45 protein-coding genes and 1 pseudogene (2 of these 46 only partly in view) are annotated in these 57,671 nt (G+C 62.7%); 20 read left to right on the top strand and 26 right to left on the bottom strand.

Features of this window, described 5'->3' with window-relative positions; genetic code table 11:
- Positions 1-285, top strand: the 3' portion of a protein-coding gene (locus tag REH59_RS20205; protein ID WP_003247266.1) for a DUF3144 domain-containing protein. Its footprint begins 12 nt before the window's first position; only the last 285 of its 297 coding nucleotides appear in the window; its start codon lies off the left edge, out of view; the stop codon is at positions 283-285.
- Positions 286-304: 19 nt separating this feature from the next.
- Here REH59_RS20205 and REH59_RS20200 read toward each other — a convergent pair whose 3' ends face one another.
- The gene (locus REH59_RS20200) at positions 305-1,198 is read right to left on the bottom strand and encodes a LysR family transcriptional regulator (RefSeq protein WP_003247268.1); all 894 of its coding nucleotides are present in this window, start codon (positions 1,196-1,198) and stop codon (positions 305-307) included.
- 147 nt (positions 1,199-1,345) lie between these two features.
- Here REH59_RS20200 and REH59_RS20195 point away from each other — a divergent pair, with 147 nt between their 5' ends.
- From REH59_RS20195 to REH59_RS20180, 4 genes are all read left to right on the top strand, one after another.
- Positions 1,346-2,425 carry a 4-oxalomesaconate tautomerase gene (locus REH59_RS20195; RefSeq protein ID WP_003247270.1) on the top strand — a complete coding sequence of 360 codons (1,080 nt, stop codon included), beginning with the start codon at positions 1,346-1,348 and terminating at the stop codon, positions 2,423-2,425.
- A 71-nt stretch (positions 2,426-2,496) separates the two neighbouring features.
- Positions 2,497-3,804, top strand: coding sequence for a dicarboxylate/amino acid:cation symporter (locus REH59_RS20190; RefSeq protein WP_004577439.1), 1,308 nt, complete (start codon positions 2,497-2,499; stop codon positions 3,802-3,804).
- Positions 3,805-3,918: 114 nt separating this feature from the next.
- The gene (locus tag REH59_RS20185; protein ID WP_047604551.1) at positions 3,919-5,223 is read left to right on the top strand and encodes a CitMHS family transporter; all 1,305 of its coding nucleotides are present in this window, start codon (positions 3,919-3,921) and stop codon (positions 5,221-5,223) included.
- 63 nt (positions 5,224-5,286) lie between these two features.
- On the top strand, positions 5,287-6,540 hold the full coding sequence (locus REH59_RS20180; RefSeq protein ID WP_014860973.1) for an OprD family porin: 1,254 nt from the start codon (positions 5,287-5,289) through the stop codon (positions 6,538-6,540).
- Between the two features lie 52 nt (positions 6,541-6,592).
- Here the strand turns inward: REH59_RS20180 and REH59_RS20175 are convergent, their stop codons facing one another.
- Together REH59_RS20175 and soxR are read right to left on the bottom strand one after the other, a co-directional pair.
- Positions 6,593-6,841: a CsbD family protein gene (locus REH59_RS20175; protein WP_014860974.1), complete on the bottom strand. Its 249-nt coding sequence runs from the start codon at positions 6,839-6,841 to the stop codon at positions 6,593-6,595.
- Positions 6,842-6,987: 146 nt separating this feature from the next.
- Positions 6,988-7,443, bottom strand: a complete 456-nt coding sequence (soxR, locus tag REH59_RS20170) for a redox-sensitive transcriptional activator SoxR (protein ID WP_003247276.1) — start codon at positions 7,441-7,443, stop codon at positions 6,988-6,990.
- A gap of 84 nt (positions 7,444-7,527) precedes the next feature.
- Here soxR and REH59_RS20165 point away from each other — a divergent pair, with 84 nt between their 5' ends.
- Positions 7,528-8,625, top strand: coding sequence for an efflux RND transporter periplasmic adaptor subunit (locus tag REH59_RS20165; protein ID WP_014860975.1), 1,098 nt, complete (start codon positions 7,528-7,530; stop codon positions 8,623-8,625).
- On the top strand, positions 8,622-11,705 hold the full coding sequence (locus tag REH59_RS20160; RefSeq protein WP_014860976.1) for a MexW/MexI family multidrug efflux RND transporter permease subunit: 3,084 nt from the start codon (positions 8,622-8,624) through the stop codon (positions 11,703-11,705). Before REH59_RS20165 ends, REH59_RS20160 begins: the two co-directional genes overlap by 4 nt.
- Positions 11,706-11,820: 115 nt before the next feature.
- On the opposite strand, the gene REH59_RS20155 is transcribed toward REH59_RS20160, so the two are convergent.
- On the bottom strand, positions 11,821-12,558 hold the full coding sequence (locus REH59_RS20155; protein WP_014860977.1) for a GntR family transcriptional regulator: 738 nt from the start codon (positions 12,556-12,558) through the stop codon (positions 11,821-11,823).
- Positions 12,559-12,676: 118 nt separating this feature from the next.
- On the opposite strand from REH59_RS20155, the gene REH59_RS20150 reads away from it, so the two are divergent.
- Positions 12,677-14,032 (top strand): class-II fumarase/aspartase family protein, encoded by a 1,356-nt coding sequence (locus REH59_RS20150; RefSeq protein ID WP_014860978.1) that lies wholly within the window; start codon positions 12,677-12,679, stop codon positions 14,030-14,032.
- 69 nt (positions 14,033-14,101) lie between these two features.
- Positions 14,102-15,403: a cation:dicarboxylate symporter family transporter gene (locus REH59_RS20145; RefSeq protein WP_014860979.1), complete on the top strand. Its 1,302-nt coding sequence runs from the start codon at positions 14,102-14,104 to the stop codon at positions 15,401-15,403.
- A gap of 121 nt (positions 15,404-15,524) precedes the next feature.
- On the opposite strand, the gene REH59_RS20140 is transcribed toward REH59_RS20145, so the two are convergent.
- The 7 genes from REH59_RS20140 to REH59_RS20110 form a co-directional block, all read right to left on the bottom strand.
- The gene (locus tag REH59_RS20140; RefSeq protein WP_014860980.1) at positions 15,525-17,039 is read right to left on the bottom strand and encodes a DHA2 family efflux MFS transporter permease subunit; all 1,515 of its coding nucleotides are present in this window, start codon (positions 17,037-17,039) and stop codon (positions 15,525-15,527) included.
- Positions 17,029-18,174 (bottom strand): HlyD family secretion protein, encoded by a 1,146-nt coding sequence (locus REH59_RS20135; RefSeq protein ID WP_014860981.1) that lies wholly within the window; start codon positions 18,172-18,174, stop codon positions 17,029-17,031. Before REH59_RS20135 ends, REH59_RS20140 begins: the two co-directional genes overlap by 11 nt.
- Before the next feature lie 201 nt (positions 18,175-18,375).
- Positions 18,376-19,794, bottom strand: a complete 1,419-nt coding sequence (locus REH59_RS20130; RefSeq protein WP_128573751.1) for an efflux transporter outer membrane subunit — start codon at positions 19,792-19,794, stop codon at positions 18,376-18,378.
- A 103-nt stretch (positions 19,795-19,897) separates the two neighbouring features.
- Entirely contained in the window at positions 19,898-20,608 is a 711-nt protein-coding gene (locus tag REH59_RS20125) for an AraC family transcriptional regulator (RefSeq protein ID WP_014860983.1), read from the bottom strand.
- Positions 20,609-20,777: 169 nt separating this feature from the next.
- Entirely contained in the window at positions 20,778-21,164 is a 387-nt protein-coding gene (locus REH59_RS20120) for a cupin domain-containing protein (protein ID WP_128573752.1), read from the bottom strand.
- Positions 21,165-21,272: 108 nt separating this feature from the next.
- Entirely contained in the window at positions 21,273-22,097 is an 825-nt protein-coding gene (locus REH59_RS20115) for an AraC family transcriptional regulator (RefSeq protein WP_004577449.1), read from the bottom strand.
- A 19-nt stretch (positions 22,098-22,116) separates the two neighbouring features.
- On the bottom strand, positions 22,117-22,560 hold the full coding sequence (locus tag REH59_RS20110; protein WP_003247287.1) for an acetyltransferase: 444 nt from the start codon (positions 22,558-22,560) through the stop codon (positions 22,117-22,119).
- Between the two features lie 268 nt (positions 22,561-22,828).
- On the opposite strand from REH59_RS20110, the gene REH59_RS20105 reads away from it, so the two are divergent.
- The gene (locus REH59_RS20105) at positions 22,829-23,752 is read left to right on the top strand and encodes a LysR family transcriptional regulator (RefSeq protein ID WP_162996142.1); all 924 of its coding nucleotides are present in this window, start codon (positions 22,829-22,831) and stop codon (positions 23,750-23,752) included.
- Between the two features lie 79 nt (positions 23,753-23,831).
- On the opposite strand, the gene REH59_RS20100 is transcribed toward REH59_RS20105, so the two are convergent.
- The 8 genes and pseudogenes from REH59_RS20100 to lysA form a co-directional block, all read right to left on the bottom strand.
- Positions 23,832-24,962, bottom strand: a complete 1,131-nt coding sequence (locus tag REH59_RS20100; RefSeq protein WP_128573753.1) for a DUF6708 domain-containing protein — start codon at positions 24,960-24,962, stop codon at positions 23,832-23,834.
- A pseudogene (locus REH59_RS20095) lies at positions 24,962-26,386 on the bottom strand (T6SS effector BTH_I2691 family protein); the annotation flags it as partial. The gene REH59_RS20100 and the pseudogene REH59_RS20095, both read right to left, overlap by 1 nt.
- Positions 26,387-26,464: 78 nt before the next feature.
- Complete coding sequence (locus REH59_RS20090) at positions 26,465-27,601, bottom strand: DUF6708 domain-containing protein (RefSeq protein WP_121783828.1); 1,137 nt, start codon at positions 27,599-27,601, stop codon at positions 26,465-26,467.
- Positions 27,601-30,273: a T6SS effector BTH_I2691 family protein gene (locus REH59_RS20085; protein WP_121783827.1), complete on the bottom strand. Its 2,673-nt coding sequence runs from the start codon at positions 30,271-30,273 to the stop codon at positions 27,601-27,603. The genes REH59_RS20090 and REH59_RS20085 overlap by 1 nt, the downstream gene beginning before the upstream one ends.
- A gap of 307 nt (positions 30,274-30,580) precedes the next feature.
- Positions 30,581-33,067, bottom strand: a complete 2,487-nt coding sequence (locus REH59_RS20080; protein ID WP_014859057.1) for a TonB-dependent siderophore receptor — start codon at positions 33,065-33,067, stop codon at positions 30,581-30,583.
- Between the two features lie 110 nt (positions 33,068-33,177).
- Positions 33,178-34,113: a FecR domain-containing protein gene (locus tag REH59_RS20075; protein ID WP_014859058.1), complete on the bottom strand. Its 936-nt coding sequence runs from the start codon at positions 34,111-34,113 to the stop codon at positions 33,178-33,180.
- A 5-nt stretch (positions 34,114-34,118) separates the two neighbouring features.
- Positions 34,119-34,619, bottom strand: coding sequence for a sigma-70 family RNA polymerase sigma factor (locus REH59_RS20070; RefSeq protein WP_014859059.1), 501 nt, complete (start codon positions 34,617-34,619; stop codon positions 34,119-34,121).
- 227 nt (positions 34,620-34,846) lie between these two features.
- Positions 34,847-36,079, bottom strand: a complete 1,233-nt coding sequence (gene lysA, locus REH59_RS20065) for a diaminopimelate decarboxylase (RefSeq protein WP_014859060.1) — start codon at positions 36,077-36,079, stop codon at positions 34,847-34,849.
- A gap of 123 nt (positions 36,080-36,202) precedes the next feature.
- Here lysA and REH59_RS20060 point away from each other — a divergent pair, with 123 nt between their 5' ends.
- Complete coding sequence (locus tag REH59_RS20060) at positions 36,203-37,108, top strand: LysR family transcriptional regulator (protein WP_003248628.1); 906 nt, start codon at positions 36,203-36,205, stop codon at positions 37,106-37,108.
- Between the two features lie 198 nt (positions 37,109-37,306).
- Here REH59_RS20060 and REH59_RS20055 read toward each other — a convergent pair whose 3' ends face one another.
- Complete coding sequence (locus tag REH59_RS20055) at positions 37,307-37,660, bottom strand: hypothetical protein (protein WP_003248629.1); 354 nt, start codon at positions 37,658-37,660, stop codon at positions 37,307-37,309.
- 274 nt (positions 37,661-37,934) lie between these two features.
- Here REH59_RS20055 and REH59_RS20050 point away from each other — a divergent pair, with 274 nt between their 5' ends.
- Positions 37,935-42,800: an NAD-glutamate dehydrogenase gene (locus REH59_RS20050; protein WP_014859061.1), complete on the top strand. Its 4,866-nt coding sequence runs from the start codon at positions 37,935-37,937 to the stop codon at positions 42,798-42,800.
- A gap of 272 nt (positions 42,801-43,072) precedes the next feature.
- On the opposite strand, the gene ppsR is transcribed toward REH59_RS20050, so the two are convergent.
- Complete coding sequence (gene ppsR / locus REH59_RS20045) at positions 43,073-43,891, bottom strand: posphoenolpyruvate synthetase regulatory kinase/phosphorylase PpsR (protein WP_003248634.1); 819 nt, start codon at positions 43,889-43,891, stop codon at positions 43,073-43,075.
- A 191-nt stretch (positions 43,892-44,082) separates the two neighbouring features.
- Here ppsR and ppsA point away from each other — a divergent pair, with 191 nt between their 5' ends.
- The 8 genes from ppsA to REH59_RS20005 all read left to right on the top strand — a co-directional run bounded on the left by ppsA (position 44,083) and on the right by REH59_RS20005 (position 52,738).
- Entirely contained in the window at positions 44,083-46,458 is a 2,376-nt protein-coding gene (ppsA, locus tag REH59_RS20040; protein WP_019752139.1) for a phosphoenolpyruvate synthase, read from the top strand.
- Between the two features lie 101 nt (positions 46,459-46,559).
- Positions 46,560-47,552 carry an alpha/beta fold hydrolase gene (locus REH59_RS20035; RefSeq protein ID WP_014859063.1) on the top strand — a complete coding sequence of 331 codons (993 nt, stop codon included), beginning with the start codon at positions 46,560-46,562 and terminating at the stop codon, positions 47,550-47,552.
- 658 nt (positions 47,553-48,210) lie between these two features.
- A complete protein-coding gene (gene rraA / locus REH59_RS20030; RefSeq protein WP_003248652.1) occupies positions 48,211-48,702 on the top strand; it encodes a ribonuclease E activity regulator RraA in 492 nt (163 codons plus the stop codon).
- A 27-nt stretch (positions 48,703-48,729) separates the two neighbouring features.
- Complete coding sequence (locus tag REH59_RS20025) at positions 48,730-49,725, top strand: zinc transporter ZntB (protein WP_003248655.1); 996 nt, start codon at positions 48,730-48,732, stop codon at positions 49,723-49,725.
- 87 nt (positions 49,726-49,812) lie between these two features.
- Positions 49,813-50,085: a hypothetical protein gene (locus tag REH59_RS20020; RefSeq protein WP_003248657.1), complete on the top strand. Its 273-nt coding sequence runs from the start codon at positions 49,813-49,815 to the stop codon at positions 50,083-50,085.
- Between the two features lie 2 nt (positions 50,086-50,087).
- A complete protein-coding gene (locus REH59_RS20015) occupies positions 50,088-50,912 on the top strand; it encodes a mechanosensitive ion channel family protein (protein ID WP_003248659.1) in 825 nt (274 codons plus the stop codon).
- Between the two features lie 113 nt (positions 50,913-51,025).
- Positions 51,026-51,592 (top strand): RNA polymerase sigma factor SigX, encoded by a 567-nt coding sequence (gene sigX, locus REH59_RS20010; RefSeq protein WP_003248665.1) that lies wholly within the window; start codon positions 51,026-51,028, stop codon positions 51,590-51,592.
- Positions 51,593-51,703: 111 nt separating this feature from the next.
- Positions 51,704-52,738 (top strand): OmpA family protein, encoded by a 1,035-nt coding sequence (locus REH59_RS20005; protein ID WP_010953090.1) that lies wholly within the window; start codon positions 51,704-51,706, stop codon positions 52,736-52,738.
- An 86-nt stretch (positions 52,739-52,824) separates the two neighbouring features.
- Here REH59_RS20005 and cobA read toward each other — a convergent pair whose 3' ends face one another.
- From cobA to REH59_RS19980, 5 genes are all read right to left on the bottom strand, one after another.
- Entirely contained in the window at positions 52,825-53,565 is a 741-nt protein-coding gene (gene cobA / locus REH59_RS20000) for a uroporphyrinogen-III C-methyltransferase (protein WP_003248669.1), read from the bottom strand.
- Positions 53,566-53,592: 27 nt separating this feature from the next.
- Positions 53,593-55,263 (bottom strand): bifunctional protein-serine/threonine kinase/phosphatase, encoded by a 1,671-nt coding sequence (locus REH59_RS19995; RefSeq protein WP_014860781.1) that lies wholly within the window; start codon positions 55,261-55,263, stop codon positions 53,593-53,595.
- Between the two features lie 9 nt (positions 55,264-55,272).
- A complete protein-coding gene (locus REH59_RS19990; protein WP_003248674.1) occupies positions 55,273-56,484 on the bottom strand; it encodes a nitrate/nitrite transporter in 1,212 nt (403 codons plus the stop codon).
- Between the two features lie 184 nt (positions 56,485-56,668).
- Entirely contained in the window at positions 56,669-57,244 is a 576-nt protein-coding gene (locus REH59_RS19985) for an ANTAR domain-containing response regulator (RefSeq protein WP_003248677.1), read from the bottom strand.
- Between the two features lie 11 nt (positions 57,245-57,255).
- Positions 57,256-57,671, bottom strand: the end of a protein-coding gene (locus tag REH59_RS19980; protein WP_014860780.1) for a CmpA/NrtA family ABC transporter substrate-binding protein. The gene runs 799 nt beyond the window's last position; the window shows 416 of its 1,215 coding nt (coding positions 800-1,215); its start codon lies off the right edge, out of view; the stop codon is at positions 57,256-57,258.

The raw sequence follows: 57,671 nt of genomic DNA, 5'->3' as shown, positions 1-57,671 counted from the left end.
ACCGACCAGGCCTTTTACGATCGCGCCGATGCGCACATTGAACTGGCGAACCAGCAGATCGAAAAGTTCGAAGACCTGGGCAAGGTCAGCGCCTCGCTCACCTTCGGTGCCGCGCGCTTCAGCGCCTGGATGAGCGCCCGCAGCTTCAAGAGCGGCGCGGAGCTGGGTGCGGCACGGGAAGAGATTCTGAAGTACTTCTGTGATCAGTACCGGATGATGCTCGAGGACAACTTAGACGAGCATATCGAGCATTTTGACCAGTACATGCTGGGCAAGAACGACTAAGCCAGGCGCGCCGCTCCCCTCAGCGATTTGGCCATTTCTGCAGCAGGATCGAAACGAATTTCTCCGCAGCCGGCGACAGCGATGCGCCGCGCCGGTACACCAGCCCTAGCGTGCGGGTGACTTGCGGCTCGATCAACGGCACGCTCACCAGCGTGGGGTGGTCGGCATTGGGCATGGCCAGGCTGGGCATGGCCGACACGCCCAGCCCGGCTTCGACCATGCCCAGTGACGTGGACAGGTGTTGCACTTCGTAGAACCACTTGGGCCGCAGGTTGAGCCCGGACAACGCATGGTCCAGCAGCATGCGGTTGCCACTCAGGCGGCCGACGCCGATCAGGCGGTAATCAGCCAGCTCTGTCCAGGTAACGGAGGCGCGGTTCGCCAGTGGGTGGTCACGCCGGCAGGCCAGTACAAAGTGCTCCTGCACCAGCGAGACAAACTCGATGTCCGGGTGCTGGCCGCTCATCATGTTGATGCCGAAGTCGGCCTCGCCGCGCAGCACGGCTTCGAGCCCGTCGTTGGCGCTAAGGTCCAGCAGGCGAATGCGGATTTTCGGGTATTGCTCGTTGTAATCGCGGATTACCGACGGCAGGAAGTAGAACGCGGCGGTAGGGATGCAGGCGAGGGTAACCTGACCGGTCTGGCGCTCGGCCAGTTCGCGGATGCTGAGGATCGAGTCTTCAAAATCATCCAGCAGGCGCCTGGCCTTGGGCAGGAAGTCGCGGCCCACGCTGGTCAGGCTGACCCGGCGAGTGGTGCGTTCCAGTAGCGAGGTGCCCAGGCCTTCCTCCAGTTTCTTGATCCGCCGGCTCAGGGCCGGCTGGGACAGGTGAAGCGCTTCTGCGGCCTCATGAAAACTGCCAAGTTCGGCGATTTTCACGAAAGATCTGATGTCTTGCAGCTCATATTCCATAAGAAAACCTTCGACTGGCCTGGCGCTTTATTTATGTCTGAATCGCAATAATAGCTACGATATTTGCATTGGATTGATTTATCCATCCCTGTCACTCTTTTGCTCACAGCATCAATGATGTCCATTGATCAACAAGAGTGCGAAATCATGCAACGAATTCCTTGCGTACTCATGCGCGGCGGTACCTCCAAAGGGCCGTTCTTCCACGCCTGGGACCTGCCTGCCAATGTGGTCGAGCGCGACGAATTGCTGATCAACCTGATGGGCTCTGGCCATGAGCTGGAAATCGACGGCATCGGTGGCGGCAGCCCGCAGACCAGCAAGGTGGCGATCATCAGCCCGTCATTGCATGCCGACGCCGATGTCGACTACCTGTTCGTGCAGGTGATGGTCGCACAGCGCCGGGTCGATACGGCCCCCAACTGCGGCAACATGCTGTGTGCGGTTGGGCCGTTCGCCATCGAACAGGGGTTGGTAAAAGGCCAGGAAGGCAAGACCTTGGTGCGCATTCGCAACCTCAACACCGGCACCTTCGTCAATTCGCTGGTCGAAACGCCCGGCGGTATCGTGCGCTACGAAGGCCGCACGGCGATCGATGGGGTACCGGGCACTGCCGCCCCGGTGCACCTGACCTTCCTCGACGCGGTCGGCAGCAAGACCGGCAAGCTGTTCCCCACGGGCAAGGCCCAGGATGTGATTGATGGCGTGCCGGTGACCTGCATCGACATGGCCATGCCGATGATGGTGGTGGAGGCCAGCCAGTTGGGTGTCAGCGGCTCGGAAACCCCGGCTCAGCTGGACGCCAACAGCGCGCTGCTCGAACGCCTGGAAGCGTTGCGGCTGAAGGCCGGAAAGGCCATGGGCCTGGGCGATGTCAGTGGCATGGTCATCCCCAAGCCAGTGCTGGTGTCCAAGCCGCGCTACGACGGCACGCTGCAGGTTCGCTATTTCATGCCGCACAACTGCCATCGTGCCTTGGCGATCACGGGAGCGGTGGGGCTGGCGACTGCCTGCGTCAGCCCTGGCACCGTGATTGCCGACCTGTTGGGCGAAGGCGCGCAGCAACTGGCCGAGGTCCGCCTGGAGCACCCAAGTGGCGGCATCGATGTTGCGCTGACGCGCAGCGGTGCCGAGGGCCAGACGATCCAGGCTTCGGTGGTGCGAACCGCCCGGCGGCTCTTCTCAGGGTTCGTCTACGCCCCTACATTCCGCAGGTTGGCCGGGTAGCTCCAGGCACCGATTCAGACCTGCACATTCGTAACAAGCGCATCCGCACAATTTCAACAATGGGTGATGCCATGAGACTCGCCAAATCGCTGTATTTCCAGATTCTCTGCGCCGTCCTGCTGGGCGTGGTGGTCGGACACTTCTGGGCGCAACAGGCCGTGGCCCTCAAGCCGCTGGGTGATGCGTTCATCAAGCTGATCAAGATGATGATCGCGCCGGTGGTGTTCTGCACCATCGTAACCGGCATCGCCGGCATGACCGACAAGCGTTCCCTGGGGCGCTTGATGAGCAAGACCCTGCTGCTGTTCCTGGGCCTGACGGTGGTCAGCCTGGTGATCGGACTGGCGGCGGTTTACCTGTTCAAGCCAGGTGCCGGCATGAACATCGATCCTGCCACCCTGAGCACAGCGGGCCTGAGCCAGTACACCGCGTCGGCCGCCAAGCTGAGTGTGGTGGACTTTTTCATGCACATCATCCCGGACACCTTCATCGGTGCCTTCAACAAGGGTGAGGTCTTGCCGGTGCTGTTCATCGCCGTACTCAGCGGTTTCGCCCTCTCGTCGATGGGCGAAAAGGGCAAGCCGGTACTGGACGTGCTGGAGTCGGCCTCGACCATGGTGTTCCGCATCTTCGGCTACCTGATGCGCTTTGCCCCGGTCGGCGCTTTCGGCGCACTGGCATTCACCGTGGGCCAGTACGGGATTACGTCCCTTGGTGCGCTGGCCAAGCTGGTGGGGACGTTGTACATCGCCTGCGCCTTCTTCGTGCTGGTGGTGCTCGGTGGCATCTGCCGCGCCCATGGCTTCAGCCTGTGGAAGTTGCTGCGCTATTTCCGCGAAGAGTTCCTGGTGGTGCTGGGTACTTCCTCCACCGAGCCGGTGCTGCCGCGCATGCTCGAGAAACTCGAGAAGCTTGGGTGCAAGAAAGGCGTGGTTGGCCTGGTGCTGCCCACTGGCTACTCGTTCAACCTGGACGGTACTGCGATCTATCTGTCGTTGGCAGCCGTCTTCATCGCACAGGCCTGCAACATCGACCTGAGCCTGGGCCAGGTGGTCACCATGCTGGCGATCATGCTGCTGTCCTCCAAGGGCGCGGCAGGCGTCACCGGCAGCGGTTTCGTGGCCTTGGCCTCGACCCTTACCGTGATCCACGACATACCCCTGGCCGGCCTGGCCCTGTTGATTGGGGTCGACCGCTTCATGTCGGAAGCCCGTGCGCTGACGAGTCTTGCCAGCAACGCAGTGGCGACGGTGGTGGTTTCGTTGTCGGAAAACGCCTGTGACCGCCAGACGCTGCACAGCCGCCTGAACGGCGAGCCGGTGGTCAGCCCCGTTGCTGAAACAGCCGACTGGGTCGCCGAACCACACCGCCGCGGCTGAGCCCCGACACCCTCAGGCTTTTCACAGGCCCCCACCAGGCGTTGCCGGGTGGGGGTCAGGGGGCCGTCTGCGCTGCAGGTGGCCACATAGACAATAAAAACAAGAGAACAAACCATGCTCGCACTTCTGGGCCTGATCATGGTGGTGACCTTCACCTACCTGATCATGAGTAAACGCCTGTCCCCGATCGTCGCACTGACCATCGTGCCGATTGTTTTCGCCCTTATTGGCGGTTTTGCGCCAGACCTGGGCAAGATGATGCTCGATGGGCTGAAAATGGTCGCACCGTCTGCCGCGCTGCTGCTGTTCGCCATCCTGTTCTTCGGCCTGATGATCGACGCCGGCCTGTTCGACCCGCTGATCCGCAAGATTCTCAAGCGGGTGAATGGCGACCCAATCAAGATCGCTATCGGCACCGCTCTGCTGTCGCTGCTGGTGGCGCTGGACGGTGATGGCACCACGACTTACATGATTACCTGCGCTGCCATGCTGCCGCTGTACAAGCGCATCGGCATGAACCCGATGATCCTGGCGACCGTGTCGATGCTGTCATTGAGCATCATGAGCGGCATGAGCCCGTGGGGTGGTCCCGCCACCCGTGCCATTGCCGCGCTCGGTCTGGATGCGACCGAGTACTTCATTCCGATGTTGCCCACCGTCATCGGTGGGGCGGCATGGGTCGTGTTCACCGCCTACCTGCTGGGCCGTGCCGAGCGCCGGCGTATCGGCAATATTGCCCTGGAGTCCGGTGGCGGCAACTGCTACATCAAGGAAATCCTCGGCGACAACCCGCACAAGCGCCCGCGCCTTGCCTATGTGAACCTGGTGCTGGTGATCGCCGTGATGACCGCGCTAGTGCTGGGGCTGATGCACGCGGCCATCCTGTTCATGATCGGTTTCGTCGCCGCACTGATGATCAACTACCCGCAGCTGGACCTGCAGAAAGAGCGCATCCTCGCCCATTCGGGCAACGCCATGACCGTGGTGCTGCTGGTGTTCGCCGCGGGCATCTTTGCCGGTATTTTCTCGGGTACCAAGATGGTCGATGCATTGGCCCAGACGCTGGTGGACTGGATTCCGGAAGCGTGGAGCCACTGGTTCCCGCTGGTGGTGGCGCTGACCAGCATGCCGCTGACCTTCGTGCTGTCCAACGACGCGTACTACTTCGGCGTTGTGCCGATCCTGGCCAATGCCGCGGCCGCGTACGGCATCGACCCTGTAGAGATCGCCCGCGCTTCGGTGCTGGGGCAGCCGGTGCACCTGATGAGCCCATTGGTAGCCTCGACCCTGCTGCTGGTGGGCATGGTCGATCGCGACATCGGCGACTTCCAGAAAGCCACTGTGAAATGGGCGGTGCTCACCTCGCTGGTGATCACGGCGCTGGCACTGCTGACGGGCGCCTTGTCCTTCTTCGTCTGAACGCTTCTGGTGCTGCCAGGCGCAACGCCTGCTCATCCCTAAAACAACAATAGAGTACCGATCATGTCCCGAGCTGTGTTCCGTGGGGCCACCTGTGGCCTGCTGTGCGGCTGGCTGCCTGTTGCCGGCGCTTCCGGTTTTGTCGATGACAGCAAGCTCAAGCTGCAGTTGCGCAACGTGTATTTCAACGAGAATTTCCGTGACGAGCAGGGTATGAGCGCCCGCGCCGCCGCCACAGCCAAAAGCGAACGGGTGGAGTGGGCTCAAGGCTTTCTGCTCGATTACCAGTCCGGCTTCACCCAAGGCACCCTCGGCCTGGGGCTCGACGCCTTGGGCCTGGTCGGCGTCAAGCTCGACTCCGGCCGTGGGCGCAGCGGCACCGGGTTGCTGCCAGTGCATGACGATGGCCGCGCGGCCGACGAATTCGCCAGCGCCGGTATCACGACCAAAGCCCGCCTGGGCAGTACCGTGGTCAAGCATGGCACCTTGCTGCCCAAGACGCCGGTACTGGTGTACAACGATGCACGCCTGCTGCCGCAGACTTACCAGGGAACCCAGCTGACCAGCACCGACATCGACAACCTCACCCTTACCGCCGGCCACCTGGATCGCTTCAAACAGCGCGACTCATCCGATAGCACCGGGTTGTACCTGGACGGGTATGGCGGCCCAGCGTCTGGCGACTTCAGCTTCGCCGGTGCTGACTATGCCGTCAGCAAGCAACTGCGCCTGAGTTATTTCCATGGCGAGCTCGAGCATTTCTACCGGCAGGACTTCGCCGGGCTGGTGCATGACCTGCCGCTGGGCGGCGGCGTGCTGACCACCGACCTGCGTTACTTCAAAAGCCGCGACAGCGGTACGGCGTATGGCGGTGGCATCGACAACGACCTGTTCAGCGGCCAACTGTCGTACGCCCACTCCGGGCATACCGTCGGCGCAGGTTACCAGGTGCTCGATGGTGAAGCGGGGCTGCCGTATATCAGTGGGGCAACGGTCTATTCGTTCAGCAACGTCGGCATCGGCAAGTTCATCGAAGAGGAAGAGAAGACCTGGATGGCCAGCTACGCCTACAACTTCGCTGCCGCCGGGGTACCGGGGCTGACCTTCATGACGCGTTACCTGAGTGGCGACAATGGCCGCTCAGGTGACGAGGGCATCAAAGAATGGGAGCGTGACGCCGAGCTTGCCTACGTGGTGCAGGGCGGGCCGCTGAAAGGGCTGGGCGTAAAGCTGCGAAATTATGTGTATCGATCAGATTTCGCCCGGGGCCGAGACAGCAATCGCCTTTACCTGACCTACGATATCGCCATCTGGTGATGGCGCAGGCCGGACGAGATATCCGGCCCTGAACCGCCTGAGGCGCCGTGGCTCAGCGGCGCAGCAGGCGAGAGACCACCAGTGTGACGGCGGCGGTGATGGCCAGTGCGGCGAAGGGCTTTTCCTTGACGAACGAGGACACCGTGTCCAGGGTGTCGCCGTAGGACTTGGTCACCTGGCCTGCGGCCTGACGCGCATCGCCTTCGGCTTCCAGCGCCGGGTCTTCGACCAGGCGACCTACGGCGCTTTGCGCTTTGCCAGCCAGGTCCTCTGCTACACCTTCGATCTGTTCGCGTTTCATGATGGCTTAGTTCCTTCCTGTGAGCGGCTTTGGGTTAACAGCACAGGGTTAGGGCGGTGAATCGCCGCAATGGTTCAAAGCGACTGCTTGTCACCTGCAGGTGATGCGCGCCGGCAAAGGGTCGCACCTGGCATGAGCGCGCGAGGTTAGCGCGCCTTCTTTTCGAGGATCCGCGCCCCGGTCCCTTCCTTGCCCAGTACATCCTCGGGGTTGCGCAGTGGGCAGTCCTCCAGCGACAGGCAACCGCAGCCAATGCAGTTGTCGAGGCTGTCGCGCAGTGCTTCCAGTGTGCGAATGCGGGCATTCAGGTCCTCGCGCCAGGCGGTGGACATCTCGCTCCATTGTGCTGCCGTGAGCTTGCTGTTGGGGGCATAACGGCTGAAGGCCTGTTTGATTTCCTCAAGCGGAATTCCCGTGCGCTGGGCTACCTTGATGATCGCCAGGGTACGCAGCACCAGCGAGGGATAGCGGCGCTGGTTGCCTGCCGTGCGGACGCTGGCGATCAGCCCCTTGGTTTCGTAGAAGTGCAGCGCAGATACCGCCACGCCGCTGCGCTTGGCCACTTCACCCACTGTGAGCATCCGTGTGTTGTCCGCTGCCATGCCTGTTGACCTCAAGTAAAGTTGAGCTCTTATAGTCCTGCCCGATCTTCCCTGCAACCGCTTTCCCTGTGATCGGAGCTGTGCATGAACAAACGGACGTTACTGGCCTGGGCCGGCGCTGTTGCCGGTGCGCTGGCCGCTGCCTATGCGCTGGTGGGAAGCGGCTCGGCGCCACCCGCTGCGGCGGTGTGGCCGGCGACCAAGGTGGCGCTGGCCACGGCCGAGCAGGTGCAACTGGCGCGGCAGCGCTTTGCTTCGGGGGAGTTGGAGGCGTTCAACCAGGTGCAGGTGGCGGCCGAGATGCCAGGGCGTATTACCCGCATCGCCTTCGAGTCGGGGCAGACAGTCGCGGCCGGGCAGTTGCTGGTGCAGCTCAACGACGCGCCCGAGCAGGCCCTTCGCGTGCAGTTGCAGGCCAGGTTGCGTAACGCTGACGTGGTGCTGCAGCGCAGCCGCAAACTGCGCGCGATGAATGCCGTGTCGCAAGAGCTGCTGGACAACGCCGCCACGGCCGTGGACGTGGCCCGTGGTGAGCTGCAGCATGTCGAGGCGCTGATCGCGCAGAAGGCCATTCGTGCACCGTTTGCCGGCAAGCTCGGCATCCGCCGTGTGCATCAGGGCCAGTACCTGGGCGCTGGCGAGACCATCGTCAGCCTGGCCGACATCAGCCAGTTGCATGTGAACTTCGCCTTGGGCGAGCAGGCCGCCCCCGAAGTGCACGCCGGGCAAGTGCTGGCACTGACGGTGGATGCGGTGCGTGGGCAAGACTTCCAGGCGCGGGTGGTGGCGGTCGACCCGGTGGTCAGCACAGCACGCCTTGTGCAGGTACAGGCGGCCTTGCCGAACCCGCAAGGGCAGTTGCAGCCGGGTATGTACGCCGGCGTGCGGCTGGATGCTGCGCAGCCGTCGACCGTGCTGGCCGTGCCGGAAACCGCGATCACCTACACCGCCTATGGGCAGACGGTGTTTGTCGCGACCCAGGACCCGCAGCATGGCACCCGGGTGAGCCGGGTGCAGGTAACCACCGGTGAGCGCTGGCAGGGGCGGGTGGAAATCACCTCCGGCCTGACGCCCGGTGACCGTGTGGTGGTTTCCGGCCAGCTGAAACTGAGTGATGGCATGCCGGTCGAGCCAGTGGCGCAGGACAGCCTGCAGGCCAGCCAGGGAGGGCGGCAGTCGTGAGGTTTACCGACGTCTTCGTGCGCCGCCCGGTGCTGGCGCTGGTGGTCAGCAGCCTGATCATCCTGATGGGGCTGTTTGCCATGGGCAAGTTGCCGATCCGCCAGTACCCGTTGCTGGAAAGCTCGACCATTACCATCAGCACCGAGTACCCCGGTGCCTCCGCCGAGTTGATGCAGGGTTTCGTGACGCAGCCGATCACCCAGGCAGTGTCGTCGGTCGAAGGCATCGACTACCTGTCCTCGTCGTCGCAGCAGGGGCGCAGCCTGATCACCTTGCGCATGGTGCTCAACCGCGATTCGACCCAGGCGCTGGCCGAAACCATGGCCAAGGTCAACCAGGTGCGCTATCGCCTGCCGGAAAAAGCCTACGACCCAGTGGTGGAACTGTCGGCAGGTGACTCCACTGCCGTGGCCTATGTGGGGTTTGCCAGCGACAGCCTGTCGATACCGGAACTGAGCGATTACCTGTCGCGGGTGGTGGAACCGCAGTTCTCCGGTATCGACGGCGTGGCCAAGGTGCAGTCGTTCGGCGGGCAGCGCCTGGCCATGCGCCTGTGGCTGGACAGTGAGCAGATGGCCGGGCGCGGGGTGACGGCGGCGGACGTGGCGCAGGCGGTACGTGCCAACAACTACCAGGCAACGCCGGGCCAGGTGCGCGGGCAGTACGTGCTGGCCGATATCCAGGTGGACACCGACCTGACCCGGGTCGAAGACTTCCGTGAGCTGATCATCCGCAACGATGGCACCGACCTGGTGCGCCTGCGCGATATCGGCACCGTCGAGCTGAGTGCGGCGGCCACGCAGACCAGTGCCACCATGGACGGCAAACCTGCCGTGCACCTGGGGCTGTTCCCCACGCCCAGCGGCAACCCTCTGGTGATCGTCGAGGGTATTCGCCAACTGCTGCCACAGATCCAGCAGACCTTGCCGCCTGGCGTGAACGTGGCGCTGGCCTATGAAACCGCACGCTTCATCGATGCGTCGATCCATGAAGTGCTGCGCACCTTGGTGGAGGCGATGCTGATCGTGGTGTTGGTGATCTGGCTGTGCCTGGGTTCGCTGCGCAGCGTGCTGATCGCGGTGGTGGCCATTCCGCTGTCGATGCTGGGGGCCGCGGGCCTGATGTTGATGTTCGGTTTCAGCCTCAACCTGCTGACCTTGCTGGCGATGGTGCTGGCCATCGGCCTGGTGGTGGACGATGCCATTGTGGTGGTGGAAAACGTGCACCGGCATATCGAGGAGGGCAAGTCGCCGGTCGCGGCAGCATTGGCCGGGGCGCGGGAAATCGCCGGGCCGGTGATCGCCATGACCCTGACCCTGGCGGCGGTGTATGCGCCCATTGGCTTGATGGGCGGGCTGACCGGCACGCTGTTCCGTGAGTTTGCCTTGACCCTGGCGGGGGCGGTGATCGTGTCCGGCATTGTGGCGCTGACCTTGTCGCCGGTGATGAGCTCGCTGTTGCTGCAGCCCGGTCAGCAGCATGGCGCCATGGCCACTCTCGCCGATCGGTTGTTTGGTACGCTGAGCGGGGCCTATGGACGGGTGCTGGCCTACACTCTGGCACACCGCTGGATCAGTGGCGGCGTGGCGTTGCTGGTGTGCCTGAGCCTGCCCTGGCTGTACCTGCTGCCACAGCGCGAGCTGGCGCCGCCCGAGGACCAGGCGGCGGTGCTGACCGCCATCAAGTCGCCGCAGCATGCCAGCCTCGAATACGCAGAACGCTTTGCGCTGAAGCTCGACCAGGTGATGAAGTCCATTGCCGAAACCACCGACACCTGGATCATCAACGGCACCGACGGCCCGGCCGCCAGTTTCGGTGGCATCAACCTCAGCGCCTGGCAGGCGCGCGAGCGTTCCGCCGCACAGGTGCAGGCGCAGTTGCAGCAGGCCGTTGCGGATATCGAGGGCAGCAGCATCTTCGCCTTCCAGGTCGCGTCGCTGCCGGGCTCCAGCGGTGGCCTGCCGGTGCAGATGGTGCTGCGCAGCGCCCAGGATTACCCCGAGCTGTTCCAGACTATGGAAGTGCTCAAGCAACGCGCCCGCGACAGCGGCCTGTTCGCCGTGGTGGACAGTGACCTCGACTACAACAACCCGGTGGTCAAGGTACGCGTGGACCGGGCCAAGGCGGCGAGCCTGGGCATCAGCATGCAGGCCATTGGTGAGTCGCTGGGCGTACTGGTGGGCGAGCAGTACCTCAACCGCTTCGCCCTGTTCGGGCGTTCTTATGACGTGATCCCACAGAGTATCCAGGACCAACGCCTGACGCCTGCGGCGCTGAGCCGCCAGTATGTGCGCGCCGAAGATGGTAGCCTGGTGCCGCTAGCCACGTTGGTGCGCCTGGATATCGAAGTGGCACCCAACCGCCTGTTGCAGTTCGATCAGCAGAACGCCAGTACCCTGCAGGCGATCCCGGCCCTGGGTGTATCGATGGGCAATGCCGTGGCATTTCTGGAACAGCTCACCGCCGAGCTGCCACCGGGCTTCAGCCACGACTGGCAATCGGAATCGCGCCAGTATGTGCAGGAGGGCTTTGCCTTGATGTGGGCATTTCTCGCGGCCCTGGTGGTGATCTACCTGGTGCTGGCGGCGCAGTACGAAAGCCTGGTCGACCCCCTGATCATTCTGGTGACCGTGCCGCTGTCGATCTGCGGTGCGCTGCTGCCGCTGGCGCTGGGCTGGGCCACGCTGAACATCTACACACAGATTGGCCTGGTGACGCTGATCGGCCTGATCAGCAAGCACGGCATCCTGATGGTGGCGTTCGCCAACGAGATTCAGGTGCGCGACAACCTCGATCGTGCCGCCGCCATTGTTCGTGCGGCGCAAATACGCTTGCGGCCAGTGCTGATGACCACGGCGGCGATGACTTTTGGCGTGCTGCCACTGCTGTTTGCCAGCGGCGCCGGGGCCAACAGCCGCTTCGGGCTGGGGGTGGTGATTGTGTGCGGGATGCTGGTGGGCACCTTGTTTACCTTGTTCGTGCTACCGACCATCTATGCCTGGCTGGCGCGCGACCATCGGGTGACCACGGTGCGGGGGCAGCAGTTGATCGAAGCCGAAAGGCAATTGGGGGCGCTGTAGGAGCAGCCTTGTGCTGCGAAGAGGCCGGCATGGTCAACACATTTCTTTGGCAGTAATGGCCTCTTCGCAGCACAAGGCTGCTCCTACAGGGATTTGCGCGCGCCTTTGGGACGGATCAGGTGGGTGAGCGATCCCGGCGCATCTGGGTCACCAGGGTAAAGCGGTCATCCGGGTGCACGGTTTCGGAAACCGCCATCAGATCACCGTTTTCCTCGCGGTAATGGCGGATGATCTTCAACCCCGGTGAACCCGCTTCGGCCTTCAGCGCCCGGGCCATTTCTGCGGTCAGCAGCACTGCCCGCACCTGCTGGTCGACCACCGCGATCGCCCGGCCATAGTGCTGCTCAATCAACCCCGCAATCAGCTGGTCGGGGTGCTCGCGGGCCCGTTCGATGACCTCGGCATAGTCGCGCTGGGCGTACACATCGGTCCAGCACAGCGGCGAGGCATTGTGCAGGCGGTCGACGCGAATGCTCGACACGCAGAAGTAATGCTCGCCCGGTACCAGCCCCAGCCGCGCCGCTTCGCTCAGGTCGGCGACGAAATGGCGAACGTCCTGGATTTCCCGCTGCTGGGTTTCGGCCAGGTGGGCCAGGTCGGCCACGCTGGCCAGCGACTGCGAGTAGCCGCCGCGCGGGCTGCTGGCTTCTACCCGGGTGCCCACGCGCTTGCGCCGTGACACCAGCCCCTGGTTGAGCAGCTGGTCGATCGCGGCGCGCACCGTGTGCCGGCTCACATTGTAAAGGTCGCACAGCTCGAACTCGGTCGGCAGCAGGCTGCCCACCGGGTAGCGGCCGTTGGCGATGCCTTCCATCAAGTCCTTTGCCACGGTGGTGTAGCGCGTCGGGTTCATACCTTTGGTCTGTCTCGCAAATTTCATCGGTTGACAGTGTAACAGCGGCAGGGCAAGAATTATGTACGGACATAAACAATATGTCCGGTCAAAAAATAACATTTCAGGATCCCTGCCCATGTCCACCACCGTTTTCGATTCCACCCTGTTCCGTGACATGTTCGGCACCGCCGAAATGCGTGCGGTGTTCTCCGACAAATCGCTGATCGAGCGTTACATCGAAGTGGAAGTGGCCTTGGCCAAGGCCGAAGCCCGTTGCGGCGTCATCCCTGCCGAAGCCGCCGTGCAGATTGCCGAGCTGTCGCGCTATGAGGCGTTGGACCTGGCGCTGATGCAGCACGAAACCGAAATCGTCGGTTACCCGATCCTGCCGCTGGTCGAGCAGCTGTCGAAGTTGTGCGGTGAAGCGGGCCGCTACGTGCACTGGGGCGCCACCACCCAAGACATCATGGACACCGCCGTGGTCCTGCAGGTGCGTGCCGCCCTGGCCATCGTCGAGCGCGACATCCACGCCGTGCGCGGCCTGCTGGCCGAGCTGGCGCTGCGCTACCGCGACACGCCGATGGCCGGCCGCACCCACCTGCAGCATGCACTTCCTATCACCTTCGGCTACAAGTGCGCAGTGTGGCTGAGCATGTTCGACCGCCATGCCGAGCGCCTGGTCGAGCTGCGTCCAAGAGTGGAAGTGGGGCAGTTCGCCGGTGCCGCCGGTACCTTGGCCTCGCTGGGTGACAAGGGGCTGGAAGTACAAGCCGCGCTGATGGACGAACTGGGCCTGGGCGTGCCGCAAGCCACCTGGCACGTGGCCCGTGACGGCCTGGCCGAAACCCTGAACTTCCTCGGCCTGGTCACGGCCTCGCTGGGCAAGGTGGCGCTGGACATCATGATGATGATGACCAGCGAGCTGGGCGAAGCCTACGAGCCGTTCGTCAAGGGCCGTGGCGCCAGCAGCACCATGCCGCAGAAGCGCAACCCGATTTCCTGCGAGCTGATGTATGCCGCTGCCAAGGGCGTGCGCCAGCAGGCCGGGCTGATGCTCGACGCCATGATCCAGGACTTCGAGCGCTCCACCGGCCCGTGGCAGGCTGAATGGATCGCCATCCCCGAAGCGTTCGCGCTGACCGGTGCTTCGCTGGGCCAGGCGCGTTTCATGCTGGCCGGCCTGGACGTGCGCACCAAGCGCATGCGCAAGAACCTCGACATGACCCAAGGCCTGATCGTTGCCGAAGCGGTGATGATGGGCCTGGCCCCGGCGCTGGGCCGCCAGGTGGCCCACGACGTGGTCTATGCCGCCTGCCGCATGGCCAACGACCAGGGCATCAGCCTGCTGGAAGCGCTGAAGGCCCAGGGTGAGGCCACCGCGCATGTCGACCTCGCGACCCTTGAGCAACTGTGCGACCCGACCCATTACCTGGGCCTGGCGCCGCAGATGGTCGACCAGGCGCTGGCCCGCCCGGGCGCCGTCGCCCGCTGATCCGCTCGGGGCCCGGCTGCTGCTGGGCCCCGTCATCTGCTTTTCGACAAGAACAACGAGAATACAACCATGTCTTCCACTTCGAAAAAGCCGCTATACAAAGACCTGACGTTTCAGGTCATCGCTGCGATGCTGCTGGGCATCGCCTTCGGTTTCCTCGCCCCCGAACTCGCTGCCAAGTTCAAGATCCTCGGGGACATCTTTCTCAAACTGATCAAGACTGCCGTTGCGCCACTGGTGTTCTTCACCGTGGTACACGGCATTGCTTCGGCCGGTGACATCAAGCGTGTCGGCAAAGTGGGCTGGCGCGCACTGGTGTACTTCGAGCTGCTGTCCACCTTCGCGTTGGCCCTGGGCCTGCTGTGGGGCAACCTGATCAGTATCGGCTCTGGCATGCACGGCGCGCACGCCAGCAGTGCCGCCTCGGCTGCCGCCAGCGCCGCTGTCGCCAAAGGCCACGCGCCGGCGTCGACCATGGACTTCATCTACAACATCTTCCCCGACAACTTCGTCGGTGCCTTTGCCGGTGGCCAGTTGTTGCAGGTGCTGGTGATCGCCGTTTTGTTCGGCTTTGCCTTGCTGGCCTTGAAGCATGAACGCCGCGCGGTGATCGAGGATGGCCTGAACCGGGTGTCGGAGTGCTTCTTCGAGTTCATCAACCTGATCATGAAGTTCGCCCCGCTGGGTGCGTTCGGCTCGGTGGCTTACGCGGTGGGCAGCAACGGCTCGGCCGTGCTCATGTCGCTGGCTAATCTGGTGCTGATGTTCTACGTGGCGATCGCCTTCTTCCTGTTCGTGGTACTGGGCGCCGTGTGCCGGTTGTCCGGATTCAGCCTGTGGCGCTTTTTGAAGTACATCAAGGACGAGATCTTCATCGTGCTTGGCACTGCTTCGTCGGAGAGTGCACTGCCACGCTTGCTGCAAAAACTCGAACGCTTCGGCTGCTCGAAGCAGAGCGTGGGCCTGGTGCTGCCGACGGGGTATGCCTTCAACCTGGATGGCACCTCGATCTACATGTCGATGTGCGTGCTGTTCATTGCCAACGCCTACGGCGTGCCGCTGGGCTGGGAGCAGCAGCTGGGCATTCTGGCGATCATGCTGGTGACCTCCAAAGGCGCGGCGGCGGTGTCGGGGGGCAGCTTCGTGGTGTTTGCTGCGACGGTGACAGCTATCGGCGTGCTGCCGGTTGAAGGCCTGGCGCTGTTGTTTGGCGTGTACCGCTTCATGTCCATGGCCATGGCGACCTGCAACACCATTGGCAACAGCGTGGCGACGGTGGTGGTGGCGAAGTGGGCCGGGGAGTTTACCGAGCAGAACGCGCGTGAAGAATATTCGCGGGTGTTGGGCCGCGCGCCTGGTGCGGCACTTTAAGCGCATGCCCCTTGTAGGAGCAGCCTTGTGCTGCGAAGAGGCCATTACTGCCAAAGAAATGTGTTGGCCATGCCGGCCTCTTCGCAGCACAAGGCTGGTCCTACAGGGAGATGTGTCGGCATCACAATTGGTGTTTTGACCGTAACAGCAATGCCGCTACTGCACACCCGACCAACGCCAGGCACGCCAGGTAGAACGCATCACTGTAAGCCATCAGGTAAGCCTCCCGCCGAATGGTCGCCGCCAACCCCTCCAGCAGCTGCTGCTGGTGCGGCAACCAGCTCTGCACTGTCTGGTTGATGCGCTCTTGCATGCCAGGCTCGAACACTGTCACCTGCTCGTGAATACGCTCACTGTGAAAGCGCTCACGGGTGGCCACCAGTTGCGTCAACCCGGCCGTGCCGATGGCACCCCCCAGGTTGCGCAGCATTGAGAACACCGCCGAGGCTGAGCCGGCTTCACGCTTGTCCAGCCCGGCCACCGCCAGCACCGATAACGCAACCATGATGAAAGGCTGGCCAATACCGCGCACCACCGTGGACGGGATGATCACGTTATCGGCACTGTCGGCGCTCAGGCTAGCCCCCAGCCAGCAGCCCAGCGCCATGATCAAAAAGCCGCTGGCGACCATGAACTTGGCACTGGTCCAGCCCATCAGCCGGGGCATCAACGGCGCCAGCAGTAACTGCACCACGCCATAGGCGATCAGCGCCACGCCCACGTCGTGCGCGCTGAACCCCTGCAACTGCGACAGGTAGTTGGGTACCAGGAACACCAGGCCGAACGTGGCAGCGCCAAAGATGAACATCGCCACGCTGGCAACGCCGAAGTTGTAGTGCCCCAGCAAGCGCAGGTTGATGAACGCGCGCTGGCCGAACAGCTGGGTCACCACGAACACCACCAACGCAATGGCGGCGACCACGCTCATGCCGACAATGAGCGGCGAGCCGAACCAGTCCAGCCGGCCGCCTTCTTCCAGCACGATCTGCAAGCCGCCCAGGCCGATCACCATGGCCGCGATACCCAGCCAATCACCTTTGCGTAACAGTTCGAGCTTCATCGGCTTGGCTTCGATCGACCAGGCGATGGCCAGCAGCAGCGCAATGCCGGGGAAAAGTTGCAGATAGAAGATCCAGCGCCACGAATAGGCATCGGTCAGCCAGCCGCCAATCGACGGCCCGGCGGCCTGCGCCACGCTGTTGGCCAGGCTGAACAGTGCCATGCCCATGGCCATCTTGCTGGCCGGCAGTTCGGTGATGATCAGCTGGAACGACAGGGGAATCAGCACCGCGCCCGCAGCCCCCTGGATCACCCGGATTACAATCATCGCCTCCAGGTTGGGCGCCCATGAGCAGGCCACCGAGGCGATCAGAAAGATGAGCGAGCCGGTCCACATGACCCGGCGCAGCGAGAACACGTCCACCAACCAGGCCGTCAGCGGAATCATCACGATTTCCGCCACCAGGTAGGCGGTGGAGATCCATGAGCCTTCCTCGAAGCTGGCACCCAGCGAGCCGCGGATTTCCGGCAGTGCGGCGCTGGTGACATGCACGTTCATGCCCGCCATGAAGCAGCCGAACAGGCCGCCAAGCACCGCTACCCAGGCGCGCAGCGTGACCGTTTGCTCAGTGCGCATCGGCAACCTCTGCGGGGCGTGTGTCGACTGTACTGACCACTGACATGCCGGGCAGTACCTGCGGGCCGTCCAGCGGTTTGTCGAGCAAAATGCGCACCGGGAAACGCTGGACGATCTTGGTGAAGTTGCCGGTGGCGTTGTCCGACGGCAGCAAGGCGAAGACATTGCCCGAGGCTGGCGAAAAACTGGCCACATGGCCATGCAGTGGCTGGCTGGCAAAGCTGTCGACCCGTATTTCTACCGGTTGCCCGGGGCGCATGCGGGCCAGTTGGGTTTCCTTGTAGTTGGCCACCACATAGGCTTGCTGCAGGGGCACCACAGCCAGCAGCGGCTGGCCCGGCACCACGTACTGGCCGATGCGCACGCGGCGCTGGCCGACCACGCCAGTGATCGGCGCGTGGATCACGGTGTCCTGTTCGTCCTGCTCGGCGAGCTGCTGGTGGGCCTGGGCGCGTGCCAGGGCCGCTGCCCGTTGTTGCAGTTCGGCTTCGGCCTGGGCTGACCGGGCCTTGGCCATGGCCAGTTGTGAGCGTTGCTGGCGCAGCGCGGCCTGGGCACCTTGCAGCGCGGCTTGTGCCTGGCTGGCATGGGCACTGGCGGTTTCCAGGCGCTGCATGGTCGCTGCGTCGTCACGCACCAGGCCACGGTAGCGTTGGACATCCAGTTCACTGCGACGCTGTTCGGCGTTGGCGCTGCGCACGACGGCCTCGGCCTGCAGGATGGCTTGCTGTTGCTGGTCGATGCGCTCGGTCGCTACCTGTTGGCTGGCCTGGGCGGCGGCCAGTGCCGCCTGTGCCTCGGTCACACCAGCCCGGGCCTGGTCGAGGCGGGCGCGGTAGTCGCGGTTTTGCAGGCGCACCAGCACATCGCCGGCTTTCACCGGCTGGTCGTCAGCCACCTCGACCTCGGCTACGTAACCCGCCACGCGTGGGCTCAGCGCCACCCAGTCGGCGCGGACGTAGGCATCGTCGGTGGTTTCCAGATAGCGGCCGGTGCTGAACCAGTAGCTGGTGAAGGCCAGCAGGGTGATTGCGGCCAGGCTGCCGCTGGCGATGACTGCCAGGCGGCGACGGGTTTTAGCGCTCGGCCGCTGTTCAGTTTCGGCGGGTGAGGGTTTGTCTACGGCAACATTCATGGTTGGTTTCCAATCTCGAATTGGGCCTGCTGGCTGTCGGTTGTGGGAGCCACTGTCTTGCTCAATTTCTAAAAGCTGGCGCGTGTGGGAGCGGGCTTGCCCGCGAACACGGGCGAAGCCCGTGCCATCCACCGCGGTGTATTCTTCGCGGGTAAACCCGCTCCTACAGTGGGCGGTGCTCGCTGCTGGTCTTGCTTCTCGCTACCACCGCCCGCCCAGCGCGCGGAACAGGTTTACCTGCGCTTGCGCCAGGCGCCCTCGGGCTTCTGTGTGGCTGGCCCGCAGGCTGATCATTTCGCGCTCGCTGTCGAGCAGGGCCAGCCCGTCCACGGTGCCGGCACGGTAGTTACCCTGGGCCAGGGCAAAGCTATGCTGGCTGTGCGCCAGGGCTGCCTCCAGCGCCTGCAACCGTTGTCGCTCGCCGTCGTAGCGGGCCAGTGCCTGGCGCACGTCTTTCAGCGCGCTCAGCGCCACGCCGTGGTAGCGGGCGACTTGCGCCCGCTGCAATGCCTCGGCCTTGCTCACCCGTGCGCGGTTGGCCTGCAGGTTGGGAAATTCCCAGCGGATCAGCGGGCCAATGCCGAACATCACCGCGCGGCTGTCGCCGAGGTTGGCAAGGTGATGGTCCGAAGACGTCAACGAAGCGCCGAAGCTGACCTTTGGGTAAAGGTCAGCCCGCACGATGTCGGTCTCCAGGGTGGCCGCTTGCAGTTCCCGTTCGGCCTGGCGCACATCTGGCCGGCGTTCGAGCAAATGCCAGCCATCGCCAGCCGGCAGCGGCGCCGACAGCGTGGGGATGGCTACGCAGGTCGTGGCTTCGGCCACCGAGGCCTGGCCACTGAGCATGCTCAGTTCGTAAAGCGCCATCTGCCGCCGGGCTGAGAGCATCGGCAGTTGCGCACGCACCTGCTCCCGCAAGCCCAACAGGCGCTCGCTGTCGAGGGCAGTGGCCACTCCGGCCTGGCGCTGACGCTGGCTGAGTTGCACGCTGTGGTCGAGGGTTTGCAAGGCCTGCTTCGCTGCCTCCAGGCGAGCCGCGTAGGTGCACTGGTCGATGTAGGCGCGGGTGGTCTGGGCGACTACCTGCAGGCGTACCAGGTCTAGTGCCGCAGCGCTGGCTTCGGCTTGCACCCGGGCACGTTGGATGGCAGCGCGTACCTGGCCCCAGATATCCACCTGATAGGCCAGCTCGATGCCCGGGTTGAATTGCCATTGTGACGGCGCGTTGCTGTCGGTCGCCTCGGCCAGCGTCTGGTCATCGGCGCTTCTGCCATAGGTAGCGGCAACGCCCATCGCGGTAGACGGCCAGCGCCTGGCGTCGAACTCGCCGATGCCGGCCAGCATGGCCTGCACGTTGGCCTCGGCCTGTGCCAGGCCTTGGTTGTGCGCCAGGGCTTGCTGTACCCAGCGGTTGAGTTGGGGGTCTTGATACAGTGCCCACCAGCGTTCGGGCAGGGGCTGTTTGCTGACGCTGGCCGGCATGTTTGCCAGCGGGTCTGCCTGCAGCGCTGGAGGTGGTTCGGCAGGCGTGGGTTGGTGGCCGCACGCCGCGAGTGCAGCGAGCATGCCGAGGGCTGTGGCAAGCCGGGCAGGGCCGGGAAATGAGTGCAGTAAGGGCATCACGATTGTCGCTCAAGGGTCGTGATACGAGGTTAACGAGGGTTGCATGGGCGTCGCTGTCGCAAGCGGGACAACCCTGCGCGCAAGCGGGACAACCTGAGGCTCAGTGCTCGCGCGCGGTACCGTTTTGCCAATCACTCGGTGCATGGCCGAGGATGCGCTTGAACATGGCAGTAAAGGCGCTGGCGCTCTGGTAGCCGTGCTCCAGCGCAACGTTCAGGATCGGCTTGCCATCGGCCAGGCACTGCTGGCTGAGCATCACCCGGGCACGGGCGCGCCATTGGCCATACGACATGCCCACCTCGCGCTGGAACAGCCTGGCCACACTGCGGGCACTCATGTTCAGTTGTGCGCCGCATTGTTCCAGGGTCAGGTCCTGGGCCGGGTCCTGCAGGAAGCGCTCGCACCAGGCACGCAGGCGTGCGTGCTGCGGCGTCGGGACAAAGGCATCGATGCGCCGGGCGGCGGCGAGTTCGTACAGGATCAGCGCACGAGCATGCGCGCCGTCGCGCAGGTTCAGCACCCGTGACGCCGCCAGGATCAGTTCGCGCAGCAGGCCGGACACGACGATGACCTGGCAGCGTTCGATGTGGGCATCGAGCAGCAAGGTGCGCAGGTAGACCACGCCCTCCATGCGGATGGCATGGCTGACCCCCGCAGGCATCCACAAGGCATGCCCGCCGGGGATCACCCAGCTGCCGCCCTCGCTGCTGACCCGCATCACGCCGCTGGCGGCGTAAATCAGCTGGTCTTCGGCGTGGCAGTGGCTGGCCACTTCATCGCCGTGTCCGTAGTCCCTTTCCAGTGCTTGCATGCAGGTTACCCTCGTTATTGGATCCAATTATATCGAGGCGAACCTGTGCCGGGTTGCGAAGTGTGGGCGGCGAGCGAATTGCCATGGTTACAAATCGCAATAAGGCGATTGTTTATGGTTAATTATTGCTGTGAAGTTAGAGACCTCAGCTTGAAAGTGGTGAATGTTGTTAAATCCAGACATCGCTCTCTGCTGTGCGATCCCCCCCTTCATGACCGGTATTCAGAATGCCCCGCGGTTCGATCATCATCAGTTTCGCTTCGCCTTGCGCAGCGGTCCGGTGCTCGACGCCGCGTGGCACCACATAGAGTTCCCCAGCGTTCACATGCACGCAGCCATCCGGCAGGTCGATACGCAGGGTGCCTTCCAGCACCAGGAATGCTTCGTCGGTCTCCGGGTGCGCGTGCCAGATGAATTCGCCTTCGATGCGCACGACCTTGAACTGGTAATCGTTCATCTCGGCAACGACCCTGGGGCTCCATTGCCGTTCGATAAGCGCTGCCTTGTGGACCAGGTTCACTGGCAGGGAGGGATGTGGATGACGGGATTCAGGCATGACAGTTCCTCGGAAAGTGGAGTGGTCAGCCTATCGCTCCGGGCGAGTCCGGTTCTTGTACGATCCTGCACGCCTGCTCCCACGGGATACGCGGGCGACTGCGGTTTCTCAGCGTGACGCTCGCAAACGCTCCAGCCAGCGTAAGGGCGGTACGCCATAGCAGCGGGTGAAGTGCCGGGTCATGTGGCTCTGGTCATGAAAGCCTGCGGCAAGGGCTGCCTCGACCAAGGTGAAGCCGTCCAGGATCATTCGGCGAAAGCTGTCGAGGCGGCGCAGGGTGACAAAGCGATAGGGGCTGGTGCCGTACAGCGTGCGAAAGTCCCGCGACAGGCTCCAGCGTTCGCGGCCGCTGGCCTGTTCCAGCATGTCCAGTGTTATGCCCACATGCAGGTGCTCCATGATGAAGGCCCGGGCGCGTTCGGCTGCCTGGTAATCCAGGCGCTTGCGCCCACGCGGCTTGCCGCCGACGGCCCGCAAGGCGATCGCCAGGTCATACAGTGCGTCCTGTTCTTCCAATGGCTCCAGCGCGTGGTCCACTGCCTGCACGAACGCTTCGCTGGCGTGGTACAGGCGAGGGTCGCTGGACAGCCCGCCAGCGATGAAGGGCAAAGGCTGACCACCCAGCACGTTCTGGATCAGTGCCGGGTCGACGTAGGCCATGCGGTAGCGAAAGCCTGCGTCGGTGCCGGCCATGCCGTCATGCAGTTCGTCCGGGTGCAACACCAGCGTGTTGCCCGGTATGCCGTGGCGCAGCGAACCCTTGTAGTGGAAGCTTTGCACGCCGGCCAGCGTGCGGCCGATCGAATAGGTATCGTGGCGATGCGGGTCGTAGCCGTGGCTACCGAACCAGGCTTCGATACGCTCGATACCGCCCGGTTGGGCACTACGGATGACCCAGTCGGACGGCGGTAGGGGCTTCGCTTTACGGGCCATCGCGGTGAGTGCCTCCTGCTCACGCCCGGGTGGGCAAGCTCATGTGCAGCAAAGGGAACGGGCGACCTTCGCCATCCAGCGGTGAACGGCCGGTCTGGACGAAGCCATAGCGCTGGTAGAACGCTGTTGCCTGTGGGTTCTGCTCGTTGACATCGACACTCATCGCACTGCGTGACTGGCGGCCGAAATCCAGCAGTGCACGGCCAATGCCCTGGCGGTGGTGCGCTGGGTCGACGAAGAGCATTTCCACATGGTTTTCATTGAAGCCGATAAAGCCCAGTGGCTGGTCATCGGTGTCTACCGCAACCCACAGCTCGACGGCCGGGAAGTACACGTCGCGCAGCTGTGGCAACAGTGCGTCGATGTCGGAGGGTTGCAGGAAGTGGTGCGTCGCGCGAACAGCGCGCAGCCAGATGTCGAGCAGCTGCGGGTAGTCTGCAGCGATGCCTTGGCGAATGATCATGGTGTCATCCTGAGTGTATTGATGGCGGATGGGCGCGCCAGTGAGCGGCGGCCATGCAAGTGTCGGCATCATGAATGACCGCTTCGCGAGTCAACGCCTGGGCGGTGCACGGCAGGGGAGGCCGGAAGGGAAGAGCGCGGAAGATTACCCCGGTCGCGCAGTAGGGGGCAATGGCGATCGCATAGGTGCAGTGCAGGTTTCGACTCGGCTAGGATGCATGTCGATGCCGGAATTGAACCCGAACAACAAGCACGGCCCGGGAGCACCCATGAACCGCAACGAACTGCGCAAAGCCGATATCAACCTGATGGTGGTGTTCGAAGCGCTGATGCAGGAACGCAACCTCACCCGTGCCGCGGAGAAGCTGTTCGTCGCCCAGCCCACGGTCAGCGCCGCGCTGGCCAGGTTGCGTGCGATGTTCAACGACCCGTTGCTGGTTCGAGTGGGCAACCGCATGGAGCCCTCGGCCAGGGCCGAAGAGGTGATCAAGTACCTCACGCCAGCCTTGGATGCGATGTCTGTCGCCCTCAGCATGACCCATGATTTCGACCCGCTGACCAGCAAGATGACCTTCCGCATCGGCTTGTCCGATGATGTCGAGTCGGGCCTGCTGCCGCCGCTGTTGCGGGCGCTGCGGGTGGAGGCGCCGAACGTGGTGGTGGTCGTGCAGCATGTGGACTATTGGCGCATTCCGGACCTGCTGGCGGCGGGCGATGTGACGGTGGGTATCAGCCAGACCAAGGGCCTGCCCGCCAATGCCAAACGCAAGGTGCTACGCACCCTGCAAGCCAGGGTAGTGCGGGCCGACAAGTCCAGCACGCCGCTTTCACTGGATGAGTTTTGCCAACGTCCGCATGTCCAGGTTTCGCCAACCGCCAACACCCAGGGTGTGGTCGATGACTGGTTGAAAGACATCGGCCGTGAACGCAAGGTGGTGTTGTCGGTGCCGCAGTTCAGTTCGCTGCCGGCGATTCTGGCCGGTACCGACCTGCTGGCCTGTTGCCCGGACTATGCCGCACAGGGTATGGAACGCTGGGGCAACCTGCAGGCCGAGACGCTGCCGTTCGAGACTGCTGCACTGGAGCTGGCCATGGTCTGGTTGAGCACCACCGACAGCGACCCGGCCGAGCGTTGGCTGCGTAGTCGCCTGGAGCACTGCATGGGCGGACTACGGGAAGCGGTCATGGGATGATGGCTTTGCATCGTGCTGCAACTGGCTGCCGATGAAGTGAAGGTGTCGCAAATGTACCCGCGCGCTGGGTGCAGTTTGATCAGTCACTTTCGTTGGCCTGTTGAGGTGCAGAGCGCTTGCGTGGTTTTTTCGCCGGCCGCTTGCCGGGCTTGAGCTGCCAGCGGTCGGCGTTGGCGAGCAGGCGTGCCTGGATTGCGGGTGGGTAGTCGCTCAGGGTTGTCACGGGTGGGACTGGCTTGCCGGGCAGGCCGGCCTCGCGGATGACCTTCGGCCAGCGCGGTCGCCAGCACAGCAGCAGGCTGAGCCAGTGGCCGGTGCCGATGATGACGAAAGCGGGCCAGACAAACAGCAGCGCAACTTTGAACAGCCAGCTGCTTTTGCGGAAGAAACGCCCAAGGCCTTCGAACTGGGCGCTGAATGCCTGGATGGGTGAGGGTAGCTGGGTGCTCAGGCGGGGGCGAGGGACGGCGTGTGGGCCTTCTTCCATGTAACGACGGATGAATTCCCACTCATCACGCAGTTCGCTGCCGCCTTGGCCTTGTTTGCCCAGCAGGGCCATTTCCATGTGGGGCAGGCCGGTGCGGCTGGGGTGCCAGACCAGGCCTAGTCGCATGCCCATGCTGAGTGAGTCATCTTCTGGATATAGGCCAGTGCTTCCGGTTGCATTCCATGGAAAAGTTACGATTCCACCGCAGTATTTCGGTCGATGTAGGTGAACTTGTTGGGTTGCTCGATTGAAGCGAATAAGCAAGTGACGGCTAGTCAGCATTTCTAGTCGGGTTAAGTGGATTCCATACTTTGAATAAAGATACACTAAGGTGGAGCTGACTGAGAGCATTATAAGTGTTGAAAGAATAGTGATTACGGAACGCCCATCCGGATCGGTGATGTCCATCCATAAAAATCCAGTGGTGATCATTAGTCCCACAGCAATGGCCGGGGCGACAGCGCCGAGCGTTGCGAGCGTAATAAGTCCACGCTTTTCTTCTGAGCCTCCGCAGCGCATTTCTAAAATAGTGTCGCTGAACGCGAAAACAGGTCCTCTTGCATAGGGTTGTTTACTAACGGATTGGAAGTGCATTTCTTCAGTCAGGTCACCCTCATATAAATCTTGACGCTTTTCGTTCGGTGTCAGTTCTGCTTCATATGCTTTTCGCGCGGCTTCGGATTCAGTAGCCATTTGCCAAAAACCCCATTCGATCAGATACATCACAATACCTCGCTGAATGCGGAGTGCAGGGCCTTCAGCTCTTCTTGTTCTTCAAACGGTTTTGAGTTTTTTGCAAGGCGGAAGCTGCTGCGTTTGCACCACTTTTCCAAAGCATCGTCTTCAAGTATGTAAATAATCAATGTGAAGACCAGGCCAATCCAGAACGCCCCAAGAACGAGGCGCGCAAGTAATAACCGAGCAGCCTGCGTGCCGAGCTTCTTTGCAAGTGCTCCCAAGGAGGTGGATAGCATCCTGACGAGCTTGGTCTTGGCATTTTGAGAAAGGTAGTCGAAAAAAGGTTTTGCAGTCGCAACGGCCGTTCCTAACTCAGCAAGTGAGAGAGTCACTGTAGCGACCCCTCTTACAAAATAAGTAGCCGCCAAGAGTCTGGAGTTTTTTTGAACCTGCTTGATAGCGCCACTCTGGCTGCTTTTGAAATGCTCAACCGAATCAGTGAAATCCCACCACGCCAGCAGTGAACCCCCGGTGCCAGCTAAACTGGCGCCCCATAGTTTCAAACGCCCTAAAGCGGCCGCTGCTCCTCGTCCGGTCACACTGTTCGCGCCGTACCGCGCGACCACCTGATCCACATAACTGGCTCCAACTTCAAAGCCCGCCGCAGCCGTAGTCATCGCGGCCGCCAGGAGTTCGGTCTTCACCCGCGCATCACTGTCAGGCAGTTCGCGCGCTTTGAAGGCCATCAGCATCCCCTCCAGCAGGCACACCAGCCCGGAGACACGCACTTTGTAGAAGTCACTGTTACGGGCCTGCATCAACCCTTCAGCCCAGGCCTGGTCGAGGTACCTTGATACCTGGCCTGCGCTGCGTTGTGGGTTGATGGGCTGCCCGCTACGTGCAGCTTCACTCAGGCGAATACCGACAGCCGTTTCATGCACCGAAGCGAACAAGGTCAGCCGCAAACCCTGGTGCAGTGCGCGGTCCATGCTGTTGGGGGTCGCGGTGCGCAGCACTTGCCGCCCCAGCGCGACGTACCAGGCATACAGGCCGATGCTGGCCGTGCTGCTCTGTGCCTGCATCTGTTCGTACAGGGTGTTGATGCGCCCAAAGGCATTGGCAGCGGCATGGGCTTGCCTGGCAAGTGCTTCCGGCAGGGCGAAGGATGACGCTGACGACGGTTCGGCCTTGGCGGCTTCCAGCAGCGCCGCCAGTGCTTCCCGCAGGTCCTCCTGGTTGTAGGTGATGCCGCGTATTGCCAGGTTGCCCCGGTCTGCCACGTCGCTGCGCCACCAGTGGTCCAGCACCTTTGTACCCCCTTCACTCAACTCCATGCCGATCACGCACTGGCCGGTCTGTTCGGCAAAGGCCAGGCCGTTGATGAGGTCGGCGTTGTCGTAGCGGTCCAGTGCCTGCAACAAGCGTTCGCTGACCACCCAGCGGGTATGGTCCTTGGCATGGTCCATGGCGCGGTCTTCGGCGGTAGCCGGAAGTGATGGTTCAAAGAGTCCATGGGTACACTCCATCTGCAAGGATGATGTATGGCATCAATTGATCTCCTTGGGCCTTCTGGGCGTGCGCGGTTTGCGTGGCTTTTTCTCCGGCCGCTTGCCGGGCTTGAGCTGCCAGCGGTCGGCGTTGGCGAGCAGGCGTGCCTGGATTGCGGGTGGGTAGTCGCTCAGGGTTGTCACGGGTGGGACTGGCTTGCCGGGCAGGCCGGCCTCGCAGATGACCTTCGGCCAGCGCGGTCGCCAGCACAGCAGCAGGCTGAGCCAGTGGCCGGTGCCGATGATGACGAAAGCGGGCCAGACAAACAGCAGCGCAACTTTGAACAGCCAGCTGCTTTTGCGGAAGAAACGCCCAAGGCCTTCGAACTGGGCGCTGAATGCCTGGATGGGTGAGGGTAGCTGGGTGCTCAGGCGGGGGCGGGGGACGGCGTGTGGGCCTTCTTCCATGTAACGGCGGATGAATTCCCACTCATCACGCAGTTCGCTGCCGCCTTGGCCTTGTTTGCCCAGCAGGGCCATCTCCATGTGGGGCAGGCCGGTGCGGCTGGGGTGCCAGATTAGACCGAGTCGTACTCCAACGCTTAGCGAATCATCTTCTGGGCGAATGCCCGTGCTTCCGGTTGTTTTCCAGGGGAAGGTGACGATGCCTCCACAGTAGCTGGGTCGATGGAGGTGGACCTGTTGAGTTTTTCGATTGAATCGAATAAGTAGATGCCGACTGGTCAGCATTTCCAGTCGCGAGATTTTTACGCCGTACTTCAGGTAAAAATACAATGCTGCTCCTGAAGCTGAAGCCAAGAGAGCTGTAAGTAAGACTGCTATAAAGGAGATTGAATAAGGTTGGGTGATATCAAGCCAGATGGAGCCGACAGCTATGCCGATTCCGAAAATTATCCCAGGCAGTACTCCGCCGATCGTGACTAGCGTAATGAGGCCGCGCTTCTCTTCTGAGCCGCCACAGCGCATTTCCATGTAGGTTTCATTGAATGCATAAACAGGGCCGCGTAGGAGGGGTGTTTCACTTACCTGGCAAAAGTGAATTTCTTCATTCAGGTCGCCTTCATAAAAATCTCTATTTGCGCGCTTCTCTGCTGGTGTCATCCCTGCTTCGTACGTTCTACGTGCAGCTTCTGGCTGAGTTGCCATCTGCCAGAATCCCCATTCGATAAGATACATTATAAAACCTCGCTGATAGCAGAATGTAGGGCGCTCAGTTCTTCCTGCTCTTCATAGGGCTTGATATTTTTATGAGTTCGGAAGCAGCTGCGTTTGCACCACTTCTCTAACGCGTCATCTTCCAAAATATAGATTATGAGTGTCAGGATGAGTCCGATCCAAAATGCACCTAAGACTAAACGTGCAAGCAGTAGGCGAGCAGCTTGTGTTCCCAGTTTATTGGCGAGCGCGCCCATGGATGTTGTCATCATTCTCACAAGTTTTGTTTTGGCATTCTGAGATAGGTGGTCAAAAAGAGGTTTTGCGATTGCAATGGCTGTTCCTGCTTCCGCCAGCGAAATTGTAATAGTTGCCAGTGCCCGCGATGCGTATGCGAGTGCCAGTGTTCTAGGTTTTTTTGTACTTTGTTCGGTAAGGTTTTGCTGGCGGTATACTAAGTGCTGAGCCGCATCGGCGAAGTCCCACCAGGCGAGTACGAAACCACCTGTCACAGCTAAACTAGCGCCCCATAGTTTCAAACGCCCTAAAGCGGCCGCTGCTCCTCGTCCGGTCACACTGTTCGCGCCGTACCGCGCGACCACCTGATCCACATAACTGGCTCCAACTTCAAAGCCCGCCGCAGCCGTAGTCATCGCGGCCGCCAGGAGTTCGGTCTTCACCCGCGCATCACTGTCAGGCAGTTCGCGCGCTTTGAAGGCCATCAGCATCCCCTCCAGCAGGCACACCAGCCCGGAGACACGCACTTTGTAGAAGTCACTGTTCCGGGCCTGCATCAACCCTTCAGCCCAGGCCTGGTCGAGGTACCTTGATACCTGGCCTGCGCTGCGTTGTGGGTTGATGGGCTGCCCGCTACGTGCAGCTTCACTCAGGCGAATATCGACAGCCGTTTCATGCACCGAAGCGAACAAGGTCAGCCGCAAACCCTGGTGCAGTGCGCGGTCCATGCTGTTGGGGGTCGCGGTGCGCAGCACTTGCCGCCCCAGGGCGACGTACCAGGCATACAGGCCGATGCTGGCCGTGCTGCTCTGTGCCTGCATCTGTTCGTACAGGGTGTTGATGCGCCCAAAGGCATTGGCAGCGGCATGGGCTTGCCTGGCAAGCGCTTCCGGCAGGGCGAAGGATGACGCTGACGGCGGTTCGCTTTTGGCCGCTTCCAGCAGCGCCGCCAGTGCTTCCCGCAGGTCCTCCTGGTTGTAGGTGATGCCGCGTATTGCCAGGTTGCCCCGGTCTGCCACGTCGCTGCGCCACCAGTGGTCCAGCACCTTTGTACCCCCTTCACTCAACTCCATGCCGATCACGCACTGGCCCGTCTGCTCGGCAAAGGCCAGGCCGTTGATGAGGTCGGCGTTGTCGTAGCGGTCCAGCGCCTGCAACAAGCGTTCGCTGACCACCCAGCGGGTATGGTCCTTGGCGCGGTCTTCGGCGGCTTGCTGGGCGTGTTGCATGGCCTGCTCGAAACCGTCGAGCTGATCGTGCATGGCCTGGCGGTCGACCAGGTGGCCGTATTTCTGGTCGAACCGCTTGCGGAACTCGCCGGCATCCTGGCGGGCCTGGACTTTGCTGCGGACCTCGCGCTCGAACTGCGCCAGGTGGGGCTTCATGCGTTCATCATGGGCATCGGCCTGTTGATTGGCCCGTTCGGAGAACAAGTAGATCTCGGGATGCAGGTGGGGCTGGTTGCGGACTTTTTCGGCCATGACTTCGCGCTTGACGATCTGCTCGGCCACCATCTGCGGGTAGAGTTTTTCGATTTCCAGGAACGACTGCGCGACCAGCAGCTTGCGTTCGTTGTCCACCCCGGGTTCCACGGTGCGCGCCAGCCACTGGGTCTTCACATCCTCGACAGCGGCGTTGCGCCAGGCGTTGAGCTCCTGGGTGATCCCGATGGCGTCTTCGATGACGATGGCGGCGCCACGGGGTTTGCTGTGGTTCACCAGCGGTGCCAGCGCTTGGCGTGATGCGTGCGGCGAGACGATCTGGTCGTTGTTGAACGGCTGCAGGTCCAGCAGTGCCTGCAGGTCTGCATCGTTTTGGGCCTTGAAGTCGGCCACCCAGTTCAGTTGGTCATGCTTGAGGACGTGGGGCTGTGGCGGGGCGTCGGAAGGCTGGATGAAGCGGGCGATATCGATCGTGGGCAGGCTGCTGCGGTATTCGTCGTCGAGCAGGCGGTAGTTGTCGAGCATGCGCGGGGTCAGCGGGGAAGGGCTGAACAATGGGCGCAGCTCCTGGATGTCATCCAGGTCGTAGAGGGTGATGGTCCAGCCGAAACCGCGAAGGATCTCATCCAGATTGCCGGCGCTGGGGGCAGGCGCCCAGGGGGCGTCGCTGCTGATGTACAGCAGCGAGCCATTGGGCGCCACGCGGTACTGGCTGTGCCATTCGTAGGCCGGCGCGCTATGGCGCTTGATCAGCAGGTAGAGAAAGCCCTCGCGCAAAGGGCGGATGGCGTAGCTGGAATGGGTCAGCTCGCCGACCTCCTGGAACGGGCTGAGATAGCCTGGCAATTTGGGCAGGCGAGCACGTTGTGCCGGGTTGCCGCCGACGGCGGCGTAGCGCAGGGGCAGCAGTTCGAAGCGGCGGGTGCAGTCGGCGACGGGGCTGTTGCGCAGGGCCGGGCGGTAGCCGGAGGTGATGCGCCTGCACAGTTCGAGGGTTTCTTTCAACGAATCCATGTATAGCTCCAGCGAGCAGGGATGATCATCAAATGCATGCAAGCGTTGCATTCGACCCGAGGCTGGACACTAGCGAGGAATCACTTCTCAAAGGAGCGTTGCGCTTCCGATAGGTGCGTAGGAAATTTCTGATTAAGCGGTATCGTTGACGTTACCAGGGTTTTCATCGCCTTTCACGTCAACCCGTCCGCTGTCACGGGGCAGGCCCATCGTTACTGGGTGGAGGCGCCACCCTGGTCGCTATTTTAAATACGGTCCGCATCCAGACAGGGCCGCAAAGCGGCCCGATCGTTCCCCGGAAAGTGCTTCAGAACGCCCCTTGCAATGTCACCATGAAATTGCGCGGTTCACCATAGAAGTTGCCCCACGCCGGTGCGCCGATGGTGGCGTAGTACTTCTTGTCGAACAGGTTGTTGCCGTTGAGCGCGACAGTCCAGTTCGGGTCGAGGCGGTACTGCACACGGCCGTTCCACACGGTGTAGCCCGCCTGCTCGACACGGGTAGTGCCGGTGGTACGGAAGTTCTCGCTCTGGCTGTTCAGGCCTGCGCCGAGGGTCCAGCGCTCCAGAGCACCGCCCAGCTGGTAGTCACCCCATACCTTGAGCATGTGCCGTGGGATGAAGCTGGAGGTGAAGGTCAGTTCGGTCGGGTCAGTGTCTTCGATGGTACTCAGGTACTTCGTCTGGGTGTAGGTGTAGCCCGCCAACAGCTGCAACCGCTCGATCGGCGAGCCGCTGATCTCGGCTTCGAACCCCTGTGCGCGTACCTTGCCGCTGTCGTTGTAGCAATACCCGTCGCCTGAGGGGCAGGTATCGACGTAGTCCGTTTCTGCGCGGTGATTCTCGACAGTGCGGAACAGGTTGAAGGAGGTGTTCAACGCGCCGTCGAGCAGCTCGCCCTTGATGCCGACTTCATAGTTGGCGCCGGTCTTTGGCTGTAACGCCTGCCGCTCGGCATTCACCTTGTCGCTTTGTGGCTGGAAGATGTCGGCGTAGCTGGCATAGGCGGTCCACTGCTCGTTCAGGTCGTACAGCACGGCGGCAAACGGCGTGACCTGACCGTTTTCCTGGCTGCGATTATGCACCCAGTAATCGTAGAACTGGGTATAGGAGTCGCTCTTGTTACGGTACCAGCTGACCCGCGCGCCCAGCACCAAGGTCAGTGGCTCTGCCAGTTTCAGGCGCAGGTTGGCGTAAGTGCCGTACTGGGTGGTAGTGGTATCGGTTGGCACACTGCCACCGCGGCTCGGGTTGACCAGGTAATCGGCCTTGGACGGGTGTGTGAAGTTCGCGGATGGGTTGAACGGGTCCTGCTTGCCGTCCAGCAGCATCAGCGCGAAGTAATCATGGGTTTTCTGTCGGCTGGCGTTGACACCCATGATCAGCTCATGCTGCAGGCCGAACGCCTCGAACTTGCCATCGACATAGCTATCGAAGCCGTAGTCGTCCTGGTCGTAGTCGAAACGGCCGGCCCGGACGTTCATGCTGGCGGTGCTGGCGCCGACGGGTACCGTGCCTTCGGAATAAGCGTATTCGATGTCCTGGGTGTTGTGGGTGTAGATCGAGGCGAAGTTCAGGGTCCAGTCATCGTTGAAGCGGTGCTTGAGGTCGGCAAAGCCGGTAATACGCTGGCTTTGCATGTCGTTCCAGCTGGCCCCCAGGCAGGTGGAGCGCGACAGCTTCAGGTCACTGCCATCGGCGTAGCGTGGCAGGCCGGCGTAGCAAGGGGTGGCATCGACATCCTCGTAAGCCAGGCCAGCGCCCACGGTGGTGTCGGCCGTGACGTCCCAGTCGATGGCGCCGTACAGTATCTGGTCCTGGCGCTTGGCCGTGTCATAGAAGTACTGGCGGTCCTGCAGCGTCGCCACGGCGCGCCCCCGCACGGTGCCCGACGCGTTCAGCGGGCCGCCCACGTCCACTTGCCCGCGGTAGTTGTCCCAGCTGCCGGCTGACAGGGTGACGGTGGTGGCGGCTTTTTCCTGCCCCCGTTTGCGCACGAAGTTGACGCCCCCGGCGGAGGAGCCAGAGCCTTTCATCATGCCGGCCGCACCTTTAAGCACCTCGACGCGGTCATAGAACGCCATGTCGCTGGAAAAGCTGTTGGCCTGCACGTAGTTGCCGCCCACGTCCAAGGGCACGCCGTCGTACTGGTACTGGCCATCCAGGTTGAAACCACGGGAATAGAAATACTTGCCGCCCATGGGCGAGTCATACACGGTGATGCCCGGGGTCTTGTCCAGTACCTGCTCCAGTGTGTTGAGGTTCTGGTCGTCGAGCATCTTGCGGGTCATCACGGTGACCGACTGCGGGGTTTCTTTCAGCGTGTGTACGCCCTTGCCGATGGTGATGGCACGGGCGGCGTAGGACTGGGTGCCTTCGCTGGTCGCATCCAGGCGGTTGGCGTCGATGTTCATCGGCGCCAGTTCCATGGCCGAGCCGTTTTGCGCAGCGACCAGCACATAGCCACCATTACCCTGACGCTGCGCCTGCAGGCCACTGTTGCCCAGCAGCCGCGCCAGACCTTCCTCGACACTGAAGCTGCCTTCCAGGCCCGCGCTGTCGAGGTTGCGCGTCTGTGCGGTGTCGAACGAAATGGTCACACCCGCCTGTACGCCAAACTGGGTGATGGCGTTGCCCAGTGAGCCAGCGGGGACATGGTAGGTGGCCTGGCTTTGGGCCATTGCCTGGGCAGGCATCAGCAACAGGCCGGGCGCGCTGGCCAGGGACATGCCGAACAGCACCAGGCGGACGGCCTGGCTGAGCTTGGTTGCTGGGGTAGGGTGCAGGTGTGGCATTTCGTGGTCCTTCCGAGTCATGGCAGAAAGTCGCTGTCGTCGCGGCTTGTGTCAGGGACGGACGAGAATAGAAATCAGCAAGATTGCGGCGAAAGTTTTTCCGCAGTTGCTCAGGCGGGCTCCACACTCACCCAGTAGCGGCTTAAGTAGCGCACTTTCACGGGCAAGGTTTTCGGCAGGTTGGCCAGGGCGATATCGGTGTCGTCAATGCGGAACGCACCGGAAATGCTCATGGCCTGGATCGACGAGGCACAGCGCAGCACACCTGGACGATAGCGCCCCAGTTCTTCGAGGAAATCGCCAAGGCGCCAGTCGTTCACGCTGAGCATGCCTTGCAACCAGGCCGTGGAATCGGCGGGGAGGGCATGGGCGTCGAGGACGACATCCTGATCAAAACTCACTTGCTGGCCAGCGTGCAGTTGCAGCACTCGATCAGGGTGGCGCAGGGGGCGAACTTCGACGCTGGCCTCAAGCACACCCACGCGGGTCTGCTGCGCCAGTTTGCGGACGCTGAACGCGGTACTGCGGGCCAGTACGCTGCCGTCATCGGTGTGCACGATAAACGGGCGCTGCTGACGATCGCTGACCGGACGCACCAGAATTTCCCCCTGATACAGCTGAATCGCCCTCACCTTTGTGGCGTAGCGCACATCCAGCGCGGTATTCACGTTCAGTTCCAGCTGTGAACCATCCTCCAGGTGCAGGGCGCGGCGCTCGCTGCTGCGGGTACTGTGCTGGGCCAGCAAGGCACGATAGGGCACCTGCTCGGCCGCCAGCCAGCTGCCGCCCCCCATGGCCATCAGCAGGCCCAGCACTTTCAGCACGTCACGCCGCTGCGCCTGGGCCGCGCCAAGGCCGGACAGCGCCGCCTGCGGCGGCACCATGGCCCATTGCTGCTGCAGCTTTTCTACCCGCGCCCAGGCGGCTGCGTGCAGGGGGCTGGCCTGCAGCCACTGTCGCCAGGCCTGGGTGCGGGCCTCGCTATTGGCGCCGTCGTTGAGCTGAACATACCAGGTGGCAGCGGCTTCGAGTGTCTTGAGATCCATGGGCGTCAGCCTTCGACTGCCAGCAGGCAGCGAGTCATGGCCTTGATCAGGTGATTCTTCACGGTGGTGATCGACACGCCGAAGCGCTCGGCCGCAGCGCCGTAGGTCAGGCCTTCGAGTTGAACGGCAAGGAAGATGGCGCGGGTCTTGGCGCCGAGTTCGTCGAGCAGGCTGTCCACGGCCACCAGCATCTCTATGATGGACAAGCGCACCTCCGGCGACACCTCTACCGGTTCCGGACGCAGGGCCAGCGCCTGCAGGTAAGCTTTTTCGATGATGCGACGGCGAGCTTTGTCTATCAGAAGGGCGCGGGCGATAGCGCTGAGGTAGCTGCGCGGCTCACGGATCGGCAACGGGTTACGCGCGGTCATTACCCGCAAGAACGTGTCGTGCGCCAGGTCGGAAGCGTCGGCGGCGTTGCCCAGGCGGGCGCGCAGCCAGCCCTTCAGCCAGCTGTTGTTTTCGCTGTACAGCTCGTGCAGGGCCTGGGGATCGAGCGTTGCCATGGCGTCAAGACCGCAATATTAATGGGAATTGATCGCATTGTCGCGAGAGGCGGGGCTTATTGCAAGGACCGCGAGCACACACCCTGTGGGAGCGGCCTTGCGTCGCGATTGGGCCGCAAAGCGGCCCGGGTTTCGGCATCACGGCTACATTTGTGGGGCTGCTGTGCAGCCCTATCGCGACGCAAGGCCGCTCCCACAAAGAGTCGTGCAGGCTTGCAGGGCAGTGGTTAGAACCCGGCCTCCAGGCTCAGCAGGTCCTGCACCGTTTGCCGCCGGCGGATCATCCGCAGGGCACCGTTCTCGATCAGGAACTCCGGCAGCAGCGGCCGGCTGTTGTAGTTCGACGACATCGACGCGCCATAGGCCCCGGCATCGTGGATCACCAGCAGGTCGCCCACCTGTGCCTGAGGCAGGTCCTGCGGGGTCAGCGCCTGGTCATCCTGAGTGAACACGTCACCCGATTCACACAACGGCCCGGCCACCACGGTCGGCTGGCGCGGGCGATCTACTGCCTGGCCATCGGCATCGAGCAGGGTCATGCCGTGGTAGGCGCCGTACATCGCCGGGCGCATCAGGTCGTTGAAGCCAGCGTCGATCATGACGAAGGTATTGCGCCCCACCTGTTTCACGGCACGGACTTCGGCCACCAGGTAGCCCGACTCCGCCACCAGGAAGCGCCCGGGTTCGATCTCCATGCGCACCGGGTGGCCGAGCATCGCTTCGATCTCCTTGCGCGCCACCGCCCAGGTCTGCGCATAACGCTGCAGGTCGACCGGTTTGTCGGTGCTGCGGTAAGGCGTGGAAAGCCCGCCGCCGATGGAGAACGCCTCGATGTCCACGCCCAGGCGGCCGATCAGCTCGATCATCGAGCGGGCCACCTGTTCCAGGTGCTGGTAGTCCACCCCGGAACCAATGTGCATGTGCACGCCCACCAGGTGCAGGCCATGGGCCTTGATGCACGCCAGCGCCTCGTCCAGCTCTTCGTGCCAGATGCCATGCTTGCTGTTTTCGCCGCCGGTATTGGTCTTGCGGCTGTGACCATGGCCGAAGCCCGGGTTGATGCGGATCCACACGCGGTGGCCGGGCGAGCGTTCACCCAGTTGGCGCAGCATGTCAATGGAGCCGGCATTGACTTCGATCTTTGACGCCACCACGCGCTCCAGGGTGGGGCGGTCCAGCGCGTCGCAGGTCAGCACCACGCCGGCAGGGTCACCGTCAACGCTCGCGCCGGCGGAGAAGGCCCGTTCCATCTCACCCAGCGACACGGCGTCAAGCACCAGGCCATGGGCGCGCATCAGGCGCAACACATGCAGGTTGGGGTTGGCTTTCTGGGCGAAGCGCACGGTGTCGAATACGTTCAACTGCTCGACACGCTCGGCGATGGTGCTGGCGTCGTACGCCCAAAGCGGCGAGCCGTGCTGGCGAACCGCCTCGGCCAGAAGGGTGAAGGGTGCGGTCATGGTGGCGCTACTCGGATAAGGAAGGCCACGAGGATGAATCAAAGCGGGGATTCAGAAAAATAGCTATTTTTCTGCCAGTCATTCATATCTGATATACCCCTTGTCGACTCACTGGGTGCTGCCGTGAAACTGTCCGTCCGCCACATCGAAGTGTTCCGCGCCATCATGGCCGCTGGTAGTGTCACCGGTGCGGCGCGCCTGCTGTTCACCTCGCAGCCGACCGTCAGCCGCGAACTGGCGCGGCTGGAGCAGGTGACTGGCCTGAACCTGTTCGAGCGCGAGGGCGGGCGCCTGGTGGCGACGGCCCAGGCGCTGCTGTTGATCGAAGAGGTCGAGCGCGCCTACGTCGGGCTGGAGCGGATCGATCGCTTTGCCCAGGCCATCCGCAACTTCGAGCAGGGCCGGCTGGCCATCACCTGCCTGCCGCTGTTCTCGCAAACCTTGTTGCCCAAGGCCTGCCAGCGCTTTCACCAGCAGCACAGCGGCGTGAGTGTGAGCATTCTGGCGCAGGAGTCGCCTTTGCTGGAGGAGTCACTGGTTGCCCAGCAGCATGACCTTGGCCTGACTGAAGTCGAACAGATACCGCGCGGCGCGTATGGTGAATTGCTGTTCAGTGCCAACATGGTGTGCGTGTTGCCCGAGCATCACCCGCTGCAGGTGAAGGCTGAACTGGAGCTGAGTGATTTCCATGAGGTCGATTTCATCAACCTGGCCAGCCTGGATACCTACCGCCAGCGTCTGGATCAGCACTTTCGTGCGGCCGGGGTTAACCGCCGCACGGTCATCGAGACCACCAGTGCCGCTTCGGTGTGCGCCATGGTCAGGCAAGGCCTGGGGGTGGCGATCATCAACCCACTGAGCGGGCTGGAGGCGGCGCAAGGCGGGTTGCCGATCCGCAGGTTACGGGTATCGGTGCCCTATCAGGTGATGCTCATACGCCCGGACCATCGGCCGGCATCGGCAGCGGTGGAGCCGTTTTGCGAGGCGTTGCGGGTGCAGGCCGAAGAGATGCAGCAGGCGCTGGCCTGATCATTGTGGGGCGGCCTTGTGTCGCGATAGGGCCGCAAAGCGGCCCCAGCAATCTATGCATGATGTCGAGATCCTGGGGCCGCTGCGCGGCCCTATCGCGACGCAAGGCCGCTCCCACAGGGATCGCGCCAGCTTTTAGAAATTGAGCAAGACAGTTGCTCCCACAGGGACCGCGCTCCCACTAGGCAGGGGCAGGGTTCAAAGCTCGCAGACCAAGGTTCCAGTACCGGCCAGGATGTTCTCCAGGGTTTCCTTCACTTCATCCATGTCACTCAGCTCGCTGGTCAGGTTGATTTCCAGTGCTTCATCCCCCTTCAGCGCGTCCCGGTCGCCGGCCGCCACTTCGATCAGCAGGCGCTTGGCGCTCAGGGTCACTTTAAGGCCATCCAGCGTCGACGGCTCGTCATCCAGCGTCAGGTCGACGGTGTCCTCGTCCGGGTAACGGGTAAGCAGGAACATCTGACCCTTGTCGCTGTGGCAGCACAGGGTCGCCATGTTGTCTTCCTCGTCATCGCAAGGGGTGGCGAACAGCAGGGCGGTGTTGATTTGCATGAGCAGGCTCGGGTCAAAGGAAACGGAAGGGAATTCTGACAGTCTTGCGTACAGGCATAAACGTAAAGTTACCGCCCCTTGACCGAAATTGTCGCAGCGCTGCAAGCGTAGATGACCGATCAGTCGTTAAGCTTCGGCGAGCCCTGGGCGTGCCTGCGCACGTTCAACGTCTGGTTTTTACCGTCCGTCATGCCACGGGTTGGCTATCGTTGATCCGTACACGGCGCACGCAGCGACGCTTCAATTATTACAAAGCCCAAGCGGAGTACCACAGATGGCGTTCTTCACCGCAGCCAGCAAAGCCGACTTCCAGCATCAACTGCAAGCGGCCCTGGCGCAGCACATCAGCGAGCAGTCCCTGCCACAAGTGGCGCTGTTCGCCGAGCAGTTCTTCGGCATCATCTCTCTGGACGAACTCACCCAGCGCAGGCTTTCCGACCTGGCCGGCTGCACCCTGTCAGCCTGGCGCATCATCGAGCGTTTCGACCCCGAATACCCGCAAGTGCGGGTGTACAACCCTGATTACGAACGCAATGGCTGGCAGTCGACCCATACCGTGGTCGAAGTGTTGCACCATGACTTGCCGTTCCTGGTCGACTCGGTGCGTACCGAGCTCAACCGCCGTGGCTACAGCATCCACACCCTGCAAACCACCGTGCTCAGCGTGCGCCGTGGCGCCAAGGGCGAGCTGTTGGAACTGCTGCCCAAGGGCACCCAGGGCGAGGGCGTGCGCTACGAGTCACTGATGTACCTGGAGATCGACCGCTGCGCCAATGCCGCCGAGCTGACAGTGCTGACCCGCGAGATCGAGCAGGTGCTGGCCGAGGTACGGGTGGTGGTGGCCGACTTCGAGCCGATGAAGGCCAAGCTGCGTGAAGTGGTGGCGCAGGTGGAACAGACCGGCTTTGGTCCTGCCCAAAACGAGAAGGGCGAAGTCAAGGCCTTCCTCGAGTGGCTGCTGGATAACCACTTCACCTTCCTGGGCTATGAAGAATTCACCGTCAAGGGCGACGCCGATGGCGGCCAGATGGTCTACGACGAGCAGTCGTTCCTCGGCTTGCCGCGCCGTCTGCGCGTGGGCCTGACCGCAGAAGAGCTGCGCATCGAAGACTACGCTGTGGCCTACCTCAACGAGCCGCTGCTGCTGTCGTTCGCCAAGGCTGCGCTGCCCAGCCGCGTGCATCGCCCGGCCTACCCGGACTATGTGTCGATCCGCCAGCTGGACGCCGACGGCAAGGTCATCAAGGAGCACCGCTTCATGGGTCTGTACACCTCGTCGGTGTATGGCGAAAGCGTGCATGCCATTCCGTACATCCGCGTGAAGGTGGCCGAAGTCGAGCGCCGTTCGGGCTTCGATCCCAAGGCCCACCTGGGCAAGGAACTGGCCCAGGTGCTGGAAGTGCTGCCGCGCGACGACCTGTTCCAGACGCCGATCGACGAGCTGTTCAGCACGGTCATGGCAATCGTGCAGATCCAGGAGCGCAACAAGATCCGCGTGTTCCTGCGCAAAGACCCGTATGGCCGCTTCTGCTACTGCCTGGCCTACGTCCCGCGGGAAATCTACTCCACCGAAGTGCGGCAGAAGATCCAGCAGGTGCTGATGGAGCGCCTTAAGGCCAGCGACTGCGAGTTCTGGACCTTCTTCTCCGAATCGGTACTGGCCCGTGTGCAACTGATCCTGCGGGTCGACCCCAAGAACCGTATCGACATCGACCCGCAGCAGCTGGAACGCGAAGTCATCCAGGCCTGCCGCTCGTGGCATGACGACTACTCGGCACTGGTGGTGGAGAACTTCGGCGAAGCCCAGGGCACCAACATCCTCGCCGATTTCCCCAAAGGCTTCCCGGCCGGTTACCGCGAGCGCTTCGCCGCGCACTCGGCGGTGGTCGATCTGCAGCATGTGCTGAACCTGTCGGAAAGCAAGCCGCTGGCAATGAGCTTCTACCAGCCGTTGACCCAGGTGGGCGAGCGCATCCTGCACTGCAAGCTGTACCACGCCGACACCCCGCTGGCGCTGTCCGACGTGCTGCCGATTCTGGAAAACCTCGGCCTGCGCGTGCTCGGCGAGTTCCCGTACCGCCTGCGCCATGCCAATGGCCGCGAATACTGGATCCACGACTTTGCCTTCACCTACAGCGAAGGCCTGAGCCTGGACATCCAGCAGCTCAACGACACCCTGCAGGACGCCTTCATCCACATCGTCCGTGGTGATGCCGAGAACGACGCTTTCAACCGCCTGGTGCTCACCGCCGGCTTGCCGTGGCGCGACGTGGCCTTGCTGCGTGCCTACGCCCGTTACCTGAAACAGATCCGTCTGGGCTTCGATCTGGGCTATATCGCCAGCACCCTGAACAACCACACCGACATCGCCCGTGAGCTGACCCGGTTGTTCAAGACCCGCTTCTACCTGGCGCGCAAGCTTACCCAGGACGACCTTGACGACAAGCAGCAGCGCCTGGAACAGGCCATCCTGAGCGCCCTGGATGACGTGCAGGTGCTCAACGAAGACCGCATCCTGCGGCGCTACCTGGACTTGATCAAGGCCACCCTGCGTACCAACTTCTACCAGCCCGACGCAAACGGCCAGAACAAGTCGTACTTCAGCTTCAAGTTCAACCCCAAGCTGATCCCCGAACTGCCCAAACCGGTGCCAAAGTTCGAGATATTCGTCTATTCGCCACGGGTCGAGGGCGTGCACCTGCGCTTTGGCAACGTTGCCCGTGGTGGCCTGCGCTGGTCCGACCGCGAAGAGGACTTCCGTACCGAAGTGCTGGGGCTGGTGAAAGCCCAGCAGGTGAAGAACTCGGTCATCGTGCCGGTCGGCGCCAAGGGTGGTTTCCTGCCGCGTCGCCTGCCGCTGGGCGGCAGCCGTGACGAGATTGCCGCCGAAGGCGTGGCGTGCTACCGCATCTTCATTTCCGGCCTGCTCGACATCACCGACAACCTCAAGGACGGTGGCGTGGTGCCGCCGGCCAACGTGGTGCGCCATGACGATGACGACCCGTACCTGGTGGTAGCGGCCGACAAAGGCACCGCGACCTTCTCCGACATCGCCAACGGCATTGCCATCGACTACGGCTTCTGGCTGGGCGATGCTTTTGCTTCCGGCGGCTCGGCCGGTTACGACCACAAGAAGATGGGCATTACCGCACGCGGTGCCTGGGTGGGCGTGCAGCGCCACTTCCGCGAGCGCGGCATCAACGTGCAGGAAGACCCGATCACCGTCATTGGTGTGGGCGATATGGCCGGCGACGTGTTCGGCAATGGCCTGCTGATGTCCGACAAGCTGCAACTGGTGGCCGCGTTCAACCACCTGCATATCTTCATCGACCCCAACCCCGACCCTGCCACCAGCTTTGCCGAGCGCAAGCGCCTGTTCGACCTGCCGCGTTCGGCCTGGAGCGACTACGACACCAGCATCATGTCTGAAGGCGGCGGGATCTTCCCGCGCAGTGCCAAGAGCATCGCCATCAGCCCGCAGATGAAAGAGCGCTTCGCCATCGAAGCCGACCGCCTGACCCCGACCGAGCTGCTTAACGCGCTGCTCAAGGCCCCGGTGGACTTGCTGTGGAACGGCGGTATCGGTACCTACGTGAAGGCCAGCACTGAAAGCCACGCCGATGTCGGCGACAAGGCCAACGATGCGCTGCGGGTCAACGGTAACGAACTGCGCTGCAAGGTAGTGGGCGAGGGCGGCAACCTGGGCATGACCCAGCTCGGCCGCGTCGAGTTCGGCCTGAACGGCGGCGCCACCAACACCGACTTCATCGACAACGCCGGCGGCGTGGACTGCTCCGACCACGAGGTCAACATCAAGATCCTGCTCAACGAAGTGGTGCAGGGTGGCGACATGACCGAGAAGCAGCGCAACCAGCTGCTGGGCAGCATGACCGACGAAGTCGCCGGGCTGGTACTGGGCAACAACTACAAGCAAACCCAGGCATTGTCGCTGGCTGCCCGCCGCGCCCGCGAGCGGATTGCCGAGTACAAGCGCCTGATGGCCGACCTCGAGGCGCGGGGCAAGCTGGACCGTGCCATCGAATTCCTGCCGTCCGAAGAGCAGTTGGCCGAACGCCTGGCTGCCGGCCACGGCCTGACCCGCGCCGAGCTGTCGGTGCTGATCTCGTACAGCAAGATCGACCTCAAGGAGCAACTGCTCAAGTCGCTGGTGCCGGACGACGACTACCTGACCCGTGACATGGAAACCGCTTTCCCGCCGTCCCTGGTCAGCAAGTTCGCCGAGGCCATGCGCCGCCACCGCCTGAAGCGCGAAATTGTCAGCACCCAGATCGCCAACGACCTGGTCAACAACATGGGTATCACCTTCGTCCAGCGCCTGAAGGAGTCGACCGGCATGAGCCCGGCCAACGTGGCCGGTGCTTACGTGATCGTGCGCGACATCTTCCACCTGCCGCACTGGTTCCGCCAGATCGAGGCGCTGGACTATCAGGTGCCGGCGGAAATCCAGCTTACCCTGATGGACGAGCTGATGCGCCTGGGTCGTCGTGCCACCCGCTGGTTCCTGCGAAGCCGCCGTAACGAACAGGACGCCGGGCGCGATACCGCGCACTTCGGGCCGAAGATTGCGCAGTTGGGTCTGAAGCTGGATGAGCTGCTCGAAGGCCCCACCCGCGAACGCTGGATGGTGCGCTACCAAGGCTTTGTCGACGCCGGTGTGCCGGAGTTGCTGGCGCGTATGGTGGCGGGTACCAGCCACCTGTACACCCTGCTGCCGATCATTGAAGCGGCCGACGTTACCGGCCATGAGCCTGCGCAGGTGGCCAAGGCATTCTTCGCCGTGGGCAGCGCGCTGGACCTGACCTGGTACCTGCAGGAAATCAGCAACCTGCCGGTGGAAAACAACTGGCAGGCGCTGGCGCGCGAGGCATTCCGCGACGATATCGACTTGCAGCAGCGGGCGATCACCATTTCGGTCCTGCAGATGGCCGATGCACCGCAAGACATGGATGCCCGCGTGGCGCTGTGGTCAGAGCAGCATCGGGGAATGGTGGAGCGTTGGCGCGCCATGCTCGACGACCTGCGCAATGCCACGGGCACTGACTATGCGATGTACGCGGTGGCCAACCGCGAGCTGGTCGACCTGGCCATGAGCGGGCAGGCAGCGGTGGTGCCGTCCTGAGCCTTCTGGTGAGGTAAAACAAAGCCCCGGCAGTGATGCCGGGGCTTTTTTTGTATGCCTGGGCTGGCCCTTTCGCGGGTGAACCCGCTCCTACAGCGACCTGTGCCAAACCACCGAGCTGGGTCCAACCCCTGATGCGTTTTCTCCTCCGTGTAGGAGCGGGTTTACCCGCGAATACGGTGGCGGCGGCAACGGTGAACGGCCGCTGGAGATTGGCCAGCAGGGCCGGCCCTTTCGCGGGTAAACCCGCTCCTACAGGGGGGGCGGGGCTGTTACTTGAACCGTCTCTCCACGCCTTTTTCGACCAGGATCTTGGCGGAAATCTCTTCCACCGAAAAATGCGTGGAATTGATATTGGGAATGTTCTCCCTGCGGAACAGGCTTTCCACTTCACGCACTTCGAATTCGCACTGGGCAAAGCTGGAATAACGGCTGTTGGGCTTGCGTTCGTGGCGGATGGCGGTGAGGCGGTCGGGGTCGATGGTCAGGCCGAACAGCTTGCTGTGGTGCTTTTTCAGCACCGCCGGCAGCTGCAGGCGCTCCATGTCGTCCTCGGTCAGCGGGTAATTGGCGGCACGGATGCCGAACTGCATGGCCATGTACAGGCAGGTTGGGGTTTTGCCGCAACGCGACACGCCAACCAGAATCAGGTCGGCTTTGTCGTAGTAGTGGGTGCGTGCACCATCGTCGTTATCCAGGGCGAAATTCACCGCCTCGATGCGTTCCATGTAGTTTGAATTGCCGCCGATCGAGTGGGATTTGCCCACGGAATACGACGAATGGGCGATCAATTCCTGCTCAAGTGGGGATAAAAACGAAGAAAAGATGTCGATCATGAAGCCATTCGACGTCGCCAGGATCTCGCGGATGTCCTGGTTGACAATGGTGTCGAAGATGATCGGGCGGACCCCATCCCGCTCGGCCGCAGCGTTGATTTGCTGGACCATGGCCCGCGCTTTGTCCGGCGAATCGATGTAAGGACGGGTGAATTTGTTGAAGGGAATGCTCTCAAATTGCGCGAGCAAACTCTGGCCCAGGGTTTCGGCAGTGATACCGGTGCCGTCGGAGATGAAGAACGCGGTTCGTTTCATTTGCGATCTGGGCCTTAAGCTGATGACGATTCTTGGATATGATAAGTTCGGTTTGCCGAATGCGGCTGTCGACATTCTGCCACATTTGCAGCGCCTATTTTCCAGGTACAGGCCACAAACGCCCGGCCAAGTCATAGAAGACAGGCGGGCGCCTTTTGAGCTTTTCCAACACAGTTAGTGGAGAGATCACCTTGGTAGAGTACGTAGTTTCCCTCGATAAGCTCGGCGTCCATGATGTGGAGCATGTGGGGGGCAAGAACGCATCCCTGGGCGAGATGATCAGTAACCTCGCCGGTGCCGGCGTGTCGGTGCCGGGCGGCTTTGCCACTACGGCTCAGGCGTACCGTGACTTTCTCGAGCAGAGTGGGCTGAACGACCGCATTCACGCCGCGCTCGACGCGCTGGACGTTGACGACATCAATGCCCTGACCAAGACCGGCGCGCAGATTCGCCAGTGGGTCATGGAAGCCGAATTCCCGCCACGCCTGGATTCGGAAATCCGTACGGCCTTCGCCGAAATGGCCGCCGGCAACGACAACATGGCCGTTGCCGTGCGTTCCTCGGCTACCGCTGAAGACCTGCCGGACGCCTCGTTCGCCGGCCAGCAGGAAACCTTCCTCAACATCCGCGGCGTCGATAACGTGATCCGCGCGGCCAAGGAAGTGTTCGCTTCGCTGTTCAACGACCGCGCCATCGCCTACCGCGTGCACCAGGGCTTCGACCACAAGCTGGTGGCCCTGTCTGCCGGCGTGCAGCGCATGGTCCGCTCGGAAACCGGCACTGCCGGGGTGATGTTCACCCTCGACACCGAGTCGGGCTTCCGCGACGTGGTGTTCATCACTGGCGCCTACGGCCTGGGCGAAACCGTGGTGCAGGGTGCGGTCAACCCTGACGAATTCTACGTGCACAAGAACACCCTGCAGGCCGGCCGCCCGGCCATCCTGCGCCGTAACCTGGGCAGCAAGGCGATCAAGATGGTCTACGGCGACGAGGCCAAGGCCGGTCGTTCGGTCAAGACCGTCGAAGTCGACCGCGCCGAGCGCGCACGCTTCTGCCTGACCGATGCCGAGGTCAGCGAGCTGGCCAAGCAGGCCATGATCATCGAGCAGCACTACCAGCGCCCGATGGACATCGAGTGGGCCAAGGACGGTGACGACGGCAAGCTGTACATCGTCCAGGCCCGCCCTGAAACGGTGAAGAGCCGTTCCAGCGCCAACGTCATGGAACGCTACCTGCTCAAAGAGAAAGGCACCGTGCTGGTCGAAGGCCGTGCCATTGGCCAGCGTATCGGCGCCGGCAAGGTTCGCGTCATCAACGACGTATCGGAAATGGACAAGGTCCAGCCGGGCGACGTACTGGTCTCCGACATGACCGACCCTGACTGGGAACCGGTGATGAAGCGCGCCAGTGCCATCGTCACCAACCGCGGTGGCCGTACCTGCCACGCGGCGATCATCGCCCGTGAGCTGGGTATTCCGGCGGTAGTCGGTTGCGGCAACGCTACCCAGGTACTGAAAGACGGCCAGGGCGTGACCGTTTCCTGTGCCGAAGGCGACACCGGCTTCATCTTCGAAGGTGAGCTGGGCTTCGACATCAAGCAGAACTCGGTCGATGCCATGCCGGAACTGCCGTTCAAGATCATGATGAACGTCGGCAACCCGGACCGCGCCTTCGACTTCGCCCAGCTGCCCAACGCCGGTGTCGGTCTGGCACGCCTGGAGTTCATCATCAACCGCATGATCGGCGTGCACCCCAAGGCACTGCTGAACTACGCGGGCCTGCCTGCCGACCTGAAAGACAGCGTCGACAAGCGCATTGCCGGCTACAACGACCCGGTCGGCTTCTATGTCGAGAAGCTGGTCGAGGGTATCAGCACCCTGGCGGCGGCCTTCTACCCGAAAAAGGTCATCGTGCGCCTGTCGGACTTCAAGTCCAACGAGTACGCCAACCTGATCGGCGGCAAGCTGTACGAGCCGGAAGAAGAAAACCCGATGCTGGGCTTCCGCGGTGCGTCGCGCTACATCAGCGAATCGTTCCGTGACTGCTTCGAGCTGGAATGCCGTGCGCTGAAGCGCGTGCGCAACGAGATGGGCCTGACCAACGTCGAGATCATGGTGCCGTTCGTGCGCACCTTGGGCGAAGCCAGCCAGGTCGTCGACCTGCTCGCCGAAAACGGCCTGGCCCGCGGCGACAACGGCCTGCGCGTGATCATGATGTGCGAACTGCCGTCCAACGCCATCCTCGCCGAAGAGTTCCTGGAATACTTCGACGGCTTCTCGATCGGCTCCAACGACCTGACCCAGCTGACCCTGGGCCTGGACCGTGACTCGGGCATCATCGCCCACCTGTTCGACGAGCGTAACCCTGCGGTGAAGAAGCTGCTGGCCAACGCCATTGCCGCCTGCAACAAGGCTGGCAAGTACATCGGCATCTGCGGCCAAGGCCCATCGGACCACCCGGACCTGGCCAAGTGGCTGATGGAGCAGGGCATCGAAAGCGTGTCGCTGAACCCGGACTCGGTACTCGAAACCTGGTTCTTCCTGGCCGAAGGCCAAGGCGCGGCCTGATGCAGTAAACGCGGGGGGGCGTCTGGCGCCCTCCTGCCTGGTTTTTTCCAGGGCGAGCTCCAGCAATGGACCCCGCCCTTTTTTGTGCACCAAGCAACCTTATGCAAAGCAGCAGCACTTTATTTCCCGTGGCCCTGCTCAGTGCCGAGCGCCGCGGCGATCTCAGCGAAGACGTGTATCGGATCAAGGCCGGTAATGGCCCGGACCCCAGCGTCGAGCTCGCCATCACCCGTCTGGGACTGGCCGACCAAGGGCAGGCCCAAGGCGTGCCGGTCATTCTCCTGCACGGCAGTTTTTCCAATCGGCGCTTCTGGTATTCGCCCAAAGGGGTTGGCCTGGGCGCCTACCTTGCGCGCGCCGGTTTCGATGTCTGGATCCCGGAAATGCGAGGCCATGGCTTGTCGCCGCGCAACCTTGCCTGGAAGCACAACAGTGTTGCTGCCTACGCCCGTGATGACCTGCCGCTGATCAACGCCTTCGTGCGCGAGCAATCGGGCCAGGCGCCGCACTGGGTGGGCCATTCGCTGGGGGGGACGACATTGGCGGCAGCACTGGGTGGCGGCTTCCTGGAGCCTGGGCAAGTCGCCAGTGTGGCGTTGTTCGGTACCCAGATCAGCCGTGTCTATTGGCCATTGAAAGTGCCGCCGCTGGCTTGGGGCGCGAAGCTGGTGCTCAAGCGTTGGGGACAGATATCCGGGCCACGTTTCAAGCGTGGGCCTGAAGACGAGCCGATAGGCCTCGCCCTGGAGAGCATGCGCTGGCACGGCCTGTTCGGGCGCTTTGGCGACAAGCAGAACGATTGGTGGGCAGGGCTGGCTGAAGTGGATGTACCGCTGCTGGCAGTGGCCGGTGCAGGGGACTTCCAGGACCCGGTGTGGGCCTGTCGCAAGCTGTTCGAGCAGTTGGGCGGCGAGCGCAAGCAGTTCCTGCGGCTGGGTCGTGAAGAAGGTTTCGAGGCCTTTGGGCATGTCGACATGCTGGTGAGCAAGGCCGCGCAGGTGCAGGTGTGGCCGCTGGTGGAGCGCTGGCTGCGCAACCCGCTGCTGCCGGTGCATGCGTCCACTGTCGTTGCGGAACCTGTGCCTGCCAGCTGAGTTTGCTGTACCTGTCATGGCCTCTTCGCGGGTGAACCCGCTCCTACACAGATTGGTGGTGGACGCACATCGGTGGTAGAACACAGGCCGCGTGTAGGAGCGGGTTCACCCGCGAAAGGGCCGGGCCTGCTGGCCAATCTCCACCGGCCGTTCACCGTTGCCGCCGCCACCGTATTCGCGGGTAAACCCGCTCCTACACCGGATTGGTGGTGGACGCACATCGGGGGTTGGACACAGGCCGTCGTAGGGGCGGGTTTACCCGCGAAAGGGCCGGGCCTGCTGGCCAATTTCCACCGGCCGTTCACCGTTGCCGCCACCACCGTATTCGCGGGTAAACCCGCTCCTACACCGGATTGGTGGTGGACACACATCGGGGGTTGGACACAGACCGTCGTGTAGGAGCGGGTTTACCCGCGAAGAGGCCGGCCCTGCTGGCCAATTTCCACCCGCCGTTCACTGTCGCTGCCGCTACCGTATTCGCGGGTAAACCCGCTCCTACACCTGGATAACGGCGCGTTCCTGTGCAGGAACGGGTCACGCGTGGAAGGCCCGGTGCAGGATGAATACAAATGACTGCCCGGTCCCGGATGACTGCGACAGCCTCCAAGGTGTAGCCTTGGCCGATACCCGCTTTCGTTGTGACTGACAGGAGCTTCCCATGCAGCATTACGTAACGCCCGACCTGTGTGACGCCTACCCGGACCTGGTACAAGTGCTGGAACCGATGTTCAGCAATTTCGGTGGCCGCGATTCGTTCGGTGGCCAGATCGTTACCATCAAGTGTTTCGAGGACAATTCGCTGGTCAAGGAGCAGGTCGAACTCGACGGCAAGGGCAAAGTGCTGGTGGTCGATGGCGGGGGGTCGCTGCGCCGTGCGCTGCTCGGCGACATGCTCGCCGAAAAAGCCGCAAAAAACGGTTGGGAAGGCTTGGTGATCTACGGCTGCGTGCGTGATGTCGACGTGCTGATCCAGACCGACGTTGGCGTGCAGGCGCTGGCCAGCCACCCAATGAAGACTGACAAGCGGGGTATTGGCGATCTCAACGTGGTGGTGACCTTCGCCGGGGTAACCTTCCGCCCGGGTGAGTATGTGTATGCCGACAACAATGGCGTGCTGGTCTCGCCGAGCCCGCTGAAAATGCCGGAGTAATGCGCCGCACGCGCTGATGGAGCTTTGATGTTCGAGGAAGACAACGCGCAGTGGGGGCTGGTGCATGCCCTGGTGCTCGATGGCAAAGGCGGCGCGCGCTCGATTGCCCGTACCGAACTGGACGACCTGCAGTTGCAACCGGAGCAGAGCCTGTGGCTGCACTGGGATCGCAGCCATCCGCAAACCCGCTCCTGGCTGCTGCACGACAGCGGCCTGAGCGAGTTCGCCTGCGAGCTGCTGCTGGAAGAAAACACCCGGCCGCGCCTGCTGCCCATGGCGGACGAACAGCTGTTGCTGTTCCTGCGGGGGGTCAACCTCAACCCGGGTGCCGAGCCCGAAGACATGGTTTCGGTGCGCATCTTCGCCGAGGCGCAGCGGGTTATCTCGCTGCGCCTGCGGCCGTTGCGCGCCAGCGATGAAATTCTCCAGTTGCTGGAACAGGGCAGGGGACCGAAATCGGCCTCGGAACTGTTGCTGTTGATGGGCGAGTTGCTGACCGAAAAGGTCCAGGGCCTGGTCAGCGACCTGGCCGAGCTCGTCGACCTGGAGGAAGAAAAGGTCGAATCCGACGAGCGGTATGCCCCGGAGCAGGGCAGCCTGCAGCAGATCCGCCGCCGTGCCGCTGGCCTGCGCCGCTTTCTCGCCCCGCAACGGGAAATCTACGCGCAGTTGTCGCGCAGCAAATGGAGCTGGTTCGCCAATGCCGACGCCGATTACTGGAATGAACTCAACAACAGCCTGATCCGCTACCTCGAAGAGCTGGAACTGGCCCGCGAACGCGCTGCGCTGGTGCTGGAAAGCGAGGACCGGCGGCGCAGCGAGCGGATGAACCGCACCATGTACCGCTTTGGCATCATCACCTGCATCTTCCTGCCCATGAGCTTTGTCACCGGGCTGCTGGGCATCAATGTCGGCGGCATCCCCGGGGCGGAAAACCCTTTGGGCTTCCTGTTCGCCTGCATCGTCGTGCTGGGGTTGGCCGTGGGGCAGTGGTGGCTGTTCCGGCGGTTGCGATGGGTATAGCGGTGCAATTTGAAACCTTCGTGCCAACAGGATGTGTGACCCGTCGCCCGGCCGTCTCGTCTCTTGCTGACACTGCGCGAGGTGCCCATGCACGATCCGTTTGAAGAATCCCTGCGCGACCTGCTCAAGGCGTCACCCTCCGGCAATGACCGGGACGACCGGGACGACGCCGCTTGCCTGGGTCGCGTGCTGAAAACCGCCAACCGCCAGGTTGGCGCGGGTGATCTGTTCAGCCTGCTTGGCCGTTGGAGCCAGGCGCTGCTGATTGCTGTGAACAATGGCTCGGCGCATGTTGCGCCGGTGCGTCGACACTCTTCCCGCAACGCTGCCCCCGGCAGCAAAGCAGATAAGGCCGATTGAATATGGAACTCGATCTCTGGACCCAGAGCCTGGTCACCGCGATGACTGCCCTTTGGACCAAGGTAGCGAACTTCATCCCCAACCTGTTCGGCGCGCTGGTCGTGGTGCTGCTCGGTTTCGTGGTGGCCAAGCTGCTCGACACGCTGCTGTCCAAACTGTTGGCCAAATTTGGCCTGGACCGCCTGATGGCCGGTACGGGCCTCACCAAAATGCTCGGTCGGGGCGGCATCCAGGTGCCAATCTCGACCCTGATCGGCAAGATCGTCTACTGGTTCGTGCTGCTCATCTTCCTGGTCTCGGCCGCCGAATCGCTTGGCCTTGAGCGGGTTTCGGCAACCCTTGACATGCTCGCCCTGTACTTGCCCAAGGTGTTCGGCGCGGCGCTGGTGCTGCTGGCCGGCGTGCTGCTGGCGCAGGTGGCCAACGGCCTGGTGCGTGGCGCTGCCGAAGGTATCGGCCTGGAATACTCGGCAGGCCTGGGGCGTATCACCCAAGGCCTTGTGATCATCATCAGCATCTCGGTGGCCATCAGCCAGCTGGAAGTGAAAACCGACCTGCTGAACCACGTCATCGTTATCGGGCTGATTACCGTTGGTCTGGCCGTTGCCTTGGCCATGGGCCTTGGCAGTCGCGAAATTGCCGGGCAGATCCTGGCCGGCATCTACGTGCGCGAGCTGTACCAAGTGGGCCAGCAGGTGCGGATTGGAGAGGTCGAAGGGCATATCGAGGAGATCGGTACGGTGAAGACGACGCTGCTGACCGATGATGGCGAACTGGTGTCGCTGTCTAACCGCGAGCTGCTTGAACAGCGCGTCAATAGCCGCTAACCGCACAAAAGCTGTTAATGTATGCCGCCGCGAAATTCGACCCACGGGGTCGCGCGGCGACATTGACCTGACTGTCGGCCAGATCCGTTTTGAATAAAGTTCATTCGCCGCCCATGCGCTATGACCCCCGCGAGCTCACAGACGAAGAGTTGGTGGCGCGTTCGCATGAGGAGCTGTACCACGTTACTCGCGCCTATGAAGAGCTCATGCGGCGCTACCAACGGACCCTGTTCAACGTCTGTGCGCGTTATCTGGGGAACGACCGTGACGCGGACGATGTCTGTCAGGAAGTGATGCTGAAAGTGCTGTACGGGCTGAAAAACTTCGAGGGTAAGTCGAAGTTCAAGACCTGGCTCTACAGCATCACCTACAACGAGTGCATTACCCAGTACCGCAAGGAGCGTCGCAAACGTCGGTTGATGGATGCCTTGAGTCTGGACCCTGTTGAAGAGGCGTCCGAAGACAAGGCTCCAAAGCCGGAAGAAAAAGGCGGGCTGGACAAGTGGCTGGTGCATGTGAACCCGATTGACCGGGAAATTCTGGTGCTGCGTTTTGTCGCAGAGCTGGAGTTTCAGGAAATTGCCGACATCATGCACATGGGCCTGAGCGCGACGAAAATGCGTTACAAGCGCGCGCTAGACAAGCTTCGGGAGAAATTTGCCGGCCTTGATGAAACTTAGTGGCGTGCAAATATCTCTAACGAACCGGCGAGTTCTGCTAGACTCGCCGTCGAGTTGTCCCTCTTGTTTGTGGTGGGACTGCTTAACTATCACCAGATGGGGATTTAACGGATGAAATTGAAAAACACCTTGGGCTTGGCCATTGGTTCGCTTGTAGCCGCCACTTCGATTGGCGCTATGGCACAAGGTCAAGGCGCCGTCGAGACTGAAATCTTCTACAAGAAAGAATTCTTCGACAGCCAGCGCGACTTCAAGAACGACGGCAACCTGTTCGGCGGCTCGATCGGTTACTTCCTGACCGACGACGTTGAGCTGCGTCTGGGCTACGACGAAGTGCACAACGCTCGTGGCGAAGACGGCAAGAACATCAAGGGCTCGAACACCGCCCTGGACGCCGTTTACCACTTCAACAACCCGTACGACGCCATCCGTCCGTACGTTTCCGCTGGTTTCTCGCACCAGTCGCTGGGCCAGACCGGCCGTGGCGGTCGTGACCACTCCACCTTCGCCAACGTTGGCGCTGGCGCCAAGTGGTACATCACCGACATGTTCTATGCCCGTGCCGGCGTAGAAGCTCAGTACAACATCGACCAGGGCGACACCGAGTGGGCCCCGAGCGTTGGTGTTGGCCTGAACTTCGGCGGTAGCCCGAAGCAAGCTGAAGCTGCTCCTGCTCCAGTTGCTGAAGTCTGCTCCGACTCCGACAACGACGGCGTGTGCGACAACGTCGACAAGTGCCCAGACACCCCGGCCAACGTTACCGTTGACGCCGACGGCTGCCCGGCTGTTGCCGAAGTCGTTCGCGTTGAGCTGGACGTCAAGTTCGACTTCGACAAGTCGGTCGTCAAGCCTAACAGCTACGGCGACATCAAAAACCTGGCTGACTTCATGAAGCAGTACCCACAAACCACCACCGTGGTTGAAGGTCACACTGACTCCGTGGGTCCAGACGCTTACAACCAGAAGCTGTCCGAGCGTCGTGCCAACGCTGTCAAGCAAGTGCTGACCCAGCAGTACGGCGTAGAATCCAGCCGTGTTGACTCGGTTGGCTACGGCGAAACCCGTCCGGTTGCTGACAACGCCACCGAAGAAGGCCGTGCTGTCAACCGTCGCGTTGAAGCTCAGGTAGAAGCCCAGGCCAAGTAATTGGTTTGAAGCTTCATGAAAAACCCGGCCTCGGCCGGGTTTTTCTTTGCCTGGGGTTTAACCGGCCTCGAAGGCTGTTCCTGCTGTTAGCCTGCGATTGCGATCCGCCCCACAGCCTGTTGCTCTCCCACCACCTCTCCAATCACCAGGATTGCCGGGCTACGCAAGCCAAACGCCCGCGCAGCTTCCACCATTCCCTGCACATCGCTTCTGCACTCCCGCTGCTGCGGCAGCGAGGCGTTTTCGATCATCGCCACCGGCATTCCCGGCGCCATGCCCCCTGCCAGCAATCCTTGGCGCACCTGTTCCAGCCGCGCCACCCCCATGTACACCACCAGCGTTGTCCCGCCCTGAGCCAAGGCCGCCCAGTTCAGCTCGCTATCGTCCTGGGTGTGCGCCGTCACCAGCGTCACCCCTCGGCTCACGCCCCGTGAAGTCAGGGGGATCCCGCACTGCGTGGCTCCGGCAAGGCCGGCGGTGATGCCATTGATCACCTCCACCTCGATGCCATGGCCCTGCAGCCACAGTGCCTCCTCACCGCCACGGCCGAAGATGCAAGGGTCGCCGCCCTTGAGCCGCACCACGCAACGGCCCTGTCGCGCGTGGCGCAGCATCAGGCGCTGAATGAACGCTTGCGGTGTAGAGCGGCAGCCGCCGCGCTTGCCCACGGTCATTACCCGGGCCTGCGGGCAATGCTCGAGCACTGCCGGGTTGACGAGGTCGTCGACCATGACCACGGCGGCTTGCTGCAACGCACGCACGGCCTTGAGGGTGAGCAGTTCAGGGTCACCAGGGCCGGCACCGACCAGCCATACTTTTGCATTCATCAGGGTTTCCTCATCGGCAAGGCGCGTTCAGCCCTTGAGCAGGGTGAACAGCAGTATCAGATTGATCAGCAACGACAACAGGGCCAGGGTGCGCCACACCTTCAGCGGCTCGCGCTCCAGCAGCGGCCGGGGTCGGCTGGGCAGTTCCTGGCGGTCGCCGCGCTCGAGCAGCAGCAACCAGTGTTCGGCGGTTTCGAAGCGCTGCGCCGGGTCGCTCGCCACAGCCTGCAGCAGGTTGTGCTGCAGCCATTCCGGCAGGTCGGGTCGGTAGCGCGCGGCGTTGACCGGCTGGCCGAAGCGCGGGCGCTGGAAGGCCTCTACCTCGCCGTACGGGTAGTGTCCGGTCAGCAGGTGGTACAGGGTCACGCCCACTGCATACAAGTCCTGACGCGGGCTGGGTGGGTGGCCGTCGAATGCTTCCGGGGCGATGTACGAGGGCGTGCCGGGCAGCTCGTGCAGCGGGTCTTCGGACAGGCCCGGGCAATAAGCCAGGCCGAAGTCCAGCAGGCGCAGCTGGCCATCACGGCCCAGGTGCAGGTTGTCTGGCTTGATATCGCGGTGCAGCAAGTTGCGCCGATGCAGCACACCGACTGCCTGCAGCAGTTGCCGGGCGACTTCCAGCCATTGCGGCAAGGGTAGCGGGCCTTGTTCGGCCAGCAACGCCGCCAGGTTCTGGCCGGGATATTCGCGCATCACGTAGTACAGGTGCAGGCGCTGACTGGCGGTGTGTAGCTCGGGGAAGTGCCGGCCGGCGATGCGGCGCAGAAACCACTCTTCCAGCAACAGCCCTTGTGCCGCCCCCGGTTCCTGTTCGCGTGCCGGGGGCAGGGTCTTGAGCAGCCAAGGCTGGTTCTGGCTATCGCGCACTTTGTACAGCAAGGACTGGCGGCTGTGCGCATGCAGTGTTTCGACCTGCCAGCCGTCGATCACCTGGCCTTCGCGCAGCGGGCCGGGCACTGGCCATTGTTGCAGTTGCGCCAGGGTATCGCCCAGGTTGGCCGTGCCCAGTTGTTCGACTTGCACCAGCAAGGCGCTGGCGTTGTCCTTGCTGCCGTTGAGGTGCGCACTGGCCACCAGGGTGTCGGCGGCCAGTTGCAGGTCAGTTTGCTCGCGCAGCACGGCCTGGATGTGCTGTTCGCCCAGGCTGGCCCAGACCCCGTCGCTGAGCAGCAGAAAACATTCGCCCGGTTGCAGCTCGCCTTCCAGGTAATCCACCAGCAGGTGCTGGTCCAGGCCCAGTGCCCGTTTCAGTACATGCTGCATGCCCGGTTGGTCCCAGACATGGTCTTCGCTCAGGCATTGCAGCGTCCCCCCGTGCCAGCGGTACACCCGGCAGTCGCCTACATGGGCCAGGGTAAAGCGTCGGCCGCGCAACACCAGCGCGCTAAGCGTGGTCAACAACGGCTGGCCGCTGCCCTGGGCGCGCAACCAGCGGTTTTGCGCCAGCAGCAGACGGTCGAGGGCCTGGGCCACGCTCCAGGTGGCCGGCGTGGCGTAGTAATCCAGGGCCAGTGCCTGCAGGCTGGCGCGTGCCGCCAGGCCGCCGTCGGCACATTGGCTGACGCCGTCGGCCAGCGCGAACAGGTAGCCTTTGCTGGCGGCCAGTTCTGGTGCCGGTGTCACCAGGCGCAGGGCGTCCTGGTTTTCCGCGCGCGGCCCGGTGGCGCTGGCCTGGGCAAAGCTCAGTTGCAGGCTCATCGGCGTGCCTCAGACCCGCGCTGCAGTGACTGCAGTCGAGCCCCAGGTGGTGCGCCAGCGCTGTTTCACCCCGTGCAGGCCGAACCAGGCCAGCAGGCCCAGGCTGGCGAACAGCCACAGCCCCAGTTGGTAGTCGCCAGTGTGCTGCTTGATGGTGCCAAGCCCGGCCGCCAGCAGGAAGCCGCCGATGCCACCGGCCATGCCGATCAGACCGGTCATTACCCCGATCTCTTGGCGGAAGCGTTGGGGCACCAGCTGGAACACGGCGCCATTGCCGGCACCCAGGCCGAGCATGGCGCTGACGAACAGCGCCAGTGCGGCCGCGGCAGAGGGCAGGTTGAAGCCGACGGCGGCAATGCAGATGGCGGCGACGCCGTACATGCCCAGCAGGGTGCGGATGCCGCCAAAACGGTCAGCCAGGGCGCCGCCAAGCGGGCGCATCAGGCTGCCGGCGAACACGCAAGCGGCGGTGTAGTAGCCGGCGGTGACCGGGCTCAGGCCGTATTGGTCACTGAAGTAGCCGGGCAGGGCACTGGCCAGGCCGATGAAACCGCCGAAGGTAACGCTGTAGAAAAACATGAACCACCAGCTGTCACGGTCGCCCAGTGCCTTGAGGTAGTCGGCCATGGCTTTTGGCTTGGGCCGTTGCGGGGCATTGCGCGCCAACAGGGCGAACACCACCAGCGCCAGTGACAGCGGGATCAGCGCAAAGCCGAACACATTGTTCCAGCCAAAGCCCGCTGCCAGTGCCGGTGCCAGCAGGGCCGCGAACACCGTGCCGGAGTTGCCGGCGCCGGCGATGCCCATGGCCTTGCCCTGGTGCTGTGGCGGGTACCACTGTGAGGCCAGCGGCAGCGAGACGGCGAAGGACGCACCGGCAAAGCCCAGGAACACGCCGAGCAGCAGGGCCTGTTCATAGCTGTGTACGCCAAGGTACCAGGCTGCGGCGAGGGCGACGATGACCACCACCTGGCCGATCAGGCCAGCCGTCTTGGGCGACAGGCGGTCGACCAGAACGCCCATGGCAAAGCGCAGGATCGCCCCGGCCAGGATCGGCGTGGCCACCATCAGGCCCCGTTGTTGTGCGCTCAGTTGCAGGTCGGCAGCAATCTGCACCGCCAACGGGCCCAACAGATACCAGACCATGAAGCTGAGGTCGAAATACAGAAATGCGGCGAACAGCGTGGGCACATGCCCGGATTTCCAGAAGCTGGTACTCATCGAACACCTCACTCGGTAGTACAACGGAACGAAAAAAACGCCGCTACCCGCTCCACGGGCGTGGAGGGGAGAGCGACGTCTTTGTCGGGATTCAAGTGGGGTAACCGCCGTTGGCTACCGGTGAGTTTTGTTGAGCAAGAGATGGGCCAACTTCTGGTGGGGCTGGCTTGAGATTTTCAGCGCATCAGCCGAGCATCTCATGCATGGCAATGATCTGTTCGGCCACCTGGATCAGCTTCTGCTGCCGGCTCATGGCCTGGCGACGCATCAGGGTATAGGCCTGCTCTTCGTTGCAGTCCTTCATCTTCATCAGCAAACCCTTGGCTTGCTCGATGCGCTTGCGTTCGGCCAGTTGCTGGTCGCGCGCCAGCAGCTGCGCCTTCAGTGCCTGGTCGCTCTCGAAGCGGGCCATGGCCACGTCCAGGATCGGCTGCAGCCGCGCAGCATGGATACCCTCGACGATATAGGCGCTGACCCCGGCCTGGATCGCCTGACGCATCATCCCGGGGTCGTGCTCGTCAGTGAACAACACGATGGGCCGCGGCTGGTCACGGCTCACCAGCACTACCTGTTCCATCACATCGCGGTCTGGTGAGTCGGTATCGATCAATACCACGTCGGGGCGCACCGTTTCGACGCAGGCGGGCAGGTCGATGGTCAGGTCTGGGGCTTCGATGATCTCGAAGCCGGCCTCACTCAACGCCGCCCTGAGGCGGCCGAGCTTGCTCTGGGTGTCGTCGATCAGCAGGATGCGCAGCATGTTCGTCCCCCTCACGCGCCGACACGGGCATCGGGCAAGTCACCCAAGGCATGCAAGCTGAAACTGCGGGCATAGCCGAAGGGGTCGCTGCCATCCCAGCGGGAGCCATCGATCAGCAGGCTGCTGCGCATCGGTTGGCCTGGGCAAGCGATGCCCAGGCTGTGTGCGGCCTCGCTGTACAACTGCAGTTGCTGGACCTGCTGGGCCACGCCGAGGTAGTCGGGGTCTTCGCGCAGCAGGCCCCAGCGGCGGAACTGGGTCATGAACCACATACCGTCGGACAGGTAGGGCAGGTTGGCCCGGCCTTGGTCGAACAGGCGCAGGGCGTGTGGGTCTTGCCACTGGTTGCCCAGGCCATCCTCATAGTGGCCGAGCAGGCGGGGGGCTATGCTGTCCAGCGGGGTGTCCAGATAGGCACTTGCGCTGA

Origin of the sequence: Pseudomonas sp. BO3-4 (assembly GCF_034044115.1) — a bacterium.
Lineage (GTDB): Bacteria > Pseudomonadota > Gammaproteobacteria > Pseudomonadales > Pseudomonadaceae > Aquipseudomonas > Aquipseudomonas alloputida.
Note: the sequence above shows the minus strand (reverse complement) of the source record. Positions and strands in the feature narration are given on the sequence as shown.

What these genes read in the sequence shown, in the direction of transcription:
- REH59_RS19985 (WP_003248677.1), bottom strand. Translation starts at nt 57,244, where the DNA reads ATGCTGCGCATCCTGCTGATCGACGACACCCAGAGCAAGCTCGGCCGC.
- REH59_RS20165 (WP_014860975.1), top strand. Translation starts at nt 7,528, where the DNA reads ATGAACAAACGGACGTTACTGGCCTGGGCCGGCGCTGTTGCCGGTGCG.
- soxR (WP_003247276.1), bottom strand. Translation starts at nt 7,443, where the DNA reads ATGGCAGCGGACAACACACGGATGCTCACAGTGGGTGAAGTGGCCAAG.
- REH59_RS20195 (WP_003247270.1), top strand. Translation starts at nt 1,346, where the DNA reads ATGCAACGAATTCCTTGCGTACTCATGCGCGGCGGTACCTCCAAAGGG.
- rraA (WP_003248652.1), top strand. Translation starts at nt 48,211, where the DNA reads ATGCAGCATTACGTAACGCCCGACCTGTGTGACGCCTACCCGGACCTG.
- REH59_RS20200 (WP_003247268.1), bottom strand. Translation starts at nt 1,198, where the DNA reads ATGGAATATGAGCTGCAAGACATCAGATCTTTCGTGAAAATCGCCGAA.
- REH59_RS20035 (WP_014859063.1), top strand. Translation starts at nt 46,560, where the DNA reads ATGCAAAGCAGCAGCACTTTATTTCCCGTGGCCCTGCTCAGTGCCGAG.
- cobA (WP_003248669.1), bottom strand. Translation starts at nt 53,565, where the DNA reads ATGAATGCAAAAGTATGGCTGGTCGGTGCCGGCCCTGGTGACCCTGAA.
- REH59_RS20130 (WP_128573751.1), bottom strand. Translation starts at nt 19,794, where the DNA reads ATGCCCTTACTGCACTCATTTCCCGGCCCTGCCCGGCTTGCCACAGCC.
- REH59_RS20155 (WP_014860977.1), bottom strand. Translation starts at nt 12,558, where the DNA reads ATGAACCCGACGCGCTACACCACCGTGGCAAAGGACTTGATGGAAGGC.
- REH59_RS20070 (WP_014859059.1), bottom strand. Translation starts at nt 34,619, where the DNA reads ATGGCAACGCTCGATCCCCAGGCCCTGCACGAGCTGTACAGCGAAAAC.
- REH59_RS20180 (WP_014860973.1), top strand. Translation starts at nt 5,287, where the DNA reads ATGTCCCGAGCTGTGTTCCGTGGGGCCACCTGTGGCCTGCTGTGCGGC.
- REH59_RS19995 (WP_014860781.1), bottom strand. Translation starts at nt 55,263, where the DNA reads ATGAGCCTGCAACTGAGCTTTGCCCAGGCCAGCGCCACCGGGCCGCGC.
- REH59_RS20150 (WP_014860978.1), top strand. Translation starts at nt 12,677, where the DNA reads ATGTCCACCACCGTTTTCGATTCCACCCTGTTCCGTGACATGTTCGGC.
- REH59_RS20025 (WP_003248655.1), top strand. Translation starts at nt 48,730, where the DNA reads ATGTTCGAGGAAGACAACGCGCAGTGGGGGCTGGTGCATGCCCTGGTG.
- REH59_RS20125 (WP_014860983.1), bottom strand. Translation starts at nt 20,608, where the DNA reads ATGCAAGCACTGGAAAGGGACTACGGACACGGCGATGAAGTGGCCAGC.
- REH59_RS20145 (WP_014860979.1), top strand. Translation starts at nt 14,102, where the DNA reads ATGTCTTCCACTTCGAAAAAGCCGCTATACAAAGACCTGACGTTTCAG.
- REH59_RS19990 (WP_003248674.1), bottom strand. Translation starts at nt 56,484, where the DNA reads ATGAGTACCAGCTTCTGGAAATCCGGGCATGTGCCCACGCTGTTCGCC.
- REH59_RS20190 (WP_004577439.1), top strand. Translation starts at nt 2,497, where the DNA reads ATGAGACTCGCCAAATCGCTGTATTTCCAGATTCTCTGCGCCGTCCTG.
- REH59_RS20080 (WP_014859057.1), bottom strand. Translation starts at nt 33,067, where the DNA reads ATGCCACACCTGCACCCTACCCCAGCAACCAAGCTCAGCCAGGCCGTC.
- REH59_RS20175 (WP_014860974.1), bottom strand. Translation starts at nt 6,841, where the DNA reads ATGAAACGCGAACAGATCGAAGGTGTAGCAGAGGACCTGGCTGGCAAA.
- REH59_RS20055 (WP_003248629.1), bottom strand. Translation starts at nt 37,660, where the DNA reads ATGCAAATCAACACCGCCCTGCTGTTCGCCACCCCTTGCGATGACGAG.
- REH59_RS20140 (WP_014860980.1), bottom strand. Translation starts at nt 17,039, where the DNA reads ATGCGCACTGAGCAAACGGTCACGCTGCGCGCCTGGGTAGCGGTGCTT.
- REH59_RS20090 (WP_121783828.1), bottom strand. Translation starts at nt 27,601, where the DNA reads ATGTATCTTATCGAATGGGGATTCTGGCAGATGGCAACTCAGCCAGAA.
- REH59_RS20105 (WP_162996142.1), top strand. Translation starts at nt 22,829, where the DNA reads ATGAACCGCAACGAACTGCGCAAAGCCGATATCAACCTGATGGTGGTG.
- REH59_RS20050 (WP_014859061.1), top strand. Translation starts at nt 37,935, where the DNA reads ATGGCGTTCTTCACCGCAGCCAGCAAAGCCGACTTCCAGCATCAACTG.
- REH59_RS20120 (WP_128573752.1), bottom strand. Translation starts at nt 21,164, where the DNA reads ATGCCTGAATCCCGTCATCCACATCCCTCCCTGCCAGTGAACCTGGTC.
- REH59_RS20100 (WP_128573753.1), bottom strand. Translation starts at nt 24,962, where the DNA reads ATGTATCTGATCGAATGGGGTTTTTGGCAAATGGCTACTGAATCCGAA.
- REH59_RS20115 (WP_004577449.1), bottom strand. Translation starts at nt 22,097, where the DNA reads ATGGCCCGTAAAGCGAAGCCCCTACCGCCGTCCGACTGGGTCATCCGT.
- lysA (WP_014859060.1), bottom strand. Translation starts at nt 36,079, where the DNA reads ATGACCGCACCCTTCACCCTTCTGGCCGAGGCGGTTCGCCAGCACGGC.
- sigX (WP_003248665.1), top strand. Translation starts at nt 51,026, where the DNA reads ATGCGCTATGACCCCCGCGAGCTCACAGACGAAGAGTTGGTGGCGCGT.
- REH59_RS20110 (WP_003247287.1), bottom strand. Translation starts at nt 22,560, where the DNA reads ATGATCATTCGCCAAGGCATCGCTGCAGACTACCCGCAGCTGCTCGAC.
- REH59_RS20075 (WP_014859058.1), bottom strand. Translation starts at nt 34,113, where the DNA reads ATGGATCTCAAGACACTCGAAGCCGCTGCCACCTGGTATGTTCAGCTC.
- REH59_RS20085 (WP_121783827.1), bottom strand. Translation starts at nt 30,273, where the DNA reads ATGGATTCGTTGAAAGAAACCCTCGAACTGTGCAGGCGCATCACCTCC.
- REH59_RS20020 (WP_003248657.1), top strand. Translation starts at nt 49,813, where the DNA reads ATGCACGATCCGTTTGAAGAATCCCTGCGCGACCTGCTCAAGGCGTCA.
- REH59_RS20185 (WP_047604551.1), top strand. Translation starts at nt 3,919, where the DNA reads ATGCTCGCACTTCTGGGCCTGATCATGGTGGTGACCTTCACCTACCTG.
- REH59_RS20015 (WP_003248659.1), top strand. Translation starts at nt 50,088, where the DNA reads ATGGAACTCGATCTCTGGACCCAGAGCCTGGTCACCGCGATGACTGCC.
- ppsR (WP_003248634.1), bottom strand. Translation starts at nt 43,891, where the DNA reads ATGAAACGAACCGCGTTCTTCATCTCCGACGGCACCGGTATCACTGCC.
- REH59_RS20135 (WP_014860981.1), bottom strand. Translation starts at nt 18,174, where the DNA reads ATGAATGTTGCCGTAGACAAACCCTCACCCGCCGAAACTGAACAGCGG.
- REH59_RS20005 (WP_010953090.1), top strand. Translation starts at nt 51,704, where the DNA reads ATGAAATTGAAAAACACCTTGGGCTTGGCCATTGGTTCGCTTGTAGCC.